Here is a 57,671-nt window from a genome sequence, read left to right as displayed (position 1 = left end):
GCGCCGGGGTGCAGCCCCGGACCAGCCGGTCCACCCGCAGCGCCGGGGCGTTCCAGTCGACCTGGGCGTCGTCGACGGTGATCTTGGGCGCCAGGCTGACGCCCTCGGCGGGCTGCGGCCGGGCGACCAGCGCGCCGTCCTCGATGCCGTCCATGGTGGCGGAGAGCAGTTTCGCACCGCTGTGCGAGAGCCGGGTGAGCAGGTCGCCGCTGGTGTCGCGGGGCCGGACGTCCTCGGTGACGACGCCGTACACCGGCCCGGAGTCCAGTCCCTCCTCGATGAGGAAGGTCGCGGCCCCGGTGACCTCGTCGCCCGCCATGACGGCGTGCTGCACCGGGGCGGCGCCGCGCCAGGCGGGGAGCAGCGAGAAGTGCAGGTTGACCCAGCCGTGGGCGGGCACGTCGAGGGCGACGCGGGGCAGCAGCGCACCGTAGGCGACGACCGGGCAGCAGTCGGGGGCGATCTCCCGGAGCCGGGCGAGGAAGTCCTCGTCGCGGGGCCTGGCGGGCTTGAGGACCTCGATGCCGGCCTCCTCCGCGCGCTGGGCCACCGGGCTGGCGACGAGCTTGCGGCCGCGCCCCGCGGTGGCGTCCGGCCGGGTGACGACGGCGACGACCTCGTGCCGGCCGGAGGCGATCAGGGCGTCGAGGGCGGGAACGGCGACCTCGGGGGTGCCGGCGAAGACGAGCCTCATGCGTGCGGGGTGCCTTTCTGCAGTGCGCGGCCCTACAGTGCGCGGCCGAAGGTGCTGTGCGGGGAGACGCGGACCTGGGGCGCGGGCCGACCGGCCCACTCGGCCTCGCGTATCGCCTTCATCGCGGCCTTGCGCTGCTCGCGGTCGAGGCGGTCGATGAAGATGATGCCGTCGAGGTGGTCGGTCTCGTGCTGGATGCAGCGGGCGAGCAACTGGGTGCCCTCGATGGTCACCGGGTCGCCGTGCATGTTGAAGCCCCGGGCGACGACGCCGTGGGCCCGCTTGGTGTCGAAGCGCAGCCCGGGCAGGGACAGGCAGCCCTCGGGGCCGTCCTGCTCCTCCTCGCTCAGGCTGAGGTCCGGGTTGACCAGATGGCCCAGCTCGCCGTCGACGTGGTAGGTGAACACCCGCAGCGAGACGCCGATCTGAGGAGCCGCCAGGCCTGCGCCGGGGGCGTCCTTCATGGTCTCCTCGAGGTCCTTGACGAGGGTGCGCAGCTCTTTGTCGAAGACGGTCACGGGCTGCGCCGTCATGCGCAGCACGGGGTCGCCGAAGAGGCGGATCGGCTGGATGGACACGCGGTGGCTCCGTGGTCGGACGGGGACAGGGCAACCGCACCAGTCTATGGGCCGGTGGGGTGGGGGCGCGCACCCCTGCGCACGCCCCCCGAAGGGTGCGATGCGCCCCTTATGCGTGACTCCACGGGAGTCTGGCGCGTTGGTCAATGGAGTTTGACCCACAAGAGCCGGTTCGAGAGGCCAGTTGATGCCCGAACACGCAACTCATGACGCCCAGGCCAGGGCGAGCCTTCACCTGCTGGTGCGGGACATCGAGCGGGTCCGCCGACAGGTCGACGCGCTGCGCACCCTCACCACCCAGCTGGGCAACGTCTACCGTCCCCGCCGGGGCGGGCCGTCCGCGGGATTCGTGGTCTACGGCCGCGCCCCCGCCCCCACCGTCCGGCTCGCCCAGGAGCTGCGGGACAGCGTCGAGACCCTGGTGACCGCCGCCGTCGAGTTCGACCGCTCCCTGGGCTTCAGCTGGGACGCCGTCGGCTCCGCGCTGGGCGTCACCAAGCAGGCCGTCCACCGGCGGTACGGCAACCGGCGCTCGGCGCCGCCCGGAGCGGCCGTGGCGGAGGTCCACGGCGACCCCCCGGCCCCGGCGGTGGTGCCCTCCGTGCCCGCGGCCCGCGCGATGCCCGCGCACGCCGCCCCCGCCCCCCGCGACGAGGCCGTCCCCGGAGCGGTCCCCTCCCCGCGCACCGGCTGATCCGGCGGCTCCCCGGGCACGCCCGCCCCGCCGCCCGCCACGCCGACAGGACGGCCGCCGGGGCGGGCGCGTACGGGCACGTACGGGCACGGGCGCACCGCGGTCAGGGCCGCCGGTGCTCCGCGGGCAGCCGGGCCGGATCCAGCTCCAGCTCCCCCACGGTCTGGCCGCCGCTTGACTCCCCCGTGGGCCGGAAGCCGAGCCCCAGGTAGAAACGTTCCGGGCCGTCCTCGCCGGGATGCCAGGTGGTGGTGACCCGGGTGCCGCCCCGGCGCAGGATCTCCGCCGCCACGGACTCGACGGCGAACCTGCCGTAGCCACGGCCCTGTTCGCCCGCCGCGACGGCGAGGCGCCACAGACCGGAGCGGAGGTCGGTGCCGGTTCCGTCGGCCGCGAAGTCGATGTCGAAGAAGGCCATCAGGAAACCGACGATCCGGTCGCCGTCGACGATCAGCCGGGGCCAGGCCGTCTCCCCGTACGCGTACGCCTCCGCGAGGGACTTCACGACCGGCGCCACCAGGTGTTCCTGGTCGGGGCGGACCTTCAGGGCGATCGCGGCGCCGACGTTGTCGGGGGTGATCTTCTCCAGACGGAGCGTGCTGGTCATACCCGGAACCCTAGGACGGTGCGTCAAGCGCATTTCCCCGACCGCAGCATCCGCTCCCAGCGCCCGCCACCTGGGGTGTCTCCCGGACGGCGGGGTCGTACGCGATCGACGACCGGCCCTCCCCGGCCGCCGCCCGCAGCCGGGTGCCTCCTACCGGCGACCCGGCAGTGCTGGGTCCTGTCGTCAAAGTCCCTCCCCCAGCCTTCGGCCGGGGGTGCCCCCACCCCGCGGTGCTCCCCCAGGACCGGGGGCTCTACCCGGGCCCGGCTCCCTCGTACGGCCAACGCGGCCGCCAAGGCGGCCTCATTGCCGGCCGGAACACCCGACAGCGCCCACTTCCCCAGGCCCACGCGATGGGTGCCCCGCGAACAGCAGGACTGCCCGGCACCGGTGATCGGCTCTCCCCGCCCGCACCCACCGCCGGGTCCCCGCCCGGGTCCGGCCGGCAGCGGCTGATGCGAGCGCCCCCGCGGAGTGCGACGCCCGCCAGGGCGGCGGGCTGCGCGGACTGAACGCGACGCCATCGGCCGGAGACACCCTCGCGGCGCCGAGCCGACGAGGACGCACTCGCCACCGGCCGACTCCCGCCACGGGCGCCACACGGGGCGGGCTCCCTGCGTGCGCCCCACGCGGACGGCAACGCCGACGCCTTGCTCGCCGCCCGGGGCGCTAGCCGATGTCGGGCGGGTCGATGCGGACCCGGACCGGGTCGGGCTCCTTGCGGGCGATGCGGGCGGTCTGCGCGGACTTCAGCGCGGCGGCCAGGGCGGAGCCCTTGCCCGGCGGCACGCGCAGCAGCACGCGCTCCCAGCGCTCGCCGGGTGGCGTGTCCCCGGAACGACGGGGCCGCGCGGGATCGGTGATCGGCAGCGGCACCGGGCCGAGCACGTCGGTGCCCTCCGGGAGCCGGACCGTGGCCAGCAGGTCGGCGACGGCGGCGGGGCGGCCGCTGACGGCGGCCATCCGGGAGACCGGGGGGAAGCCCAGCTCGGCGCGTTCGGCCAGCTCGCGCACCGCGTGGCCGACCGGGTCCCAGCGGACGAGGGCCTGCACCGGACGCAGCGTGGGCTCCCCGAGGACGACCACCGTGCCGCCCTCGCCGGCCGGGCGCACCAATGCCGCCGCGGCGGCCCAGCGGCGCAGGGTCTCCTCCCCCGCCCGCAGGTCCGGGCGGTTGAGCAGCGCCCAGCCGTCCAGCAGCAGCGCCGCGGCGTAGCCGCCCTCCGCGACCGGTTCCGCGCCCGGGGTCGAGATCACCAGCGAGGGCGTGCCGGGCACCGAGGCCAGTACCCCGTCGCGCCCTGAGGTCCGCACCGGCACCTTGGGGAAGGCCCGGCCGAGCTCGTCGGCGGTGCGCCGGGCACCGACCACCTGCGCGCGCAGCCGGAAGCCGCCGCACTCCTTGCAGTGCCAGGCCGCCTCGGGCCGCCCGCACCAGCCGCAGTGCGGCGCGCTCTCCCCGTCGCCGAGCTGCAGCGGTCCCGCGCAGTGCGCGCACCGGGCGGGTTCGCGGCAGCGCTCGCAGGCCAGCCGCGGCACGTAGCCCCGCCGGGGCACCTGCACCAGCACCGGGCCGCGCTGCAGCGCGTCCCGCGTCACCTGCCACGCCACCGACGGCAGCCGCGCCACGCGCGCCGCGGCGTCCCGCGCCTCGTCGCCCTCGCCGACGGTACGGACCAGGGGCGCGGCGGCCCGGACCTGCTCGCGCGGTGCGGTCAGCGGCAGCGCCCACTGGGTGTCGACCAGCTGCGCGCCCTCCACGGTGCAGGTGAGCCCGCCGAGAAGGAAGCCCGCCCGCTCCTCCGCGGCCCGCAGCAGCAGGACGTCCCGGGCGTGCGGCTGCGGTGCGTGCTGCTCGGCGTGGCTGGAGTCGCCGTCGTCCCAGAGCACGGCCAGCCCCAGCTCCGCCACGGGCGCGAACATCGCGGCCCGGGTGCCGACGACGGCGCGTACGCTGCCCCGGCTCACCGCCAGCCAGCGGCGGTACCGCTCCTCCGGCCCGGCGTCGGCGGTCAGCAGCACATGGCGGCCTTCGCCGACGATCGCGGTCAGCGCCTCGTCGACGCGGGCGGCCGCGCGGCCGTCCGGTACGACGGCAAGCGCCCCGCGTCCCGAGGCGAGCGTCGCCGCCATGGCGCGGGCGATCTCCTCGGGCCAGTGGGGCCCGGGCAGCGCCGTCCACACCGCCCGCGGGGTGTCGCCGCGGGCCAGCGCCTGCAGGAACGCCGGCCCGGTCGGGTAGCGCCGCCACGGCCCGGGCTCGGGCGCGCCGGGAACGGGCAGCGGCTCCCGTACCGGCTCCGCCTCGACCTTGGCCCGGCGCGGTGGCACCGCGAGCTGCACGATGTCGGCGAGGGCGCCCGCGTAGCGGTCGGCGACGGCCCGGCACAGCCGCAGCAGCCCGGGTGTCAGCACCTCCTCGGGCGACAGGACCTGGGCGAGCGGGGCGAGGGGGCCGCGGTAGTCGCTCTCGGGGAGGCGGTCCACGATGAAGCCGTCGTGCAGCTCCCCGCCCTCGCGGCGGCCGCCCTTGCCGACGCGGCCGCCGAAGCGCACCCGGACGCGCACGCCGGGCCGCGCCTCCGCGTCCATCGCGGCGGGCACCGCGTAGTCGAAGTACTGGTCGAGGTGGAGCAGACCCTTGTCGACCAGGACGCGGGCCACCGGCAGCCCCTCGGCCAGCGCCGCGCCCCGCCAGGTCCGCGGCTTGGCGCGGGGCTCCTTGGCCTTGCGCACCGTCTCCCGGATGAGCGCGAGCTGCTCTCCCCCGTGCGGCTCCGCCGCCGGGGACACCTGCCGGTCGTCCTCGCTGCTCACAGCCTCAGTGTTACCAGACGCGTCGGACACCGGACGCCGCCGGAGGTGTCCCCGCGCACGCCGACGGCCCCGGACCGCTGGGGTCCGGGGCCGTCGTCAGGCGTGGGGCGGGCGCGCCCCCGACGACACGCCTAGAGGCCGGCCGCCTGGCGCAGCGCCTCGACGCGGTCGGTGCGCTCCCAGGTGAAGTCCGGCAGCTCGCGACCGAAGTGGCCGTACGCCGCGGTCTGGGAGTAGATCGGGCGCAGCAGGTCGAGGTCGCGGATGATCGCGGCCGGGCGGAGGTCGAAGACCTGACCGATGGCCTGCTCGATCTTCTCGTGGTCCACGGTGTGGGTGCCGAAGGTCTCCACGAACAGGCCGACGGGCTCGGCCTTGCCGATCGCGTAGGCGACCTGGACCTCGCAGCGCGAGGCGAGGCCCGCGGCGACGACGTTCTTGGCGACCCAGCGCATGGCGTAGGCGGCGGAGCGGTCGACCTTGGACGGGTCCTTGCCGGAGAAGGCGCCGCCGCCGTGGCGGGCCATGCCGCCGTAGGTGTCGATGATGATCTTGCGGCCGGTGAGGCCGGCGTCGCCCATCGGGCCGCCGATCTCGAAGCGCCCGGTGGGGTTGACCAGCAGCCGGTACCCGTCGGTGTCGATCTTGATGCCGTCGTCGAGCAGCGCCTTCAGCTCCGGCTCCACGACGAACTCGCGGATGTCGGGCGCGAGCAGCGACTCGAGGTCGATGTCGCTGGCGTGCTGCGAGGAGACCACCACGGTGTCGAGGCGCACGGCCTTGTCGCCGTTGTACTCGATGGTGACCTGGGTCTTGCCGTCCGGGCGCAGGTAGGGGATGGTCCCGTTCTTGCGGACCTCGGACAGCCGCCGGGAGAGCCGGTGCGCCAGCGTGATCGGGAGCGGCATCAGCTCGGGGGTCTCGTCGCAGGCGTAGCCGAACATCAGGCCCTGGTCGCCCGCACCCTGCTTGTCGAGCTCGTCGTCATCGCCCTCGACCCGGCTCTCGTACGCCGTGTCGACGCCCTGCGCGATGTCCGGGGACTGCGCACCGATGGAGACCGAGACACCGCAGGAGGCGCCGTCGAAACCCTTCTTCGACGAGTCGTAGCCGATCTCCAGGATCTTGTTCCGCACCAGGGTCGCGATGTCCGCGTATCCCTTGGTGGTGACCTCTCCGGCGACGTGCACCAGACCGGTGGTGATCAGCGTCTCGACGGCGACGCGCGAGGAGGGGTCCTCCTTGAGCAGCGCGTCGAGGATCGTGTCGCTGATCTGGTCAGCGATCTTGTCGGGGTGACCCTCGGTCACGGACTCCGAGGTGAACAGGCGGCGGGACACATCGCTCCCTGGGGTTGCAGCGGCTGCTGGCTGATCATTGGCGGCTCGCGCAGGGCTGCGCCTGGCGGGCCATGGGTCAGTTTATCTGTCGACCATGTGCAGGGACACGGCATCTCGCACCTTGGATATGCCGTGACCTGCGACACTGTGCATCACCTCGGGACGGAACGCCAGTAGCGGACACGTACCGCCCCGAAGTGTCATCACGGCAGGCGGGCGGCGACCAGGTCCCAGACCTGCTCGGCCAGCGCCTCCTTGGGCCCGTACGGCACGGCGGTCTCGCTGCCGTCCGCGGCGAGCACGACGGCCTCGTTCTCCTCGGATCCGAAGGCCTTGTGGTCCCCCACCTCGTTGACGACCAGCAGGTCACAGCCCTTGCGGGCGAGCTTGGCGCGACCGTTGGCGAGGACGTCGTCGGTCTCGGCGGCGAAGCCGACGACGATCTGGGCGGGGTGCGGCCGTTCGGCTGAAAGCTCGGCGAGCACGTCGGGGTTGCGCACCAGTTCCACGGGTGCGGGCTCCTCGCCGTCCTTCTTCTTGATCTTGCCCTCGGCGTAGCGCGCCGGGCGGAAGTCGGCGACGGCGGCCGCCATCACGACCACGTCGGCGTCGGACGCGGCCTTCAACACGGCCTCGCGCAGCTGCACCGCCGTGCCCACACGCACCACGTCCGCCCCCGCCGGGTCGGCGAGGCCGGTGTTGGCGGCGACCAGGGTGACCCGGGCGCCCCGGGCCAGGGCCGTGCGGGCCAGGGCGTAGCCCTGTTTGCCGGAGGAGCGGTTGCCCAGGTAGCGGACGGGGTCGAGGGGCTCGCGGGTACCGCCGGCGCTGATGACGACATGGCGTCCGGCCAGGTCGGTCTCGAGCGCCCGGGGGCCGCGCAGCAGCACGCGGCGGCAGGCCTCGAAGATCTCGGCGGGCTCGGGCAGCCGGCCCTTGCCGGTGTCGACGCCGGTGAGGCGGCCGACCGCGGGCTCGAGGACGATGGCGCCACGGCGGCGCAGCGTCGCCACGTTCTCCTGGGTGGCGGCGTGCTCCCACATCTCGGTGTGCATGGCGGGCACGAACACCACGGGACAGCGCGCGGTGAGCAGGGTGTTGGTGAGCAGGTCGTCGGCGAGCCCGTGGGCGGCTTTGGCGAGCACGTCGGCGGTGGCGGGGGCGACCACGACGAGGTCCGCGCCCTGTCCGATGCGCACGTGCGGCACCTCGTGGACGCTCTCCCACACCTCGGTCGAGACGGGGTTGCCCGACAGTGCCGACCAGGTGGCCGCACCGACGAAGTGCAGCGCCGAGGCCGTGGGCACGACGCGCACGTCGTGGCCCGACTCGGTGAACCGGCGCAGCAGCTCGCACGCCTTGTAGGCGGCGATCCCGCCGCTCACACCCAGGACGACCTGTGGCTTCCCCATCGACCTCTCCCGCGCTGTGTTGGACCGTGGTGCGTAGTACCCATGACACACCACGGGCCCGGCGGTCGTGCCGCCGGGCCCGTGGTGAAACACCTGGGCGCGGTTACTGAGCGGGGCCCTCGACGGCCTCGGAGGTCAGCAGACCCGCGTTGATCTCGCGCAGCGCGATCGACAGCGGCTTCTCGTGCACGTGGGTGTCCACGAGCGGACCGACGTACTCGAGCAGGCCCTCGCCGAGCTGCGAGTAGTAGGCGTTGATCTGACGGGCACGCTTGGCCGCGTAGATCACGAGGCTGTACTTCGAGTCGGTTGCCTCGAGCAGCTCGTCGATCGGCGGGTTGATGATGCCCTCGGGCGTGGTGATGGAAGAGGACACGCTCTACCTTCCGATTGGGTGCAAAAAGATCAGACTACAGCCATCAAGGCTAGCAGCTCGCGCGCGACGTCCTCGACGGAGGTGTTCACCAGGGTGGTGTCGAACTCCGGCTCGGCCGCCAGCTCGACCCGCGCGGCCTCCAGCCGGCGCTCGATGACCTCGGGGGCCTCAGTGCCCCGGCCGGTGAGCCGGCGGACCAGCTCGTCCCAGCTCGGCGGCGCCAGGAAGACCAGCTGCGCCTCGGGCATCGACTCCCGGACCTGGCGGGCGCCCTGCAGGTCGATCTCCAGCAGGACCGGCTCGCCGGCCTCCAGGCGCTCCAGCACCGCCTGGCGCGGCGTGCCGTACCGGTTCCCCGCGAACTCGGCCCACTCCAGTAGTTCGCCGTTGGCGACGAGCTTGTCGAACTCGTCGTTCTCGACGAAGTAGTAGTGCACCCCGTGCTTCTCACCGGGGCGGGGCTTGCGGGTGGTGGCCGAGACGGAGAGCCACACCTCGGGGTGGACTGTGCGCATATGAGCGACGACCGTGCTCTTGCCGACCCCCGAGGGGCCGGAGAGCACGGTCAGCCGCGGACGTTCACTCATGGAGCGATTATCCCGGTTCCCGGAGGGTGCTGGGAACGTCAGGCAGCAGGGCTGCCGAACTCGCGCTCCAGGGATGCGATCTGGTTGGAGCCGAGCCCACGGACCCGGCGGCTCTCGGAGATGCCGAGCCGCTCCATGATCTGCTTGGCGCGGACCTTGCCCACGCCGGGCAGGGACTCCAGGAGGGCGGAGACCTTCATCTTGCCGATGACGTCGTTCTCCTGGCCCTGCTTGATGACCTCGTGCAGCGAGGCGCCGGAGTGCTTGAGCCGATTCTTGACCTCGGCGCGCTCCCGGCGAGCCGCGGCGGCCTTCTCGAGCGCGGCAGCGCGCTGTTCAGGGGTAAGGGGCGGAAGAGCCACGCCTACGTCACCTCGGAAGTAGAACTGTCGGATACGGACCGGTGTGGAACCTAGTCGCCCCCCACCTGCAGGGGCAACGTGAAACGCGCAGCTTGCGCGCTCTCGACGGAGACTAGCGGCCCCAGCGGCGTCAGTCAGCGCAAACAAGAAGAAAAGTCCTGGTCAGCGTCAACCGACCAGGACTTTTCGGACAAATCTGCGCAGGTTTCCGGACGTCTTGACCGCTACTTGACGACTTCGGCGAGCTGTGCGGCCTCGCGTTCCGCCGCTTCACGCAGTGCGGAGACCGATGGTCCGAGCTTCAGTACGCCCCGGCTGACGCTCGGCACGACGTTGCGCACGGCCTCCCCGAAGACCCGCGGAAGGTCGGCCGCCGTCGCGCCCTGGGCCCCGATGCCGGGGGCGAGCAGCGGGCCGTTCACAGCGAGGTCCACACCCGCCTGGTCGAGCGTCGCGCCGACGACCGCGCCGACCGATCCGAGCGGCAGGTCGCCCTCGTTCTCCGCCGCGATGTGGTTCAGCATCACCTGCGCGAGGGACGCGCCGCTCGCCGTGGTTGACCGCTGCACCTCCGCGCCCTCCGGATTGGAGGTCAGGGCGAGCACGAAGACGCCGCTGCCGCTCGCCCGGGCGGCGTCCAGGGCAGGACGCAGCGAGCCGAACCCCAGGTACGGGCTGACGGTGACCGCGTCCGAGAACAGCGACGAGGCGGGGTCCAGGTAGGTGGCCGCGTACGCGGCCATGGTGGAGCCGATGTCGCCGCGCTTGGCGTCCATCAGCACCAGGGCACCGGCCGCGCGGGCCTCGGCGACGGCCGTCTCCAGGACGGCGATGCCGCGCGAGCCGAAGCGCTCGAAGAAGGCGCTCTGCGGCTTGAGGACGGCGACCCGGTCGGCCAGCGCCTCCACCACGGTGCGGGTGAAGCGCTCCAGTCCGGCGACGTCGTCCTGCAGGCCCCAGTCGGAGAGCAGGGAGGAGTGCGGGTCGATGCCGACGCAGAGCGGTCCACGGGTGTCCATGGCGCGGCGCAACCGGGCGCCGAAGGGCTCGGGGTTCATCGCGGGGTGGCTTCCTTCCGGGTCTCTGCGCCGACGGCGTCGGCGAGGGTGGCGTACGGGCTGGCCTGCAGCAGCCCCGCGAGGTCCCGGTGGATCGTGCGGCACCAGAAGGGACCTCGGTAGACGAAGGCGCTGTAGCCCTGCACGAGGGTGGCGCCGGCCAGGATGCGCTGCCAGACGTCCTCCGCGCTCTCGACCCCGCCCACGCCGACGAGGGTGATGCGGTCGCCGACGCGGGCGTACAGGCGGCGCAGCACCTCCAGGGAGCGTTCCTTGAGGGGGGCGCCGGACAGCCCGCCGGTCTCCTTGACCAGCGAGGCGTCCGAGCGCAGGCCGAGGCCGTCGCGGGCGATGGTGGTGTTGGTGGCGATGATGCCGTCCAGGCCGATGTCGAGGGCCAGGTCGGCGACGGCGTCCACGTCCTCGTCGGCGAGGTCGGGGGCGATCTTGACCAGCAGGGGGACGCGGCGATCGGTCACGGTGCGGTCGGCGGCCTCACGGACGGCGCTGAGCAGCGGCCGGAGGTGGTCGACGGCCTGCAGGTTCCGCAGTCCGGGGGTGTTGGGCGAGGAGACGTTGACGACGAGGTAGTCCGCGTGCCCGGCGAGCCGCTCGGTGGAGGTGACGTAGTCGGCGACCGCCTCCTCCTCCGGGACGACCTTGGTCTTGCCGATGTTGACGCCGACCGTGGTCGGGAAGACCGCCTTGCGGGCGGCCAGGCGCGCGGCGACGGCGGCAGAGCCCTCGTTGTTGAAGCCCATGCGGTTGATCAGGGCGCGGTCGGCGACCAGGCGGAACAGCCGCTGCCTGGGGTTGCCCGGCTGCGGCTGGGCGGTGACGGTGCCGATCTCGACGTGGTCGAAGCCGAGCATGGTGAGCCCGTCGATACCGACGGCGTTCTTGTCGAAGCCGGCCGCCAGCCCGAAGGGGCCGTGCATCCGGCGGCCCAGCGCCTCGGTGCGCAGCGCGGGGTGCCGCGGCGCGAGCAGCGCGGCGGCGAAGGTGCGCAAGCCGGGGATCCGGGCGGCGAGCCGGATCCACCCGAAGGCGAGGTGGTGGGCCTGCTCGGGGTCGAGGCGCTTGAAGAACAGGTTGAACAGGAGGGAGTACATGCGAAGCCTTCCACGGCGGGCTGGGGGTCCCCCCGTGCCGCGGGCCACGGGGGCAGGGCGCGGGGGCTCGTGGAGAGGGGGACACCGGATCGGTGTCCCCCTCCCGGGCCTACGCCTCGCGGGCGGCGGTCAGGTGCTCCGCGTGTTCCTGGAGGGAGCGGACCCCGACGTCGCCCCGGTTGAGCGCGTCGACGCCCTGGACGGCGGCGGCAAGCGCCTGCACCGTCGTCAGGCACGGGACGCCGCGGGCGACGGCCGCGGTGCGGATGTCGTAGCCGTCGAGGCGGCCGCCGGTGCCGAACGGGGTGTTGACGATGAGGTCGATGGCGCCCTCGTGGATGAGCTCGATGATGGTCGGCTCGCCGTTGGGGCCGGTGCCCTCGCTCTTCTTGCGCACCACGGTGGCCTCGATGCCGTTGCGCTTGAGCACCTCGGCGGTGCCGGAGGTGGCCAGCAGCTCGAAGCCGTGCTCGACCAGCGCCCGGGCCGGGAAGATCAGCGCGCGCTTGTCGCGGTTGGCGACCGAGACGAAGGCGCGGCCCTTGGTCGGCAGCGCACCGTAGGCGGCGGCCTGCGACTTGGCGTACGCCGTGCCGAAGACCGAGTCGATGCCCATGACCTCGCCGGTGGAGCGCATCTCCGGGCCGAGGATGGTGTCGACGCCCCGGCCGTGCACGTCGCGGAAGCGGCTCCAGGGCAGCACGGCCTCCTTGACGGAGATGGGCGCGTCCAGCGGCAGGGTGCCGCCGTCGCCGTGGGCCGGGAGGAGGCCCTCGGCGCGCAGCTCGGCGATGGTGGCGCCGAGCGAGATGCGGGCGGCCGCCTTGGCCAGCGGGACCGCCGTCGCCTTGGAGGTGAAGGGGACGGTGCGGGAGGCGCGCGGGTTGGCCTCCAGCACGTAGAGGATGTCCCCGGCCAGGGCGAACTGGATGTTGATCAGGCCCTGGACGCCGACGCCCTTGGCGATGGCCTCGGTGGAGGCGCGCAGCCGCTTGACGTCGTGGCCGCCGAGGGTGATCGGGGGCAGGGCGCACGCGGAGTCGCCGGAGTGGATGCCGGCCTCCTCGATGTGCTCCATGACGCCGCCGAGGTAGAGCTCGTGGCCGTCGTAGAGCGCGTCGACGTCGATCTCGATGGCGTCGTCGAGGAAGCGGTCGACCAGCACCGGGCGGTCCGGGCCGATCTCGGTGGACTCGGCGATGTACGAGGCGAGGCGGGTCTCGTCGTAGACGATCTCCATGCCGCGGCCGCCGAGCACGTACGAGGGCCGCACCAGGACCGGGTAGCCGATCTCGTCGGCGATGGCCTTGGCCTCCTCGAAGGTGGTGGCGGTGCCGTGCTTGGGGGCGGGCAGGCCCGCCCGGTCCAGGACGCGGCCGAAGGCGCCGCGGTCCTCGGCGAGGTGGATGGCCTCGGGCGAGGTGCCGACGACCGGCACGCCGTTGTCCTTCAGGGCCTGGGCCAGGCCGAGCGGGGTCTGGCCGCCGAGCTGGACGATGACGCCCGCGACGGGGCCGGCCTGCTGCTCGGCGTGGACGATCTCCAGCACGTCCTCCAGGGTGAGCGGCTCGAAGTAGAGCCGGTCGGAGGTGTCGTAGTCGGTGGAGACGGTCTCGGGGTTGCAGTTGACCATGACGGTCTCGTAGCCCGCGTCGCTCAGCGCGAAGGAGGCGTGGACGCACGAGTAGTCGAACTCGATGCCCTGGCCGATGCGATTGGGACCGGACCCCAGGATGATCACCGCGGGCTTCTCGCGCGGCGCGACCTCGCTCTCCTCGTCGTAGGACGAGTAGAAGTACGGGGTGCGGGCGGCGAACTCGGCGGCGCAGGTGTCGACCGTCTTGTAGACCGGCCGGACGCCCAGCGCGTGCCGGACCTCGCGGACGACGTCCTCGCGCAGGCCCCGGATCGCGGCGAGCTGCACGTCGGAGAAGCCGTACCGCTTGGCCTCGGCGAGCAGCTCGGGGGCGAGCTTGTCGGCAGCCGCGAGCTCGTCGGCGATCTCCTTGATCAGGAAGAGCTGGTCCACGAACCAGGGGTCGATCTTCGTGGCGTCGAAGACCTCCTGCGGGGTGGCGCCGGCCCGGATCGCCTGCATGACGGTGTTGATCCGGCCGTCGGTGGGGCGCCGGGCGGCGAGCAGCAGCTCGCCCTTGTCACCCGGGTCGCCTGTGAAGGCGAACTGGCTGCCCTTCTTCTCCAGGGAGCGCAGCGCCTTCTGCAGCGCCTCGGGGAAGTTGCGGCCGATGGCCATGGCCTCGCCGACCGATTTCATGGTGGTGGTGAGGGTGGCGTCGGCGACGGGGAACTTCTCGAAGGCGAAGCGCGGCACCTTGACGACGACGTAGTCGAGCGTCGGCTCGAAGGAGGCCGGGGTCTGCTCGGTGATGTCGTTGGGGATCTCGTCGAGGGTGTAGCCGACGGCGAGCTTGGCGGCGATCTTGGCGATCGGGAAGCCGGTCGCCTTGGAGGCGAGCGCCGAGGAGCGGGAGACCCGCGGGTTCATCTCGATGACGATGACCCGGCCGTCCTCGGGGTTGACGGCGAACTGGATGTTGCAGCCGCCGGTGTCGACGCCGACCTCGCGGATGACGGCGATGCCGACGTCGCGCAGGATCTGGTACTCGCGGTCGGTCAGCGTCATCGCGGGCGCGACGGTGATGGAGTCACCGGTGTGCACGCCCATGGGGTCGAAGTTCTCGATGGAGCAGACGACCACGACGTTGTCGTGCTTGTCGCGCATCAGCTCCAGCTCGTACTCCTTCCAGCCGAGGATGGACTCCTCCAGGAGCACCTCGGTGGTCGGGGAGAGCGTCAGGCCCTGGCCGGCGATGCGGCGCAGCTCCTCCTCGTCGTGGGCGAAGCCGGAGCCGGCGCCGCCCATGGTGAAGGAGGGACGGACGACGACGGGGTAGCCGCCGAGGGTGTCGACGCCGGCGAGGACGTCGTCCATGGTGTGGCAGATGACCGACCGGGCGGACTCGCCGTGGCCGATCTTGGCGCGGACGGCCGCGACGACGTCCTTGAACAGGTCGCGGTCCTCGCCCTTGTTGATGGCCTCGACGTTGGCGCCGATCAGCTCGACCCCGTACTTGTCGAGGACGCCCGCCTTGTGGAGCGAGATCGCGGTGTTGAGCGCGGTCTGGCCGCCCAGGGTGGGCAGGAGCGCGTCGGGGCGCTCCTTGGCGATGATCTTCTCGACGAACTCGGGGGTGATCGGCTCGACGTAGGTGGCGTCGGCGATCTCCGGGTCGGTCATGATCGTGGCCGGGTTGGAGTTGACCAGGATCACGCGCAGGCCCTCGGCGCGCAGGACGCGGCAGGCCTGGGTGCCGGAGTAGTCGAACTCGGCGGCCTGGCCGATGACGATCGGGCCGGAGCCGATGACCAGGACGGACTGGATATCGGTGCGCTTAGGCACGCTGGCCCTCCATGAGCTTCACGAAGCGGTCGAACAGGTACGCGGCGTCGTGCGGACCCGCGGCGGCCTCGGGGTGGTACTGGACGCTGAAGGCGGGGGTGTCGAGCAGCCGCAGGCCCTCGACCACGTTGTCGTTGAGGCACACGTGGGAGACCTCGACCCGCCCGTACGCGGTGTCGCTGACCTGGTCGAGCGGCGCGTCCACGGCGAAGCCGTGGTTGTGGGCGGTGACCTCGACCTTGCCGGTGGAACGGTCCTGCACCGGCTGGTTGATGCCGCGGTGGCCGTACTTCAGCTTGTAGGTGCCGAAGCCGACGGCGCGGCCGAGCAGCTGGTTGCCGAAGCAGATGCCGAACAGCGGGGTCTTGCGCTCCAGGACGCCCTGGATGACGGTCAGGTCGGCGGTGGCCGGGTCGCCGGGGCCGTTGGAGAGGAACACGCCGTCGGGGTTGACCGCGTAGACCTCGTCCAGGGTGGCGCCGGCGGGCAGCACGTGCACCTCGATGCCGCGTTCGGCCATGCGCTGCGGGGTCATCCCCTTGATGCCGAGGTCGATCGCGGCGACGGTGAACTTCTTCTCGCCGACCGCCGGGACGACGTACGGCTCGTTGGTGGCGACCTCGGCCGACAGGTCGGCGCCCTTCATCTGGGGGCTGGCCTGGACCGCGGCCAGGAGCGCGGCCTCGTCGGTCTGCGCCTTGTCGCCGGAGAAGATGCCGACGCGCATCGCGCCGCGCTCGCGCAGGTGCCGGGTGAGGGCCCGGGTGTCGATGCCGCTGATGCCGACGACGCCCTGGCGGGTCAGCTCCTCGTCCAGGGTCCGACGGGAGCGCCAGTTGGACGGTACGCGGGCGGGGTCGCGGACGACGTAACCGGCCACCCAGATGCGGGAGGACTCCGGGTCCTCGTCGTTGACGCCGGTGTTGCCGACGTGCGGGGCGGTCATGACGACGACCTGGCGGTGGTACGACGGGTCCGTCAGGGTCTCCTGGTAGCCGGTCATGCCGGTGGAGAAGACGGCCTCGCCGAAGGTCTCCCCCACGGCCCCGTAGGCGCGGCCGCGGAAGGTGCGGCCGTCCTCCAGGACGAGTACGGCAGGGACCCTCGCGGGCCGCTGGGTGGAGGTCGTCATCGTGCGCCTTCCTGGTCGTGCGTGAGAGTGTTCAGGGCCTCGACCCACGCGGCGTGCTCGGCGGCGTGGTCCGAGCGGAAGCCGGAGTCGATCAGCCGGTCGCCGTGCGCCCAGGTGACCACCAGCAGGCCGCCCTCGGTGAGGACCTTGCCGGCGATGCCCTTGTCGAGGCGTGCGCCGCGCAGGTCCGCGGCCGGGACGAAGAAGCTCGGCGCGCCGGTGCGCCGGGCGTCCAGCCCCCGGTCGGTGAGGGTGAGCTCGACCCGGCTGCGCACGCCCAGGCCGTGGGCGACGATGCGGTCCAGCCACTGCCCGGCGGTGGTGCTGCCGTGGTAGCGGCCGCTCAGGGTGAGCCGGGGCTCGCCGGGCTCCTCGGGGGCGGTGGGGAGGGCGGGCAGGTCGCTCTGGAGGGTGCCGCGCCACTTCCAGCCCTGGCGCATCAGCCAGTAGACGAGGGCGATGAAGAGCAGCAGCCCGACGACCCAGCCGATGCGGGCCGACCAGTCGGTGACCTCGGCGGAGTGCTTCCCCTCCGCCGCGATGAGTACCAGAGGTGTCACGAGAGCTTCCCGTCCATGACCGTCGCCTTGCCCCGCAGGAAGGTGGCGAACACCTGGCCCGGCAGCTCCAGACCCTCGTACGGGGTGTTGCGGCTGCGGGAGGCGAAGCCCGCGGGATTCACCACACCACGGTATGCCGGATCGACCAGGGTGAGGTTCGCGGGCTCACCAGCCGAGACGGGCCGTCCGTGGCCGGAGAGCCGGCCGATCTCCGCGGGACGGAACGACATCCGGTCGGCGACGCCGGCCCAGTCGAGCAGGCCCGTGTCCACCATGGCGTGCTGGACGACCGACAGCGCGGTCTCCAGGCCGATCATGCCCATGGCCGCCGCGCCCCACTCGCAGTCCTTGTCCTCGTGCGGGTGCGGGGCGTGGTCGGTGGCGACGCAGTCGATCGTGCCGTCGGCGAGCGCCTCGCGCAGCGCCATGACGTCGGCCTCGGTGCGCAGCGGCGGGTTGACCTTGTAGACCGGGTTGTAGGTGCGCACCAGCTCGTCGGTGAGGAGCAGGTGGTGCGGGGTGACCTCGGCGGTGACGTCCCAGCCCTTGGACTTGGCCCAGCGGACGATCTCGACCGAGCCGGCCGTGGACAGGTGGCAGATGTGCACGCGGGAGCCGACGTGCGCGGCGAGCAGCACGTCACGGGCGATGATCGACTCCTCGGCGACGGCCGGCCAGCCGGTCAGACCCAGCTCGCCGGAGACGAGGCCCTCGTTCATCTGGGCGCCCTCGGTCAGCCGGGGCTCCTGGGCGTGCTGGGCGACGACGCCGTCGAAGGCCTTCACGTACTCCAGGGCGCGGCGCATCATCACGGCGTCGTCGACGCACTTGCCGTCGTCGGAGAAGACCCGCACACCGGCGGCGGAGTCGGCCATCGCGCCGAGCTCGGCGAGCTTCTTGCCCTCCAGGCCCACGGTGACGGCGCCGACCGGCTGGACGTCGCAGTAGCCGTGCTCGCGGCCGAGGCGCCAGACCTGCTCGACGACGCCGGCGGTGTCGGCGACGGGGAAGGTGTTGGCCATCGCGTGGACGGCGGTGTAGCCGCCCGCGGCGGCCGACCGCGTGCCGGTGAGGACGGTCTCGGAGTCCTCACGACCGGGCTCGCGCAGGTGCGTGTGGAGGTCGACCAGACCCGGCAGGAGGACCTTGCCCCCGGCCTCGACCACCGTGGCGCCCTCGGGGGCGGTCAGGTCCGGGCCGACCTCGGCGATGGTCTCGCCGTCGATCAGGACGTCCTGCGGCTCTCCGCCGAGGATCCTCGCGCCGCGGATCAGCGTCTTCGGGGTCGCGCTCATGCTTGGTTGTTCTCCTCGGTGCGGGCGGGGGCGGGGGCGGAGACGGCGGGCTCGGCGCCGCCGAGCAGCAGGTACAGGACGGCCATGCGGATGCTGACGCCGTTCTTCACCTGCTCGACCGCGGTGCAGCGCGGCGAGTCGGCGACCTCGGCGGTGATCTCCATGCCGCGGTTCATCGGGCCGGGGTGCATGACGACGGCGTGCTCGGGCAGCGCGGCCATGCGCAGGCCGTCGAGGCCGTAGCGGCGGGAGTACTCGCGCTCGGTGGGGAAGAAGGCGGCGTTCATGCGCTCGCGCTGGACGCGCAGCATCATGACGGCGTCGGACTTGGCGAGCACCGCGTCCAGGTCGTAGGAGACCTCGCAGGGCCAGTTCTCGACGCCGATCGGCAGCAGGGTGGGCGGCGCCACCAGGGTGACCTCGGCGCCGAGCGTGCCCAGCAGCAGCACGTTGGAGCGGGCCACCCGGCTGTGCAGCACGTCGCCGACGATGGTGATGCGGCGTCCCGCCAGGTCGCGGCCGGGGCCGGACAGGTGGCGGCGCATGGTGAAGGCGTCGAGCAGGGCCTGCGTGGGGTGCTCGTGGGTGCCGTCGCCGGCGTTGACGACGCTGCCGCCGATCCAGTTGGAGTACGCCAGCCGGTGCGGGGCGCCGGACATGTGGTGGCGGATGACGACGGCGTCGGCGCCCATGGCCTCCAGGGTGAGGGCGGTGTCCTTCAGGGACTCGCCCTTGGACACCGAGGAGCCCTTGGCGGAGAAGTTGATGACGTCGGCCGACAGGCGCTTGGCGGCGGCCTCGAAGGAGATGCGGGTGCGGGTCGAGTCCTCGAAGAAGAGGTTGACGACCGTGCGGCCGCGCAGGGTCGGCAGTTTCTTGATGGGGCGGTCGGCGACGCGGGCCATCTCCTCCGCCGTGTCGAGCACGAGGAGGGCGTCGTCACGGGTGAGGTCGGCGGCCGAGATCAGGTGGCGCTTCATCGGGTCACTCCGGAGGATGCGTGCGGGGGCGGACTGGGTGGCGGCACGCCACGTCTCCCGGGCAGGCCGGGGGCGGGGACGGGCGGGCGGGGCGCTGCCCCGGGAGCCGGGGCGGGCCCGCGCTACTCGTCCGCCGGGGAGCCGTCGCGTACGCCGAGCAGGACGCAGTCGCGCCCGTCCTCCTCGGTCAGGTGGACCTTGACGGTCTCGCGCAGCGAGGTGGGGATGTTCTTGCCGACGTAGTCGGCCCTGATGGGCAGCTCGCGGTGGCCGCGGTCGACCAGGACGGCCAGCTGCACGGCGCGGGGGCGGCCGATGTCGCCCAGCGCGTCGAGGGCGGCGCGGATCGTGCGGCCGGAGAAGAGCACGTCGTCGACGAGGACGACCAGCCGGCCGTCCACCCCGTCGGCCGGGATCTCGGTGCGGGCGAGCGCACGCGGCGGGCCGAGCCGCAGGTCGTCGCGGTACATGGTGATGTCGAGCGAGCCGACCGGGACCTTGCCGCCGGTGATGACGTCGAGCTTGTCGGCGAGCCTGCGGGCCAGATGGACCCCGCGGGTGGGGATGCCGAGGAGAACCACGTCGTCCGCGCCCTTGGCGCGTTCGACGATCTCGTGCGCGATGCGGGTCAGCACCCGCGCGATGTCCGGGGCCTCGAGGACGGGCCGGACCGGATCGGAACCGATGACGGTCATGGAAAAGGGACCTCCTTCCCCGCCTCACTGGACGGGCCTTAAAGGACGCCAAAACGTACGGGTCAACCGTATCAGGCACCCTGGCGTGCTCCCTGGCGGGGCCTGGCGGCCGCCTGGCGCGGCTCTCGGGGCGGGTCCGCCACCCGTACCACGATCGACTGCGGATCCCGGCCGAAAGGCCGGTGACCGGCCATTCCTCGCTCTTCCGGGGGACCGGTGTGGACCATTCGGCTTGACGGATTCCAATTACGCTGCGTAACCTCACAGTGAGTTACTGAGTTTCCGTCCGGGGAGCCATATGTCCAGCGATTACGCCAAGCAGCTCGGAGCGAAGCTCCGCGCCATCCGCACACAGCAGGGACTCTCCCTCCACGGTGTCGAGGAGAAGTCCCAGGGCCGCTGGAAGGCCGTGGTGGTCGGTTCCTACGAGCGCGGCGACCGCGCCGTGACCGTGCAGCGCCTCGCCGAACTCGCCGACTTCTACGGCGTTCCGGTCCAGGAGCTGCTGCCCGGTTCCGCGCCCGGCGGTGCCGCCGAGCCGCCGCCGAAGCTCGTCCTCGACCTCGAGCGACTGAGCCAGGTGCCGTCCGACAAGGCCGGTCCGCTGCAGCGCTACGCCGCGACCATCCAGAGCCAGCGCGGCGACTACAACGGCAAGGTGCTGTCGATCCGCCAGGACGACCTGCGCACCCTCGCCGTCATCTACGACCAGTCGCCCTCGGTCCTGACCGAGCAGCTGATCAGCTGGGGCGTCCTCGACGCGGACGCACGGCGCGCGGTGCAGCACGAGGAGGGCTGACGCCCTCGGGAAGCAGAAACGTCCCGCCCCTTGGGCGCGGCCGCCAGGCCGCGTCTGAGGGGCGGTTGTGTTTGCCGCCCCTTGGGCGCGGCCGCCAGGCCGCGTCTGAGGGGCGGTTGTGTTTGCCGCCCCGTCGCCCGCCCCGGCGCGGCGCGCCACGCGCCGGCCGGACACGCCACGGGCCCGGAACGCGCGGCGTTCCGGGCCCGGTGGGCGGTGTCGGGGGCTAGTCGTCCCGGAGGCTGGGCTTCAGCTCCTTGAGACGGGCCAGCAGGCCGTTCACGAACGAGGGCGACTCCTCCGTGGAGAACTCCTTGGCCAGCTGCACGGCCTCGTCCAGGACGACGGCGTCGGGGACGTCGTCCTCCCAGATCAGCTCGTAGGCGCCGAGCCGCAGGATGTTCCGGTCGGTCACCGGCATCCGGTCGAGGGTCCAGCCCACGGCGTGCTTCGACAGCAGTTCGTCGATGCGCCTCGCCCGTTCGGCGTAGCCCTCGATGAGCTGCATCGTGTATTCGCTGACCGGCGGCTGCCGGTCGTCGGTCCGGGCGAGCCTGATCCAGTCCGCCATGGCGGTCTTGGGGCTGACACCCCGCTGCTCCGCCTCGAAGAGGATCTGGAAGGCGCGCTTGCGGGCCTTGTTACGAGCGGCCACGGTTAGCTGGTCACCCGGCCGAGGTACTCACCCGAGCGGGTGTCGACCTTGATCTTCTCACCGGTGGTGATGAAGAGCGGGACGCCGATCTCGTAGCCGGTCTCCAGCTTGGCGGGCTTGGTGCCACCGGTGGAGCGGTCGCCCTGGACGCCGGGCTCGGTGTACTCGATGACCAGCTCGACGGCGGCCGGGAGCTCGATGTAGAGCGGGGAGCCCTCGTACATGGCGACGACGGCCTCGAAGCCCTCCAGGAGGAAGTGGGCGGCGTCGCCGACGACCTCGGGGGTGATGTAGACCTGGTCGTACGTGTCCATGTCCATGAACACGAAGCTCTCGCCGTCCTTGTAGGAGAACTGCATCCCGCGCTTGTCGACGTTGGCCGTCTCGACCTTCACGCCGGCGTTGAAGGTCTTGTCGACGACCTTTCCGGAGAGCACGTTCTTGAGCTTCGTACGGACGAAGGCGGGGCCCTTGCCGGGCTTGACGTGCTGGAACTCGACGACGGACCAGAGCTGGCCGCCGTCGAGCTTGAGCACGAGGCCGTTCTTGAGGTCGTTCGTGGTGGCCACGGTTGCGGAATCTCCTGCACTGCTGCTTCGGGGACCCGGAGCCGCGGCCGCCCTCTACAGGGCGAGCAGCTCCTTGGTCGTGATGGTGAGTAGCTCGGGCCCGCCGTCCGTCGGTGGACGCACGACGAGTGTGTCGTCGATGCGGACACCGCCACGGCCCGGGATGTGGACTCCCGGTTCGACGGTGACCGGCACGCAAGCGTCCAGTTTACCCATGGCCGAGGGGGACAACCGCGGGTCCTCGCCGATCTCCAGTCCGACGCCGTGTCCGGTGGACTCCCCCAGGGCCTCGCCGTGGCCGCCGGACTCCAGTACGTGGCGTGCCGCGTGGTCCACGTCGCGGCAGGCGGCGCCTGGTGCGAGGGCCTCACGACCGGCCCGCTGGGCCGCGAAGACCAGGTCGTACAGCTCGATCTGCCAGTCCGCGGGCGAGGTGCCGATGACGAAGGTGCGCCCCACCTCACAGCGGTAGCCGCGGTAGCAGGCGCCCAGGCACACGGTGAGGAAGTCGCCCTCCTCGACCCGCCGGTCGGTGGGCAGATGGCGCGCCGCGCCCGAATGGGGGCCGGTGCCCACGCAGGTGGGGAAGGCCGGGCCGTCGGCGCCGTGGTCGATGAGGCGGCGCTCCAGCTCCAGGGCGAGGTGGCGTTCGGTGCGGCCCACCAGGATCGACTCCAGGAGCTCGCTGAGCGCCTGGTCGGCGATCTCGGCGGCGATCCGCAGCGCGGAGATCTCCTGCTCGTCCTTGACCAGGCGGAGCTGCTCCACGGCCGAGCCGAGGTCGGAGAGGCGTACGCCCGGCGCGGCGCTGCCGACGGCGCGGTGCCGCGCGACGGTGAGGTGGTGCTCCTCGACCGCCAGGGCCTCCGCCTTGCGGTCCGCGGCCAGCGCGGCGGCGGTGACCGCCGGGTCGCCGTCGGGGCCGGACAGGACGACGGCCCGCACGTCGTCCGGGAGCCGGCCCTCGGCCAGGTCGCCGGACGGGTGGCGGTGGTGGACCAGCACGTCCTCGGGACCCGGCCCCACGAGCAGCACGGTCCCCGGCGGGGCGCAGCCCGTCAGGTAGCGGACGTTGGCGGGACGGGAGACGAGCGCCGCCGCCGATCCGGCCGCCGCGCAGCGGTCCCGGAGGCGTTCCCTGCGGGCAGCGTGCACCTCGGACATGTGGCGAGCGTACGTCGCGGGCCGCCGGTCGGCCTGTCGAGAGCCGCCGGGCGGTGACTACCAGGCGGCTACCAGGCGGGCGGGCCCTGGAGGCTGCGGGTGACGACGCCGTCGAGCGCGGCGGCGGCCGCGGCGACGTCGAGGTGGGAGTTGTCGATGATGGGCAGCCCCGAGCCGTACCAGCCGGCCATGCGCCCGTGGATGCGGGCGACCTCCTCGTCCGACAGGCGCCGGTTGCCGCTGCGCTGGGCGTTGCGGGCCAGCACGATGTCGAGGCCGGGGAGGAGGACGACGGGCAGCAGACCGGGCCCCACGTGCCGCTTCCAGCCGCCGAGGCCGACGACCGGGCGGTCGGGGAAGACCGCGTCGTCGATGATGCAGGAGATGCCGTTCGCCAGGAAGTTGCGGGCAGCGAAGCCGCAGGTGCGGCGGGCGAGGCGGTACTGCGCCTCGGAGTGGTCGTTCCAGCCGGACTGCGGGTCGGCGAAGCCGGAGCGGACCCACTCGCGGACGTCGTCCAGGCTGATGTGGGCGGTCGGTACGCCCCGGTGATCGGCCCAGTGCCGGGCGATGGTCGTCTTGCCCGCGCCGGCCGCGCCGATCAGCAGGACCGCGACGGGGCCGTGCGTGGTGCCCGTGAACGGCGCCCCGCCGCCGGCGGCGGGCTGCGGGGGCGGCGGGACCGGGTGCTGGACGGGGGCACCCTGGGCCATCGGGAAGTGGCCGGTGGTGCCGGGGGGCTGCGGCGGCGGCCCTGGCTGCCCGGCCTGCTGCCCACCGTGCGGCGGTGGCAGCGGCGCACCCACGGCATGCTGCATCGAGGCCACTCCGTCCGTACAAGAGCTTTCAGGTTCGACCGAACGGTACCGTCAACGGCCGCAGTTGTGTGAACGGCCGGGCAGCCCACGGGGTGCCCGGCCGTTCGGGATCCACCGTCCCGTGCGCGTGCGGGCCTACGCGGAGATCTCCGCGTAGGCGGCGAGGAGCACCCCGGGGTCGGGGGCCTCCAGGACGGTCGGCTTGGCGAGGCCGTCCAGCACGATGAAGCGCAGCCGGTCGGCGCGCGACTTCTTGTCCACCTTCATCGTCTCCAGCAGCCGCGGCCACTGGTCGCCGCGGTAGGTCAGCGGCAGGCCGACGGACCCCAGCACGGAACGGTGGCGGTCGGCGGTGGCGTCGTCCAGACGCCCGGCCAGGCGGCCGAGTTCGGCGGCGAACACCATGCCGATGGAGACCGCGGCGCCGTGCCGCCAGTTGTAGCGCTCGTTCTTCTCGATGGCGTGGCCGAGGGTGTGGCCGTAGTTGAGGATCTCGCGCAGGCCCGACTCCTTGAGGTCCGCGGAGACCACCTCGGCCTTGACGCGGATGGCGCGTTCGAGGAGCTCGGCGGTGTGCGGGCCCTCGGGGCCGCGGGCGGCGGCCGGGTCCTGCTCGATCAGGTCCAGGATCACGGGGTCGGCGATGAAGCCGGCCTTGATGATCTCGGCGAGACCGCTGACGTAGTCGTTGACCGGCAGCGACTCCAGCGCCGCGAGGTCGCAGAGCACCCCGGCGGGCGGGTGGAAGGCGCCGACGAGGTTCTTGCCCTCGGCGGTGTTGATGCCGGTCTTGCCGCCCACCGCGGCGTCCACCATGCCGAGTACGGTGGTCGGCACGGCGACCCAGCGGACCCCGCGCAGCCACGTCGCCGCGACGAACCCGGCGAGGTCGGTGGTGGCACCGCCGCCGACGCCGACGATGACATCCGTACGGGTGAATCCCGACTGCCCGAGCGCCCGCCAGCAGTACGCCGCGACCTCGGTGGTCTTGGCCTCCTCGGCGTTGGGCACCTGGATGGCGACGGCCTCGTAGCCCTGCTCCGCCAGGTCCTCGCGCAGCGCCTGGCCGGTGGCCTCCAGGGCCTCGGGGTGGATGACGGCGACCCGCACCGCCTTGTCGCCGATCAGGCCCGGCAACTCGCCGAGCAGCTGCCGGCCGACCAGCACCTCGTAGGGCTCGGTGCCCGCACTGCCCCCGACCTGGATGCGGATGGGGGCGTGGGCGGCGTGCTCCGTCATGCGTTCTTCAGCTCCAGTGCGTCCAGGACGGCGTCCGCGACGTCCTCGGGGGTCCGGCCCTCCGTGCTGACCACGGCGCGGGCGACCTCGGTGTACAGCGGGCGGCGGGCCTCCATCAGCTCGCGCCACTGCCGCCGCGGGTTGACGGCGAGCAGCGGGCGGGCGGTGTCGAGGCCGACGCGCTTGACCGCCTCGGCGACGTCCATGTCGAGGAAGACCACGGGCAGCCCGGCGAGCAGCTTGCGGGTGTCCTCGTCGAGGATCGAGCCGCCGCCGAGCGCGAGCACGCCCCGGTGCTCGGCGAGCGCGACGCGGACGGCCCCGGCCTCCAGCGCGCGGAAGTGCTCCTCGCCGTCCTCGACGAAGATGTCCGCGATCGGCCGGCCCTCGGCCTCGACGATGTCGGCGTCGGTGTCGCGGCAGGTCGTGCCCAGCCGCAGGGCGATCAGCTCGCCGACGGTGCTCTTGCCGACCCCCATCGGGCCGATCAGGACGACGACCGGGCCGCTCATCGGATCACCAGGTTGTCGAGGTAGCCGCGCACGTTGCGACGGGTCTCGGTGACGCTGTCGCCGCCGAACTTCTCCGCGACCGCGTCGGCCAGGACCAGGGCGACCATCGCCTCGGCGACGATGCCCGCGGCCGGGACGGCGCAGACGTCGGAACGCTGGTGGTGGGCCTGGGTGGCCTCGCCGGTGGTCACGTCCACGGTGGCCAGGGCACGCGGCACGGTGGCGATGGGCTTCATCGCGGCGCGCACCCGCAGCAGCTCGCCGGTGCTCAGGCCGCCCTCGGTGCCGCCGGAACGGCCCGTGGAGCGGCGGATGCCGTCCTGGGTGGCGACGATCTCGTCGTGTGCCTTGGAGCCGGGGACGCGGGCGAGTTCGAAGCCGTCGCCGACCTCGACGCCCTTGATGGCCTGGATGCCCATGAGGGCGGCGGCCAGCCGGGCGTCCAGCCGGCGGTCCCAGTGCACGTGACTGCCGAGGCCGACGGGCACGCCGTAGGCGAGCACCTCGACGACGCCGCCGAGCGTGTCGCCGTCCTTGTGGGCCTGGTCGATCTCGGCGACCATCCGCTTGCTCGCGTCCGCGTCGAGGCAGCGCACGGGGTCGGCGTCGAGCCTGTCGACGTCGGCGGGGGTGGGGTAGACCCCGTACGGGGCCTTGGCCGCGGCGAGCTCCACCACGTGGGAGACGATCTCGATGCCCGCCGTCTCCTTGAGGTAGGAGCGGGCCACGGCGCCGAGCGCGACCCGGGCCGCGGTCTCGCGGGCGGAGGCGCGCTCCAGGATCGGCCGGGCCTCGTCGAAGCCGTACTTCTGCATGCCCGCGAGGTCGGCGTGGCCGGGGCGCGGCCGGGTCAGCGGGGCGTTGCGCGCGAGCCCGGCGAGGACCTCGGGGTCCACCGGATCGGCCGCCATGACCTGCTCCCACTTGGGCCACTCGGTGTTCCCCACCATGATCGCGACCGGGGAGCCCATGGTGAGCCCGTGGCGCACGCCGCCGAGGAAGGTGATCTGGTCCTGCTCGAACTTCATACGGGCACCGCGGCCATAGCCGAGCCGCCGCCGCGCGAGGTGGTCCGCCACCATCTCGGTGGTGATCGGCACACCGGAGGGCAAGCCCTCCAGCGTCGCGACGAGTGCGGGGCCGTGCGACTCCCCCGCGGTCAGCCAGCGCAACCTGCTCAACGGTGCTCGCTCCTTCATCATCGCCCGGACCGCGGCGAGGCGGACCGGACCATCCGTGCGTAAACCGATCCTTTCACGTCCGGCGGCGAGGGCGGGGCGCGGTCCGCTGGGCGGACAGCGCCGTGGACACCTCCGGACCGGTCAGGGGTGGTGCAGCGCCGCCTCGCCGGCCGCCCGCATGGCCGCCAGGGGGGCCGGCTTGCAGCCGGTCATCAGCTCCACCTGCAGCGCCGCCTGGTGCACCAGCAGGTCGAGTCCGCCGACGACGGCCCCTCCCCGCTCCGCCCAGGCCGACGCCAGGGTGGTGGGCCAGGGGTCGTACAGGACGTCGAAGAGCGTGCCGGGCCGCTCCGGCACGGCGGCGGCGAGCGCGTCGGCGGTGCCGGCCGGCGTCGTGGAGATCACCAGGGGCGCGGCCAAGGCCTCGGCGGCGTCCTCCCAGGTGGCCGTCCGCACGGCCACGCCGAGGCGCTCGCCCCACTGCCGCATCTCGCCCGCGCGGGTGTCGCTGCGCACGTACGCGGTGACCTCGCCGTCGCAGATCTGCGCCAGCGCGGCCAGCGCGGACGAGGCGGTCGCCCCGGCGCCGAGCACGGCGGCGGAGCCGACGCGTCCGACGCCGCGCTCGCGCAGGGCCGCCACCATCCCGGGGATGTCGGTGTTGTCGCCCAGCCGGCGTCCGTCCTCGGTGAGCACCAGCGTGTTGACGGCCTCGACGGCCGAGGCGGTGTCGCTGACCTCGTCCAGCAGCGGGATGACCGCCCGCTTGAGCGGCATGGTCAGCGACAGCCCGGCCCAGCGTCCGCCGCCGGGCGGCTCGCCCAGCCGGGCCAGGAAACCGGGCAGCGCGGCCTCGTCGACCTCGAAGCGGTCGTACGTCCAGTCGGCCAGCCCCAGTTCCGCGTAGGCGGCGCGGTGCAGTACCGGGGAGAGGGAGTGCGTGATCGGCGATCCGAGGACCGCTGCCCTAGGCACGCACGGCCCCCCGCGGGCTCTTCGTCATGGGCTGGTCCCCTCGGCTGCGTGGTGTCCGTCGATCCGGGCCGCCCCTGTCCGGCCGGCGGCGGGGACGCCCGGTCGAGTCTAGGGCCTCAAGATCCGCCCGGTCCGGGCGGCGCTCGGGACGGCAGCGGGGCGCCGCACGGGGGACGTTCCCCGTGCGGCGCCCCGGCGGCGGCTCAGCCGTTGTGCTTCTTGTCGAACTCCCTGGCGAGCTTGTCGTGCTCCGCGAGTGTCTCCGTGAACTTGGTCGTGTGCCCGTCGAGGGAGATGAAGTAGTACCACTTGCCCGGTTCGGGATCCATGGCCGCGGCCAGCGCCTTCGCGCCGGGGTTGCCGATCGGCCCCGGCGGGAGCCCCCGGTAGTAGTACGTGTTGTAGGCGTCGTCGTAGGTACGGAGCTCCTTGAGCGAGAGGTTGATCTCGCTCTGGTTCTTCAGGTAGTTGTACGTCGAGTCGAACTCGAGCTTGCCGTTGGTCTCGGTGTTGGTCGGCTTGAGGCGGTTGTAGACGACCCGCGACATCTTCCGGAAGTCCTCGTCCGACTTGCCCTCGGCCTGCACCAGGCTGGCCAGGGTGACGACCTGCAGCGGTGACTCCAGCCCCAGCTTCTCGGCCTTCGCCTCCACGTCGTACTTGGTGTACTGCTTCTTGGCGTTGGTGACCATGCTGCGCAGCAGGTCGGCGGGCTTGGTGTCCTTGCCGACGCTGTAGCGGCTCGGCCAGAGGAAGCCCTCCAGCGGATCCTTGATGTCCTTGTTGTCGTCCGCCCAGTCGGGCAGCCCGAGCTTGCCGACCTGGTCCTCGGCGACCTTGGCGGTGGCGCCCTTGTCGAGCCCCAGTTTGGCGTCGATGATCGCGTAGATCTGCACGTCGCGCAGGCCCTCGGCGATGACCAGGACGTTCTGCGACTTCGGGTCGAGCATCATCGTGACGGCGCTGGACGCGGCCATCTCCTTGTGGAGGACGTAGACGCCCGCCTGGATGGAGTTGCCCTTCGGGTCCTTGCTGACGGCCGCCGTGAAGGCGTCGACGCTCTTGACCACGCCGGCCTTCTTGAGGATGTTGCCGATCTGGATGCCGCTCGCGCCCTGCGGTACCTCGACCTGGACCTCGCCGCTGCCCTGCCCCGCGAAGTCCGGGGGCGGGCCGAAGTTGCTCTGGTAGTAGCGGTAGCCGAACCAGCCGGCCCCGGCGATGCCGCCGCCGAGGACGACCAGCACGACCAGGCACGCCATGCCGGAGCGGCGCTTCTTGCCGCCCTGCCCGGTCTTGCCGCCCCTGCCCGCGCGGCCGCGCCGGTCGTTGCGGCCCGGCTGCGGCTCGTCGTCCTCGTCGTCGTCCGCGCCGGAGAAGAAGGAGTGGTCGTCGGCGGCGCCCACCTCGTCGTCCCAGAGCGGGGCTTCCTGCTCGGCCGGCCGGGGGCGCTGTGGCCGCTGCTGCGGTTGCGGCTGAGGCTGCTGTTGCTGAGGCTGCTGCTGGTACTGGGGCTGCTGTTCCGGGTAGCGCTGGTCGGGCCGCTGCGGGGGCGGGTAGCCGCCCTGCCCGTAGTAGTCGGGCTGCTGCTGGCCGCCGTACCCGTCCTGGCCGTAGCCGGCCGGGGCGCCCCAGGAGTCGTACTGCTGCTGCGGGTCGTACGCGTACTGCTGCTGCTGACCGGTGTCACCGTAGGGGTCCCAGCCGCCCTGCTGCGGGTACTGAGGGTGGTGCTGCTGCTGGTTCTGCGGGTGCTGGTGGTTCTGAGGGTGCTGATGTTGCTGGTGGTTCTGCGGGTGCTGATGTTGCTGCTGGTACTGGGAATACTGCTGTTGCTGCTGGTGCTGGTGTTGCTGCGGCTGCTGCTGTCCCCATTGGTCACCGAAGAGAGGGTCTTCGGGGTGCCATGCTTCGGAGCCCGGGCTCCGGCCATAGTCAGTCATCGATCCCCTACGGTTCGGTTCGCGAGGCGGCAGCCGGCCGGCGCTTGTGGCGCGGGCGGGAGGGTCCCGACCCGTCGGCACCCACGGATCGAGCTGTGGAGCCGCCGTGCTGCGCGGAACGTTACCGTACCGCGATCAGATAAACGGTTCGACGCTCTCGCCCGGCTCTTTACCAGACGCCCGTTCGGTCTCGAGGGCGCTCTGGAGGATGACCACGGCCGCCGCCTGGTCGACGACGGAACGTCCCTTCTTGGCCTTGACGCCCGATGCGCGCAGGCCCTGGGTGGCCGTGACGGTGGTCATCCGCTCGTCAACGAGGCGCACCGGAACGGGGGAGATGATCTTCGCCACATCCTGGGCGAACTCGCGGGCCTTGGCCGCGGCCGGCCCCTCCCGCCCGCTGAGCGAGCGGGGCAGGCCGACCAGGACCTCGATCGGCTCGTACTCCTCGATGATCTGCGCGATGCGACGGCGCGCGGCCGGGACGTCCCGGCCGGGCACCGTCTCGACGGGTGTGGCGATCAGCCCGTCGGGGTCGCACGAGGCGACCCCGATGCGGGCGTCCCCGACGTCGATCGCGATCCTGCGACCCCTGCGCATCGACGACCTCAGGCAGTCTCGGCGACGAGGCGCTGCACGGCGGCGATGGCCTCGCCGACCGCGTCCGCGTTCTGGCCGCCGCCCTGGGCGACGTCCGGCTTGCCGCCACCGCCGCCGCCGAGGGTCTTGGCGGCGGTGCGGACCAGCTCGCCGGCCTTCAGGCCGCGCTCACGGGCCGCCTCGTTGGTGGCGATGACGGTCAGCGGACGGTCGTTGGCGACGGTGAACAGGGCCACGACGGCAGCGCGGCCACCGCTGATCCGCTGGCGGACGTCCAGGACGAGCTTGCGCAGGTCGTCCGCGCCGGTGCCGTCCGGCACCTGGCCGGTGATCAGGGCCACACCCTTGACGTCCTGGGCGGAGGCGGCGAGCCCGGCGGCAGCCTGCAGGACCTTCTCGGCGCGGAAGCGCTCGATCTCCTTCTCGGCCTCCTTGAGCTTGGCGAGCATGCCGGAGATCTTCTCCGGGAGCTCCTCCGGACGGCCCTTGACCAGCTGCTGGAGCTGGGCCACGACCGTGTGCTCGCGGGCGAGGAAGTTGTACGCGTCCACGCCGACCAGGGCCTCGACCCGGCGCACGCCGGAACCGATCGAGGACTCGCCGAGCAGCTTCACCAGGCCCAGCTGGGCGGTGTTGTGGACGTGCGTGCCGCCGCAGAGCTCCTTGGAGTAGTCGCCGATCGTCACGACGCGCACCCTCTCGCCGTACTTCTCGCCGAACTCGGCGATGGCGCCGGCCTTCTTGGCCTCGTCGATGCTCATGATCTCGGCGGTGACGTCGAGTTCGCGGGAGAGCACGGCGTTGATCTTCTGCTCGACGTCCGTCAGCACACTGCCCGGCACGGCGGCCGGCGAGCCGAAGTCGAAGCGGAAGCGGCCCGGGGAGTTCTCCGAACCGGCCTGGGCGGCGGTGGGGCCGAGCGCGTCGCGCAGCGCCTGGTGGGTGAGGTGGGTGGCGCTGTGGGCGCGGGCGATGGCGCGGCGGCGGCCGAGGTCGATCTTGCCGAACGCGGCGGAGCCGACGGTCACCTCGCCGACCTGGACGCTGCCCTTGTGCACGGTGACGCCGGGCACGGGCTGCTGCACGTCGCGCACCTCGATGACGGCGCCCGAGTCGGTGCGGATGCGGCCGGTGTCGGCGAGCTGGCCGCCGCCCTCGGCGTAGAAGGGGGTGCGGTCGAGGATGACCTCGACCTCGTCGCCCTCGTTGGCGGCCGGCGAGGGCACACCGTCGACCAGCAGGCCGACGACACTGGCCTCGCCCTCGTTGTCGGTGTACCCGGTGAAGACGGTGCTCCCGGCCGTGTCGGCGATGGAGCGGTACGCCGACATGTCGACATGACCGCTCTTCTTCACCAGGGCGTCGGCCTTGGCGCGGTCCCGCTGCTCCTTCATCAGGCGGCGGAAGCCGTCCTCGTCCACCGACAGGCCCTGCTCGGCGGCCATTTCGAGGGTGAGGTCGATCGGGAAGCCCCAGGTGTCGTGGAGCAGGAAGGCCTTGTCGCCGGAGAGCACACCGGAACCGGCGGACTTGGCCTCGGTGACGGCGGTGTCCAGCACATTGGTGCCGGCCTTCAGCGTCTTGAGGAAGCGGGTCTCCTCGGCGAGGGCGACCGTCTCGATGCGCTTGCGGTCCTCGACGAGCTCCGGGTACTGCTGGCCCATCGTCTTGATGACGGTGTCGACGAGGTCGCCGACGACGGCGTCCGTGGCACCGAGCAGCCGCATGTTGCGGATGGCGCGGCGCATGATGCGGCGCAGCACGTAGCCGCGGCCCTCGTTGCCGGGGGTGACGCCGTCACCGATCAGCATGACGGAGGTGCGCATGTGGTCGGCGACCACGCGCAGCGAGACGTCGGAGTCGTGCGCGGCGCCGTAGGCGACGCCGCTGAGCTCGGTGGCCTTGTCGATGACCGCGCGCAGGGTGTCGGTCTCGTACATGTTCTGCACGTCCTGCAGGATCATGGCGAGACGCTCGAGACCGAGACCGGTGTCGATGTTCTGGGCGGGCAGGTCGCCGAGGATCGGGAACTCCTCCTTGCCGGTCCCCTCCCCGCGCTCGTACTGCATGAAGACCAGGTTCCAGATCTCCACGTACCGCTCGTCGTTGACGGCCGGGCCGCCCTCGACGCCGAACTCGGGGCCGCGGTCGTAGTTGATCTCGGAGCACGGGCCGCAGGGGCCCGGGACGCCCATGGACCAGAAGTTGTCCTTCATGCCCAGGCGCTGGATGCGCTCGGCGGGCACGCCCACGACCTCGCGCCAGATCTGCTCGGCCTCGTCGTCGTCCTTGTAGACGGTGATCCACAGCCGCTCGGGGTCGAGACCGTAACCGCCGTCCGCCACGGAGCTGGTGAGCAGCTCCCAGGCGAACTTGATGGCGCCTTCCTTGAAGTAGTCGCCGAACGAGAAGTTGCCGCACATCTGGAAGAACGTCCCGTGGCGGGTGGTCTTGCCGACCTCCTCGATGTCGGGCGTGCGGACGCACTTCTGCACGCTGGTGGCGCGCGGGAAGGGCGGCTTGACCTCACCCAGGAAGTAGGGCTTGAACGGGACCATGCCCGCGGGCACCAGAAGGAGCGTGGGGTCGTCGGCGATGAGCGACGCCGACGGCACGACGGTGTGCCCGCGCTCTTCGAAGAAACGCAGCCAGCGGCGGCGGATTTCTGCCGACTCCATCAGTGTTCGTCCTTCCGGTGGTGGTACGCGATCTCCGGCCGCTGGGCCGGCATGTCGAGGTCGGGGGCCGTACGGCCCAGTTGGTCGTTGAGCTGTTCCTCGCGCTCGGTCATCCCGGCGCGGACGTCCTGCGCGAAGGTGCGCAGCCGGTCCCCGGCCTCGAGGGCCTTGTCGGCCGCCTTCGCCGCGAGGCTCTCGGGGGTCAGGCTGCGGATCTTGCGATGGACCTTGTTGGTGGCCCACACCCCGGCGGCGGCACCGGCGGTGAACCAGAAGGCACGGCGGAACATGCAGGTCAGCCCCTTGACTTACGGCTGCGGGCGGACGGAAGCGTCCGGCCGACGACCACGGTGCGCTTCTTGGCGGCGCCCTTGGCCTGGAGGGTGACCGCACGCCGCACGCCGTAGCCGAAGGCCGCGACCTTCACGAGGGGGCCTCCGAAGGTGGAGGCGACGGTCGTGGACAGGGCGGAGGCGTTCGCGGTCACCTCGGCGACGTCGGAGGTGATGGTGTCCACGCGGGCCAGCTGGGCGTGGGCGGAACGGACCGCCTCGGAGGCCTCGCCGAGCAGCGGCACGGCCTGGTCGGTCACCTCCGCCACGAGGCGGGTGGCCTGACGGAGCGCCTGCGCGAGCCGCACGAGTGCCACGGCGAGGAACGACACCAGGATCGCCCAGAAGACGGCCACGATGAGGCCGGCCACCTCTCCACCGGACACGCTGCCACTCCCTCGGATCCACCGCGCCAACCAGGTACCGACCTTATCGCGACGGGCAGCACGCTCCGTACCGCATTGCGGGCCGGGGCCGCCCCCCACCGGCCCGGGCGACGGGGCCCGGACTGTACGTTCCGCTTATTTGACGATACCCTCCGTGACCCATGCGCCATGAGACGACGCCCGGCAACCTGCCGTGCGAGCTGAACCACTTCGTCGGCCGGCGGCGCGAGCTCGACGAGGTGGCCCGCCTGCTGGAGCGGGCCCGGATGGTGACGGTGACCGGCTTGGGCGGGGTCGGCAAGACCCGGCTCGCGCTGCGCGCGGCGGCCGGGCTGCGCGCCGGGTTCGCCGACGGGGTCTGGCTGGCCGAGCTGGGGGCCGTACGGGATCCGGGGCTGGTGGACCACGCCGTGGCGGACGCGCTCGGCCTCACCGACCACACCACGCGCGGCCCCCGGGCCGCGCTCGGCGCTTTCCTGGCCCGCCGCGAGCTGCTGCTCGTCCTGGACTGCTGCGAACCGCAGGTGGAGGCGGCCGCGGAGCTGGCCGAAGCGATGCTGCGGCGGGCACCGGGACTGCGGTTGCTGGCCACCAGCCGGCAGCCGCTGGGGGTGGCCGGCGAGCACATCGTGGCGCTGGAGCCGCTGAGCGACTCCGACGAGGCGGTGGAGCTGTTCGCCGACCGGGCGGCCGCGGTGCTGCCGGGCTTCACCGTGGACGCCGGCAACCGGGCCGAGGTGGAGGAGCTGTGCCGCCACCTGGACGGCATCCCGCTGGCGCTGGAGCTGGCGGCGGGCCGCGTGCGGGCGCTGTCGGTGCGGCAGATCACCGGGCGGCTGGACGACCGCTTCCGGCTGCTCACCCGGCGCGGCGGCACGGGCGGTCCCGAACGGCACCGCGCGCTGCGCACCACGATCGGGTGGAGCCACGAGCTGTGCACCCCGCGCGAACGGCTGCTGTGGGCACGGCTGTCGGTGTTCGCCGGGGACTTCGACCTCGACGCCGCCGAGTACGTGTGCGCGGGCGGCGAGGTGACCGCCGACGCGATGGTGGACCTGCTGGCGGACCTGGTGGACAAGTCGGTGGTGCTGCGCCGCGAGGACGCGGGCGTGGTGCGCTACCTGCTGCTGGACACCGTGCGCGAGTACGGGCTGGGCTGGCTGCGCGAGCTGGGCGAGGAACGGCGGCTGCGGACCCGGCACCGCGACTGGTACCTGGGGTTCGCCACCTGGGGCGAGATGGAGTGGTTCGGCGCACGGCAGGCGGAGATCTCGGCCGGCACCGAGCGGGAGCTGGCGAACCTGCGGGCCGCGCTGGAGTTCTCCCTGGAGGTCCCCGAGGAGCTGCGGACCGGGCAGTACCTGGCGGCGAGCCTGTGGTTCTTCTGGGTCGGCTGCGGCCGGCTCGCCGAGGGCCGGTACTGGCTGGAGCGCGCTCTGGCGGCCGACCACGAGCCCACGGGTCAGCGCGCCAAGGCGCTGTGGGTGTGCGGTTACGTCTCGATCCTCCAGGGCGACGGCACCGCGGCGCTGGGCATGCTGTACGAGTGCCGGGAGCAGGCACTGGCCACCGGCGACGCGACGGCGGTGGCGTACGCGGTCCACCGCATGGGGTGCGGGGCGCTGCTCAGCGACGACCTGCCGCGCGCCAGGGCGCTGTTCGAGGAGGCGCTGGGGCACTACCGGACGCTGGGCGAGCTCAACAGCAACGTCATCATGGCCGAGGTCGAGCTGGCGATGGCGGTGGCCTTCGAGGGGGACCTGGAGGGCGGGATCGAGCTCTGCGAGCACATCCGCGAGGTCTGCGAGGACCACGGGGAGCGCTGGGCGCTGGCGTACGCGCTCTACACGCGGGCGGTCATCGCCTGGTGGCAGGACGACCCCGTGCTCGCCGCCGAACTGGCGGCCGAGTGCGTGCGGATCAACCACGCCTTCCGCGACATGGTGGGCATCGTGCTCGGCATCGAGCTACTCGCGCTGCTGCGGGTCGCGGAGGACGCCCGGGAGGCGGCGGTGCTGCAGGGCGCGGCGGGCGGCATCTGGCGGCTCGTCGGGCTGCCGGTGTTCGGCTCGCGCCACTTCGGCATCCCCCACCAGCGCTGCGAGGAACTGGCCCGCGCCGAGCTGGGCCGGGTCGGCTACGAGGGGGCGTACGCCGAGGGTGGCGTCCTCGACCTCGACGCGGCCGTCGCCAGGGCCCTGACCGGGCTGCCCCCGACACGCACCGGCCCACGTCCGCCCCGCGGTCCCGTGCCACCCGCCGATTCGCTGCCCGCGGGCGCGCCGCTCGGCCGGTCCGCCCAGGACTGACCGGGGCGAGCAGGGTCACCCCGGGCACGCGAAAGCCCCGGCGCCCCGCCGGAAGGGCGGGGCGCCGGGGCTGACGTGCGTGCCGGGTGGGGCAGGCGTCAGCGAGCGTAGTACTCGACGACGAGCTGCTCGTCGCAGATCACGGGGACCTCACGACGGTTCGGCAGACGGTCCAGGCGGAACGCCAGCGCCTGCAGGTTGACCTGCAGGTACTTCGGGGTCTCGCCCTCGCCGGCCCAGCCGCCCTCACGGGCGACCTGGAACGGGGTCTTGGCGCGGGAGCGCTCGCGGACCATCACGACGTCGTCGGGGGTGACGCGGAACGACGGCTTGTCGACCTTGTGGCCGTTGACCTCGATGTGGCCGTGGACGACCATCTGGCGGGCCTGGTAGATCGTGCGGGCCAGGCCGGCGCGCAGGACGAGGGCGTCCAGGCGGCGCTCGAGCTCGACGATCAGGGCCTCGCCGGTCTTGCCGCTGACCTTGCGGGCGCGGTCGTAGGCACGGGCCATCTGGCGCTCGGAGATGTCGTACTGCGCGCGCAGACGCTGCTTCTCCAGCAGTCGGACCTTGTAGTCACTGTTCTGCTTGCGGCCACGGCCGTGCTCGCCCGGCGGGTAGGGACGGGCCTCGAAGTACTTGACGGCCTTCGGCGTCAGGGCGATGCCGAGGGCACGCGACTTCTTGACCTTGGGACGCGACTGGTTCACGTTTCCCAGACCTCCATGTAAGTTAGGCAAGGCTTACCTTAGCGAAGGAGATCGTATGTCTCGCCCTGGGAACACCACGCGCATCACGGACGCAATGGACGCCGCACAGGGCGCCGCCGACGCCACGGCGGGCGCCGACTTGACGGGGGTCCGATCAGCTCATGGTCAGCCGCGTCCCAGCGGGCATGAAACCGCCCGACTGCCGTCAGCAGCCGAGCGCACACGAACTCTCGTACAGAGTACCGCCTCCGCCATCCTGGTGATTGCCGGCCTGGTGCCCGACCTCCCCGAGCTCATGGTCCCGGACGAGCGGATCGTGGGCACCGACGGCGACCTGTTCCTGCTGTTCCCCGCGGAATCGCCCGCCGTGCGGGCCGCCACGCACGCCGAGGACGACGACCTCACGGCTGTGCTCGACATCACTGACGTCGCCCCGGTCGCGGTGCCCGGACGCATCCGCGGCCGCGCCTGGATCGCGGGCTGGCTCACCGTCGCGCGCGACCTGCCGGCCCCGGCCGGGAAGGTGCGGCTGCGGCTGGAGGTCGGCGAGGCGTCGCTGGACGACCTGTGGGGCGCGGAGCAGGTGGAGCCGGACGAGTTCGCCGCAGCCCGCCCCGACCCGCTCGTCGACCACGAGGCGGAGCTGCTGCAGCACCTGGCGGCCGCCCACGCCGACCAGGTGGGCTGGCTGTGCGCGCTCGCCGGCGGCACCGGCGCCTGCCGCAGCACGCCGACCACCGCGGTGCCGCTCGCCCTGGACCGCTTCGGGCTGCGGGTGCGCTTCACCGGCGAGGAGGGCACCTTCGACGCCCGCTTCGAGTTCCTGGAGCCCGTACGGGGCCACGCCGACCTGCACCGGGCCATGCACTCCCTCTTCGACGCCGCGCAGGAGGCCGCGGCCGCACAGGACCGCTGACCCGGCCCCGGCGCACCCGGCCCCACCGGGCGTGGCGCTACTCCCCCGCCAGCCGTTCCCTGACCCGTTCCAGGACGTCGGCGTAGCGGGCCTCAGCGCCGTAGCGCGTCGGCTCGTAGTAGCGCCGGCCGTGGATCTCGTCCGGCGCGTACTGCTGGGCGGCGATGGCACCGGGCAGATCGTGCGGGTACTGGTAGCCCTGGCCGTGCCCGAGTTTCGCGGCGCCCTTGTAGTGGCTGTCGCGCAGATGCGCCGGGACAGGCCCCGCCTTGCCCGCGCGCACGTCGGCGAGCGCGGCCCCGATGGCCGTCGTCGCCGCGTTGGACTTGGGGGCCAGGGCGAGCGCGATCGTGGCGTGGCTGAGGGTCAGCGCGGCCTCCGGGAAGCCGATCATCGCCACCGCCTGGGCCGCGGCGACCGCCGTGGGCAGCGCGGTCGGGTCGGCCAGGCCGATGTCCTCGCTCGCGGAGATCATCAGCCGGCGGGCGATGAACCGCGGGTCCTCCCCCGCCTCGATCATGCGGGCCAGGTAGTGCAGGGCGGCGTCCACGTCCGAGCCGCGGATGGACTTGATCAGGGCGCTGGCCACGTCGTAGTGCTGGTCGCCGTCACGGTCGTACTTCACGGCGGCACGGTCGACGGTCTCCTCGAGGGTGCTCAGGGAGATCTCCGGCTCGCCCTTCGCCAGGGCGGCGCCCGCGCCGGCCTCCAGGGCGGTCAGCGCCCGGCGGGCGTCCCCGCCGGCGATCCGCAGCAGGTGCTCCTCGGTGTCCTCGGGCAGCGTGACCGCGCCCTTCAGCCCGCGCTCGTCGGCGAGCGCCCGCCGCAGCAGGCCGCGCAGGTCGTCGTCGGTCAGCGGCTCCAGGGTGAGCAGCAGGGACCGGGACAGCAGCGGGGAGATGATCGAGAAGTACGGGTTCTCGGTGGTGGCGGCGATCAGGGTGACCCAGCGGTTCTCGACGGCGGGGAGCAGGGAGTCCTGCTGCGCCTTGCTGAACCGGTGGATCTCGTCCAGGAAGAGCACGGTGTCGCGGCCGTAGCCGCCGGACTCGCGTTTGGCGCTCTCGATGACCGCGCGGACCTCCTTGACGCCCGCGGTGATCGCCGACAGCTCGACGAAGCGCTTGTTGGTGGCGTGGCTGACGACGTAGGCGAGGGTCGTCTTGCCGATGCCCGGCGGACCCCAGAGGATCACCGAGGACGGTCCCGCCGGTCCGCCCCCACCCTCGCCGACCAGGCGCCGCAGCGGCGACCCGGGCCTGAGCAGATGGCCCTGCCCCACGACCTCGTCGAGGGTGCGCGGGCGCATCCGTACGGCCAGGGGGCTGCCTCCGGGCTCCCTCGACTGGCGTTCCTCTGCGGCGGCGGTGAACAGGTCGGGCTCCACGGCAAGGAAGCCTATGTCACGGCACCGACACCGCGGCCCCGCCGTCAGATCAGGGTGCTCCAGTACGTCCACCAGCGGGTCAGGATCGCCACCGCGATCGCGCCGTACCAGAGGACGGGGACGACCCAGTGGAACTCCAGCACCAGGTCCCGGACGCGGGCGGGCGCCGGGATGATCTCGTGCTTGAGGTTGTGGACGAGGGTGTACCAGAACAGCGCGATGGTGACGACCCACGCCAGCGAGCACCACAGGCACAGCGAGCCGATGTTGTACAGCGACTGGTACTGCAGCCATGTGACGAAGCCGACGCCGAAGAGCGTCCCGGCCTGCAGTCCGAGCCAGAACCAGCGACGGTAGCGGGCGCCGGCGAGCATTCCCACGGCGAGGGCGATGACGACCGGGTAGGCGACCATGCCGATCATCGGGTTGGGGAAGCCGAAGGCGTGCGCCTGCTCGCTCTTCATGATGTTGCCGCAGGAGATGATCGGGTTCAGGCTGCAGCCGGGGACGAAGTTCGGGTCCTCCAGCAGCTTGAACTTGTCGATCGTGATGACCCACGAGGCGAGCAGGCCGAGCGCACCGCAGACCACGAGCAGCCAGGTGAAGGCCCTGCCCGCGCCGATGAGCCCGTCCGTGGGCTCCTGGCTCCCGCTGTCGGTGCGAGCCGTGTCAACCACCGTAGTCACCATGTCGCCGTTTCCGTGGGTCGGGAATGTGCCGCACTGCCCAACGCGTCGAACCCGCCGGAAGTGCCGGGTCCCATGGTGCCGTGTCACCCGCGCGAGCGACAACGGCCGGGCGGGAGGGCGGAATTCGGCTGCGCTTCGTGTGGCACCCATCGCCCTGTGTTACCGACCGCCGCACAGGTGCGATGGACCGAACCCTCCCGAAAATGCACATAAATAAGACATATAGGATTCTCAGAGGACGCGGAGATCCGAGGATTCACTTCGACGGGGAGAGGTGCCCCATGCGTCGACCCGAGTGGGTGCCCGCAGGGACGGACGTCGAGACGCCGAACGCCGCCCGGGTCTACGACTACTACCTGGGCGGATCCCACAACTTCGAGGCCGACCGCGACATGGCGCGGCAGGCCATGGCGCTGTGGCCCGACCTGCCGGTGATCATGCGTGCCAACCGCGCCTTCCTGCGCCGCGCGGTCCAGCACCTCGCCGGCCTGGGCATCACCCGCTTCCTGGACATCGGCTCCGGGATCCCGACCTTCGGCGCCGTGCACGAGGTCGCGCGGGCCGTCCACCCGGAAGCACGCGTGGTGTACGTGGACCTGGACCCGATCGCGGTGGCCCACAGCCGCCTGCTGCTCCAGGACGACCCGCTGAGCGCCATGGTGATGGCCGACATGACCGACACCGGCGACCTGCTCTCCCGGCCCGAGGTCACCGCCCTGCTCGCACCCGGGGAACCGGTGGCGGTGCTGCTGGTGGCGATGCTCCACTTCGTCACCGACGCCGAGGACCCCGCCAAGATCGTGGGCGCGCTGCGCGACGCCGTACCGCCCGGCAGCCATCTGGTGCTCACCCACGCCTCCCGGGACAGCCGCCCCGAGCAGGCGGACTCGCTGGCGGAGCTGTACGCCCGGCGCACCACGACGCCGCTGGTCATGCGGACCAGGAAGGACGTGACGGCGTTCTTCGACGGCTGGGACCTCCTGCCGCCGGGCCTGGTGTGGCTGCCCGAGTGGCGCCCGGAGGACCCCGAGTCGGTGGGGCCGCATCCCGAGCGCATGTCGGGCCTGGCCGGTGTGGGGCGGCGGCCGTGAGGGAGTCCCGCTCCCCCGTCGCGGGACCCGCCCCGGACTTCGCGGACGCCTGGTCGCACCTGCTGCGTTCCGGCCCGGGGCTCGCCCTGCCCCCGCTGACCCTGCACCGGGTGGCGGCCACGACCGCGGAGCTGCTCGGACGGGCGCTGGGCGACCCCACGTGCGACACCGCGCCGGCGGAACAGGCCGGCACGCTGCTGGTGGAGGCCCACTTCACCGACCCCGAGATCCTGGCGGCCGCCGTGGCGCTGCTGCAGATCCAGCCGGCCGCTCCCGACCGGGTACCGGTGGTGGCCGGCGCCTTCGCCTCCGGCTGGGCGGCGGCGCTGCGCGAGCGGACGCTGCGCGAGCAGGAGGCGATCCAGCGCGCGGCCTTCCGGGCCCGTGAGGACGCCGAGCGGGCCCGGCGCGCCTCGGAGGCCCGGTTCCGCGCGCTGTTCGAGCACGCCGCCATCGGCATCGGCATCGCGGACGTGGACGGCACGATCGTGCAGTTCAACCAGGCGCTCCGGGATCTGCTCGGGGCCCGCCCGGAGGACCTGCGGGGCCGCCGGGTCACCGAGCTGGTCCACCCCGAGGACGCCCCGGGGGTGTGGGAGGCGTACGACGACCTGGTCAACGGGCGCCGCGAGCGGTTCCAGTGCGACAAGCCGTACTACCGGCGCGACGGCGAGGTGGTGTGGACCCACCTGACCGTCTCGCTGATCCGCGACGAACACGGGGAGCCCCGCTACCAGGTGGCGATGGTGGAGGACATCACCGACCGCTACCGGCTGCAGGAGCGGCTGCGTCACCAGGCCACCCACGACCCGCTGACCGGGCTGCCCAACCGCACGGCGTTCTTCGAGCGGCTGGAGGGCCTCTTCGAGCAGCCGCAGCCCGGCGCGCGCTTCGGCCTGTGCTACGTCGACCTCGACGGCTTCAAGGTCGTCAACGACAGCCTGGGTCACGGGACCGGGGACCAGTTGCTGACGGCCGTGGCCGAGCGGCTGGACGCCGCGCTCGCTCCGCTGGGGCACATGGTGGCCCGGCTGGGCGGTGACGAGTTCGTGGTGCTGCTGGAGGAGTGCCGCGGCGACCAGGAGGCGGTGGCGGTCGCCAAGCTCGTCCTGACCACGCTCGCGCGGCCCTTCCTCGTGGGCGACCAGCAGCTGACGATCGGCGCGAGCGTCGGGGTGCTGGCACAGCGGATCGCCGCCACGACCCCGGGCGCGGCGGTGCGGGCGGCGGATCTGACGCTGTACCGCTCCAAGGAGGCCGGACGGGGCCGCTGGACGCTCTTCGACCCCCGGCACAACGCGCGCGCCGTGAGCCGGTACGCCATCTCCGTACGGCTGCCGGTGGCGCTGGACCGCGGGGAGTTCTTCATCGACTACCAGCCGCTGTGCTCGCTCGCCGACGGCTCCCTGGCGGCGGTGGAGGCGCTGGTGCGGTGGCGTCACCCGCAGTTCGGGGTGCTGGGGCCGGACGAGTTCGTGGGGACGGCGGAGGAGACCGGGCTGATCATGCCGCTGGGCCGGTGGATCCTGGAGCGCGCGGTCGGGCAGGCGGCCGCCTGGGTGCGGCGCTACGGGGAGGCGGCCCCGCAGATCAACGTCAACCTGGCGGTCCGTCAGATCCGCAACCCCGGCCTGGTGCACGACGTCACGTCGATCCTGGAGAGCACCGGGCTCGAACCCGGGCGCCTGGAGCTGGAGATCACCGAGAGCGCCGTGATCGGGCCCGAGGACGAGTCGCTGCGCGCCCTGCAGGCGATCGCCGACGCCGGGGTCTCGCTGGCCGTCGACGACTTCGGCACCGGCTGGTCGAACCTGGCCTACCTGAGGAACCTTCCGGTGTCCGGGCTGAAGATCGCCGGAGCGTTCGTCACCGACCCCCACCGCGCCGGAACGGACGACCCCGTCGGCTGGCGGATCGTCGGCGGGCTGGTGTCGCTGGCGCACGCGCTCGGCCTCACGGTCACCGCCGAGGGCGTGGAGAACTCCCAGCACGCCCGGCGGCTGCGCTCACTGGGCTGCGACTGGGGCCAGGGCTGGTACTTCGGGCGGCCGATGCGGCCGGAGCGGATCGCCCGGTGGATCGAGCGGGGACGACCGGAGTGACCCGCGGCCGGGAGGCCGGTGGCCGGTGCGCGCGCACGGCGCGGCCGGCCGGTGGGGACACCGGCCGGCCGCGTGACCGTCGGACGGTCAGGCGAGCCGCTCCCGCACGGCAGCGACGACGCCGTCGAGCGGCACCGCGCTCTGCTCGCCGCTCTCCAGGTCCTTCACCTGCACGACACCCTCGGCGAGGTCGCGCTCGCCGGCGACGATCGCGAGGCGCGCTCCCGAACGGTTGGCGGACTTCATCGCGTTCTTCAGCCCCTTGCCGCCGAAGGCGAAGTCCGTGGCGACACCCGCCCGGCGCAGCTCGGTGACCACCGCGAACAGCACCCGGCGCGCCTCCTCGCCCATCGGCACCGCGAACACCTGCGTGGCAGCGGGCAGTTCGAGCTCGATGCCCTCGGCCTCCAGGGCCAGCACCGTACGGTCCACGCCCAGCGCCCAGCCCACCGACGGCAGCGCGGGGCCTCCGATCATCTCGGACAGGCCGTCGTAGCGGCCGCCGCCGCCGACCGCGGACTGCGAGCCGAGGCCGTCGTGCACGAACTCGAAGGTGGTGCGGGTGTAGTAGTCCAGACCGCGCACCAGCTTCGGGTCGTCCTCGTAGGCCACGCCCGCGGCCGTCAGCAGCTCGCGCACCTGCTCGTGGTAGGCCTTGCAGGCCTCGCACAGGTGGTCGCGCATCATCGGGGCCCCGACGAGCTGCTTCTGCACGCTGTCGCGCTTGTCGTCCAGGACGCGCAGCGGGTTGATCTCGATCCGCCGGCGGGTGTCCTCGTCGAGGTCGAGGCCGCGCAGGAAGTCCTGGAGGGCGGCCCGGTAGACCGGACGGCACTCGCGGTCCCCCAGCGAGTTCAGCAGCAGGCGGAAGTCACGCAACCCGAGCGAGCGGTAGGCGTCCACGGCCAGGATGATCAACTCGGCGTCCAGCGCCGGGTCCTCGGCGCCGATCGCCTCGGCGCCGACCTGGGAGAAGTGGCGGTAACGCCCGGCCTGCGGCCGCTCGTAGCGGTAGTACGAGCCGGAGTACCAGAGCTTGACCGGCAGGTTGCCGGCCTTGTGGAGGTTGGCCTCCAGCGCGGCCCGCAGCACGGAGGCGGTGCCCTCGGGGCGCAGCGCGAGGTTCGTGCCGCCCTTGGTGGTGAGGGTGTACATCTCCTTGGTCACGATGTCGGTGGACTCGCCGACGCCGCGGGAGAAGAGCTCGACCTGCTCGAAGCCGGGGGTCTCGACGTAGCCGTAGCCGGCCCGCCGCAGCGGCGCGGACAGCGCCTCGCGGACCGCCAGGAACACGGCGGAATCGGGCGGCAGGAGGTCATAGGTGCCCTTGGGGGCCTGGAAGGTGCTCACAGGAGGTCTCTCGTCACATTCCTCGTCGCGGAGGGGCGGGGTGGTCGTCCCCTCCGAGGCCGCGGGCCACCTCCGCCAGGTACGGGTTGGTGGCGCGCTCACGGCCGATGGTCGTCTGGGGTCCATGGCCGGACAGCACCACGGTCGAGTCGTCGAGCGGCAGGCACACACGGGCCAGCGACACGAACAGCTCGTCCATGGAACCGCCGGGCAGATCGGTGCGGCCGACGGAGCCGGCGAACAGCAGGTCGCCCGAGAAGAACACCGAGGGGATCTCGGCGGTCTCGGGGAGCCTGAAGGTCACCGACCCCTCGGTATGGCCGGGCGCGTGCGCCACGGACAGCTCGAGACCGGCGAGCTCCAGCGTGCTGCCGTCGGTGAGCTCCTTCAGGTCGTCGGGCTCCCCGATGGTCAGTTCGCCGAGCAGCTGCGCGCCGATCGAGCGGCCGAGGGCCTTCTCCGGGTCGTTCAGCATGTAGCGGTCCCGGGGGTGGATCCAGGCCGGGACGCCATGGGCCCCGCAGACCGGGACGACCGAGGCCGTGTGGTCGAGATGGCCGTGGGTGAGGATGACGGCGACGGGCTTGAGACGGTGTTTGGCGAGCGTGTCCTCGACGCCCTGGGCCGCTTCGTGGCCCGGGTCGATGATCACGCACTCCTCACCGGCGGCGGGGGCGACCACGTAGCAGTTGGTGCCCCAGGCCCCGGCGGGGAACCCGGCAATGAGCACGTTCGTCCTTCTGTCGGCAGTCGTTCTCGGCAGGTCGTACCGCACGACGGCGGCCCCACGAGCCTACCGGCGCTGACGCGGCCATCGCGAACCAGTAACGTGGCTGGACTGGGGGGCGCGCCGGGCGCGAAGATCGGCGGCGAACGCAGTCACATTCGGACGCGACGAGCAGAAGGCATCGGGAGACGGCTCAGTGGTCACCAAGGATCAGCGGCGGCGCCAGCTCGCCCGGGACAAGTTCGAGCGGCAGCACGACCGCCGTGTGCAGGCCCACCGGAAGACCGTACGGCGCAACGCGGTGGTCGCCGCCGTGCTCGCCGTGGTCCTGGCGGCGGGCGCCACGGCCTGGGCGGCCGGCGCCTTCGGTTCGGACCCCAAGAAGGACGACGCCGCCGCCGCGGGCGCCTCCCCCACCCCCGCGGAGACGAGCAAGGCGCCCGACCCGTGCGCCAAGCCCGCCGCGGGCAGCCCCGGCACGGAGCAGTGGAAGAAGGAGCCCGCGGTCACCGTCGACACCGCGGCGAAGTACACCTTCACGCTGCAGACGACCTGCGGCGACATCGCGCTGGACCTCGACGCGAAGAACGCCCCGCACACGGTCAACTCCTTCGCGTTCCTGGCCGGCAAGGGCTACTTCGACCACACGAAGTGCCACCGGCTCACCACCAGCGGCATCTACGTGCTGCAGTGCGGCGATCCGACGGGCCAGGGCAGCGGCGGCCCCGGCTACACCATCCCGGACGAGAACCTGAAGGCGAAGGAGGTCGCCGGGGGCACGTACCCGGCGGGCACGGTCGCCATGGCCAACACCGGCCAGGCGCACACCGGCGGCAGCCAGTTCTTCCTGGTCTACAAGGACAGCCCGCTGCCGCCGAACTACACCCCGTTCGGGACGATCAGCGCGGCCGGCATGAAGGTGCTGGACAAGATCGCGGCCGCGGGCGAGTCGACCGGTGCCGGTGACGGCGCCCCGAACGCCACCGTGGTGATCAACAAGGCGACGGTCGGGAAGTCCTGACCGCCGCGTCCCGCACCCGCAGGTGAATTTCGCGGGTGCGGGATGCGGACAGCCGGGGCACCGGTCGCCTATGTTGGCGTTGTGTAGGGTGCCTGCTCCGACGGCTGCACCATGGATGTGAGCGGACCGTCGGACCGGTCAGGGCACGGCCCGGCCGAATGGAACTGTGGACGATGCCCGCGAGCCGTACGGCGGCCGGGCATCACGTGGAGGAGGCGCTGTGAGCAGCGACCCGTGGGGCCGCGTCGACGAGACGGGGACCGTGTACGTGCGTACGGCCGATGGCGAGCGTGAAGTCGGCTCGTGGCAGGCAGGCTCCCCTGAGGAGGCGCTCGCCTACTTCGAGCGGAAATACGAGGGCCTCGTCGTCGAGATCGGCCTCCTCGAACGCCGGGTGAAGACCACCGACCTGTCCCCCAAGGACGCGTTGACCGCCATCGATCACCTGCGCGCCACGGTGACCGAGGCCCACGCCGTGGGCGACCTGGAAGCCCTCGCCAAGCGGCTGGACGCGCTGACCGACCAGGTCGACGCCCGCCGCGAGGAGCGCAAGGTCGCCAAGGCCAAGGCCTCCGAGGAGGCCAAGACGGCCAAGGAGGACCTGGTCACCGAGGCCGAGCAGCTGGCGCAGAGCGAGCAGTGGCGCGCCGCCGGTGAGCGGCTGCGCGCCCTGGTCGACACCTGGAAGGGGCTGCCCCGGCTGGACCGCAAGACCGACGACGAGCTGTGGCACCGCTTCAGCCACGCCCGTTCGGTCTTCTCCAAGCGGCGCAAGGCCCACTTCGCGGCGCTCGACTCGCAGCGCGAGGACGCCCGCCGGCGCAAGGAGAAGCTGGTGGAGGAGGCGCAGGCGCTGTCCGGCTCCACCGACTGGGGTCCCACGGCGGCGCGCTACCGCGAGCTGATGACCGACTGGAAGGCCGCCGGCCGCGCCCAGCGCGAGGCGGAGGAGGACCTGTGGAACCGCTTCCGCGGCGCCCAGGACGTCTTCTTCGCGGCCCGCTCCGACGTCTTCGCCGAGCGCGACACCGAGCAGCGCGAGAACCTCACGCTGAAGGAGGAGCTGGCCATCGAGGCCGAGAAGCTGCTCCCGGTCACCGACCTGAAGGCGGCGCGCGCCGCCTTCCGCGGCATCAACGAGCGCTGGGAGGCGATCGGCCACGTGCCGCGCGACGCCCGGCCGCGCATCGAGGGCCGCATGCACGCGGTGGAGCGCGCCATCCAGGAGTCCGAGGAGGCCGAGTGGCGCCGCACCAACCCCGAGGCGCGGGCGCGTGCCGCGGGCCTGACCGGGGCGCTCCAGGCGGCCGTCGACAAGCTGCGCGAGCAGATCGAGGCGGCGCGGGCGGCGGGGAACACCTCCAAGGCCGACAAGCTGCAGCGGGAACTGGACGGGCGGCAGGCGCTGCTCGACCAGGCGCTCAAGTCCCTGGACGAGTTCGGCGGCTGAGGTTCGGCTGAGCCACCGAGGCACCCGCAGGACCACGGAGAAGGGCCCGTACGCGAGGCGTACGGGCCCTTCCGCGTGCTTCTCCGCGCCGTGTCAGCGCTGGCGCGCCGACGTCACCCGGTACACGTCGTAGACGCCCTCGACGCCGCGCACGGCCTTCAGGACGTGCCCGAGGTGCTTGGGGTCGCCCATCTCGAAGGTGAAGCGCGAGGTGGCCACCCGGTCGCGGGAGGTCTGGACGGCGGCGGACAGGATGTTGACGTGCTGGTCGGACAGGACGCGCGTGACGTCCGACAGCAGACGGGACCGGTCCAGCGCCTCGACCTGGATGGCGACCAGGAAGACCGAGGACTGGGTCGGCGCCCACTCGACGTCGATGATCCGCTCGGGCTGCTGCGAGAGCGACTCGACGTTCACGCAGTCGGCCCGGTGCACGGAGACGCCGTTGCCGCGGGTGACGAAGCCGATGATCGGGTCGCCCGGCACCGGGGTGCAGCAGCGGGACAGCTTGACCCAGACGTCCTTCTCGCCCTTGACGATGACACCCGGGTCGGCGGCCGAGCGCCGCTTGGTGCGGCTGCGCGACGGGGTCGTGACCTCGGCGATGTCCTCGGTCGCGCCCTCCTCACCGCCCAGGGCCTCGACGAGCTTGTGCACGACGGACTGCGCGGTGATGTGCCCCTCGCCGATCGCCGCGTAGAGCGCGGAGATGTCGGGATAGCGCATCTCGTGGGCGAGCGTGACGAGCGAGTCGCCGGTGAGCACCCGCTGGATCGGCAGGTTCTGCTTGCGCATCGCACGCGCGATGGCTTCCTTGCCCTGCTCGACGGCCTCCTCGCGGCGCTCCTTGGAGAACCAGGCGCGGATCTTGTTGCGGGCGCGCGGGGACTTGACGAAGCCCAGCCAGTCGCGGGACGGGCCGGCGCCCGCCGCCTTGGAGGTGAAGACCTCCACGGTGTCGCCGTTGTCGAGGGTCGACTCCAGCGGCACCAGGCGGCCGTTGACCCGCGCCCCTATGGTGCGGTGGCCGACCTCGGTGTGGACGGCGTACGCGAAGTCGACGGGGGTCGCGCCGGCGGGCAGCGCGATGACATCACCCTTGGGGGTGAAGACGAAGACCTCGTTGCGGGACAGGTCGAAGCGCAGCGACTCCAGGAACTCGCCCGGGTCCTCCGTCTCCTTCTGCCAGTCGAGCAACTGCCGCAGCCACGCCATGTCGTTGACGGCGTCGTCCTTCTTGGCGGACTTCGGGCTGTCGGTGCGCACCTTGGAGGCGCCGGCGACGGCCTCCTGCTTGTACTTCCAGTGCGCCGCGATGCCGTACTCGGCGCGGCGGTGCATGTCGAAGGTGCGGATCTGGATCTCGACCGGCTTGCCGCTGGGCCCGATGACCGTCGTGTGGAGCGACTGGTACATGTTGAACTTGGGCATCGCGATGTAGTCCTTGAACCGCCCCGGCACCGGGTTCCACCGCGCGTGGATGGTGCCCAGCGCCGCGTAGCAGTCGCGGACGGTGTCGACGAGGACGCGGATGCCCACCAGGTCGTAGATCTCGGCGAAGTCCCGGCCCCGCACGATCATCTTCTGGTAGACGCTGTAGTAGTGCTTGGGGCGGCCGGTGACGGTCGCCTTGATGCGGGCGGCGCGCAGGTCCTGCTGCACCTGGTCGGTGACGACCGCCAGGTACTCGTCCCGCTTGGGGGCGCGCTCCGCGACCAGCCGGACGATCTCGTCGTACATCTTGGGGTAGAGGATCGCGAACGCGAGGTCCTCCAGCTCCCACTTGATGGTGTTCATGCCCAGCCGGTGCGCCAGCGGGGCGTAGATCTCCAGCGTCTCGCGGGCCTTCTTCTCCTGCTTCTCCCGCTTGAGGTAACGCATGGTGCGCATGTTGTGCAGGCGGTCGGCGAGCTTGATGACCAGCACACGCGGGTCCTTCGCCATGGCGACGACCATCTTGCGCACCGTCTCGGCCTGCGCGGCCTCGCCGAACTTGACCTTGTCCAGCTTGGTGACGCCGTCCACCAGCAGCGCGACGGAGTCGCCGAAGTCGCGGCGCAGCGCGTCCAGGCCGTACTCGGTGTCCTCGACGGTGTCGTGCAGCAGCCCGGCCATCAGCGTCGCCGGGTCCATGCCCAGCTCGGCCAGGATCGTCGTGACCGCCAGCGGGTGCGTGATGTACGGGTCGCCGCTCTTGCGCTTCTGGCCGCGGTGCCAGCGCTCGGCGACCTGGTAGGCACGCTCGATCTGGCGCAGCTGCGACGTGTCGCCCTTGGGGTCGTTGCTGCGGACTATGCGCAGCAGGGGCTCCAGGACCGGGTTGTACGGGCTGGAACGCTGGACGCCGAGCCGGGCGAGACGGGCGCGGACACGGTTGGAGGAGGTGGCGGGCCGGTTCGGGGCCACGCTCCCGGGAGTGCGTACGGGCCGGGCGGCGGGCGTCGCCGGGGCGGCGGGAGCGGGCCCTGCGGCCTTGCTCTCCGCGGGTGCGGCGGGCGCGACGGGAGGAGCCGCGGAGAGGGAAGCCGCCTGCTTCCCGTCTGCGGTCGTCGTCGGCTGAGCCTGCCTGGCCTCTTCTTGCAAGGGCACTCCTTCTGGTCCCCTCCCGGCCGGAGACGGGCGAGGAGGGAGGTTCCGAGACACCATGGTAGCGATCTGACCGGGTGGACCGCGTCCCGTCCGCCCCGTGGACCCCCCGCAACGCCCGGAGGCGGGCCCCGCACCGCTTCCGAGGCCGGGAGCCCGCCTCCTGCCGTCGAGCCGCCGACGGGCTGGTCAGGCCCTCGGCATCCGCGGTCGTCCCGGCATCCCCGCATCCCGGACATGCGTGTGGCGCCGGAGCCGGAACTCTGGCGCCACACGTCGGAAAGGGTGCTCAGACCGCGATCAGTGCCTCCAGGGGGGCACCGCCCAGGGACCGGGCGAGGCGGGCACGCCCGCCGAGGAAGCCCAGTTCCAGGAGGACCGCGACACCGGCGACGTCGGCGCCGGTGCGGCGGATCAGCTCCAGGGACGCCTCCGCCGTGCCGCCGGTGGCGAGCACGTCGTCGATGACCAGGACCCGGTCACCGGCCGAGAAGGCGTCCTGGTGGACCTCTATCTCGGCGGTGCCGTACTCCAGGTCGTACGCCTGGCCCAGCGTCGCCCCGGGCAGCTTGCCCGCCTTGCGCACGGGCACGAACCCGAGCCCGGCGCGGGCGGCTGCCGGGGCGGCGAGGATGAACCCGCGCGCCTCGAGGCCGACGACCTTGTCGGCGCCGTGCCGGGCGCAGAGCCCGGCCAGGGCGTCGATCAGCGCGTTGAACGCCCCGGGGTCGGCCAGCAGCGGGGTGATGTCCTTGAACATCACGCCCGGCTTCGGGTAGTCGGGCACGTCCCGGATGCGGCTGAGCAGCAGGCTGCGCAGCCCTTCCGGGGTGGCGTCCGCGATGGTCATCGGTGGTGTTCCTCGGTCCTTCGTCGCTGCGACTCGTCGAACGTCCGCTGCGTCCTCAGCGGCGCTTGCCGGAGGGACGGTTGCGGCTGCGGTTGCGGGCCGGCTGGTTGCGCTGGCCGCCGACGACGGCGGCACCCGCGTGGGTGTCGTCCTCCACCGGTCCGCCGTCCTCGTCCGCGGGGACCCCGTCCTGCGGCTCGTCCACGCCGTCCTCGCCACGGCGGGCGTCGGCGGCGCGCTTGGCGAGCACGCGCTTGCGCAGCGCCTTCATCTCCGGGGCGCGCTCCTTGAGGTCCGCGACCAGCGGGGTCGCGATGAAGATCGAGGAGTACGCACCGGCGGTGAGGCCGACGAAGAGCGACAGGGCGATGTCGTTGAGCATGCCCGCGCCGAGCAGACCGCCGCCGACGAACAGCAGGCCCGCCACCGGGAGCAGCGCCACGACCGTGGTGTTGATCGAACGCACCAGGGTCTGGTTGAGGCTGCGGTTGGCCAGCTCGCTGTACGTGTAGCGGTTCTGCTTGGTGATGTCCTTGGTGGACTCCTTCAGACCGTCGAAGACGACGACGGTGTCGTAGAGGGAGTAACCGAGGACGGTCAGCAGACCGATCACGGTGCCCGGGGTGACCTCGAAGCCCACGATGGCGTAGACGCCGATGGTGATCGTGAGGTCGTGGATCAGGGCGATCAGCGCGGCCACGGCCTTGCGCCACTCGAAGGCGATCGCCAGGTAGATCGTCACCAGGACCATGAAGATCACCAGGCCCTGGAAGGCCTTCTTGGAGATCTCGTCGCCCCAGCTCGGACCGATGATCTGCGGGTCGATGTCGGCCGACTTGACGTTCAGGTCCTCGGCGATCTCGCCCTGGATCTTCTTCGCCTCGGTGAGCGAGATGTCGCTGATCTGGACGCGGACGGCGCCCGTGCCGAGCTTCTGCACGATGGCCTGGTGGCCGCCGGTGTTGTCGGCGATCTTGTCCTGGACCTGGCTGACCGACATCTCGGTCTTCGGGGTCGTGAAGACCGCGCCGCCGGAGAACTCGATGCCGAGCTTGAGGCCGTTGACGGCGAGACCGACGATCGCCGCGATGGTGATCAGGATCGAGACGCCGTACCAGAGCTTGCGCTTGCCGACGAAGTCGTAGGCGATCTCGCCTCGGTGCAGGCGGTGCCCGAGGTTGCCGAGCCGGGACATCAGGCCTCCTTGACGTCGGTACGGGCCGCGGGGCGGCGAGTGCGGCGCAGCGGGGGGTTGACGCCCAGGGCACGCGGGTCGAGCCCGGACCAGGGGTGTCCGCTGGCGTAGAACTTCTTGCGGGCCAGGATCGTCATCAGCGGCTTGGTGAAGAGGAACACCACGGCCACGTCGAGCAGCGTCGTCAGACCCAGGGTGAAGGCGAAGCCCTGCACCTTGCCGACCGAGACGACGAAGAGCACGGCGGCCGACAGGAACGACACGAAGTCCGAGACGAGGATCGTGCGGCGGGCGCGCGGCCAGCCACGGGCCACGGCCGGCTGCAGGGAGCGGCCCTCGCGCAGCTCGTCACGGATGCGTTCGAAGAAGACGATGAACGAGTCCGCGGTGATGCCGATGGCCACGATGGCGCCGCAGACCGCCGGCAGGTTCAGTGCGAAGCCGATGGCCGGGCCGAGCAGCGTCATGATCTCGTAGGTGAGGATCGCCGAGACGATGAGGCTCAGGATCGCCACGAAGCTCAGGCCGCGGTAGTAGGCGACCAGGTAGAGCACGACCAGGGCGAGGCCGACGCCGCCGGCGATGAGGCCGCCGTGCAGCTGCTCGCCGCCGACCGCCGCGGAGACCTTGGTGACGTCCGACTTGTCGAAGGTGAGCGGCAGGGAGCCGTAGGACAGGACGTTCGCCAGGTCCTGGGAGCTCTCCTGGGTGAAGCTGCCGTAGATCTCGGCGCTTCCGCTCAGGGTCTGGTTCACCGAGGGGGCGGAGACGACCTCGTTGTCCAGCACGATCGCGAACTGGTTGTTCGGCGGCTGCTGCTGGGACAGCTGCGAGGTGATCTTCGAGAAGGCCTTGGAGCCGGTGCCGTCGAAGTTCAGGGTGACGACCCAGCCGTTGCCGCCCTGGGTGTCGAACTGCGCGGCGGCCTTGCTGACGTTCTTGCCGTCGACCGCGGCGGGGCCGAGGGCGTACTTGGCGCCGCCGTCCTGGCTGCACGCGACGATCTTGTCGGTCGGCTTGGCCTTGAGGTTCAGGTTGGCGCGCGTCTTCGCGTCGGAGCAGTCCAGCGCGGCGAGCTTCGCCTGCAGGTCCTCCGGGATGGAGGTGTCCAGCGTGCTGCCGGGGGCCGCGGCGCTCGCCGAAGGCGTCGGGGTCGGCGAGGGCGAACCCGAGGCGGAGGCGGACGGCGTCGACGAGGCCTTCAGCGCGTCGGTGACGGCGCGGCCCTGCGTCGAGGCGCTCGCGGACGGGGAGCCGGAGACCTTGGCGCCGGTGGACGCGCTCGCGGACGGCGAGGCCGGGGACGAGGGCGAGCCCGAGGGGCTGGCGCCGGGCGACTCCGACGCCGCCGGGGCGTTGGCCACCTCGGCGAGCACCGGCCGGAAGTAGAGCTGGGCCGTGGTGCCGACCTGCTGCTCGGCCTGCGCGGCGTTGGTGCCCTTGGGGATGTTGACGATGATGTTCCGGTCGCCCTGGATCTGGCTTTCGGCTTCCGAGACACCCAGACCGTTGACACGCCGGTCGATGATCGCCTTGGCGGTGTCCATGTTGGTCTTGTTGATCGCGCCGGCCTGGTCGCTCTTGGCCGTCAGCGTGATGCTCGTACCGCCGGCGAGGTCGATGCCCAGCCGGGGGGTGGTGTGGCCGGAGAGGAACATCCCTCCGGTAAGCGCCACGATGGCCAGCAGGATCACTGCCAGCGCCCGCCCGGGGTATCCCTGGCTCCCCGAGGGCTTACGGCCCCTCTTCGGTGCTGCCACCTTCTCGATTCTCCCTGTCCAACCGCCCTGCGGACCTGCGCGCGCAGCAGGGCGGCACGATGAGTAGTACGGACTTGCCGAACCTGAAACGTACCGGCCGGGCCGTTACTTCTTGTCGGTGCCGTCCGTCTTGGAGGCGTCCTCGGTCACGCCCTCGTCGGCGGTCTTGCTCAGGTCGACGTGCTCGTCGGCCTTCTCGACGTCCTCGACGTCCTCGGCGTCGTGCGCCTCGAGCTCGGGCTCCGGGTCGATGCCGTGGACGACACGGTCGTACTCGGCCTGGTCGAGGACGGCGGCGATGGCGTTCTTCGCGAAGTGCGCGTGGACGCCGTCGGCCAGCTCCAGCAGGACCGTGTCCTCGTTGACCTCCTTGACGACGGCGTACATGCCGCCGATCGTCCGGACGCCCGAGCCGGGGGACATCTGGTCACGCATCTGCGTGGCCTGGCGCTGACGGTTCTTCGCGGAGCGGGTCATCAGCAGCATGACACCGATGATCAGGACGAAAGGCAGGATTTGAACCAGATTCATGGTGTCTTGACGATCCTTCGCACGGCCGTTGGGGCCTGGTCTACGGGATTGTGGGTGTCGGTCCCGGAGGCACGACGTCGGCGGAGTCTAAGCGTTCGTTCGCCGGTGGAACAACGCCAAGCATTACACCGAGGTTCCTGCGGCGGCGAGTCTCCCCGCCGTCAAGGGCCGAACAGCCCGTCTTGCCCGGGTCCGCCGCCCTGTGGCGGCACGAGCCCAAGGTGTGCCCAGGCGGCGGGAGTGGCGACGCGGCCACGGGGTGTGCGCGCCAGGAGCCCCTCGCGCACCAGGAACGGTTCGGCCACCTCCTCCACCGTCTCCCGCTCCTCCCCCACGGCCACCGCCAGTGTCGACAGCCCCACCGGGCCACCGCCGAAGAGCCCCAGCAGGGCCCGCAGCACGGCGCGGTCCAGCCGGTCCAGGCCGCGGCCGTCGACCTCGTACACGTCCAGTGCCCGGGCGGCGACCTCGCGCGTGATCACGCCGTCGACCTTCACCTGCGCGAAGTCCCGTACGCGGCGCAGGAGTCGGTTGGCGATGCGCGGGGTGCCGCGGGAGCGGCCGGCGATCTCCGCGGCGCCCTCGGGCTCGATCTCGACGTCCAGCAGGCGCGCGGAGCGGTGGATGACCCGCTCCAGCTCGGCCGGGGCGTAGAACTCCATGTGGCCGGTGAAGCCGAAGCGGTCGCGCAGCGGCGGCGGCAGCAGGCCGGCCCGGGTCGTGGCGCCGACCAGGGTGAACGGCGGCAGCTCGAGGGGGATGGCGGTGGCGCCGGGTCCCTTGCCGACGATGACGTCGACCCGGAAGTCCTCCATCGCCATGTAGAGCATCTCCTCGGCGGGCCGGGACATCCGGTGGATCTCGTCGAGGAAGAGCACCTCGCCCTCGGCGAGGGAGGAGAGGATCGCCGCGAGGTCCCCGGCGTGCTGGATGGCGGGGCCGGAGGTGATGCGGATCGGGGCGCCCATCTCGGCCGCGATGATCATCGACAGGGTCGTCTTGCCGAGCCCGGGGGCGCCGGAGAGCAGCACGTGGTCCGCGGTGCCGCCACGCTGGCGCGCCGCCTTCAGCACCAGGTCGAGCTGCTCGCGGACCCGCTCCTGGCCGACGAACTCCTCCAGCGCCTTGGGCCGCAGCGCCGCCTCGACGGCCTGGTCCTCGCCGTCTGCGGCGGCGCCGACGAGACGGTCGGCGGTGGTCGGTACGGACTCGTCGTCCCAGTTCACTTCGGTGCGCCTTACGCTCGGCGGGCTACGGTCAGCGGGCTCGGTTCAGGGTCTGCAGGGCGGCCCGCAGGAGGGCCCCGACCTGCGGCTCGGCGCTCGCCTCCGCCTGCGGCGTCACCGCGGCCACGGCCTCCTCCGCCTCGCGCGGCTGGTAGCCCAGGCCGATCAGCGCGGCGTGCAGCTGCTCGCGCCATGAGGCGGGCCCTGCGGCCACCGCGGGGCGTGCGACGCCCGCCGCGCCCACGGGGGCGCCGAGGCGGTCCCTCAGCTCCAGCAGCAGCCGCTGGGCGCCCTTCTTGCCGATGCCCGGGACGGCGGTCAGGGCCTTCTCGTCGCCGGTGGCGACGGCCGTGCGCAGCGCGTCGGGGCTGTGCACCGCGAGCATGGCCTGGGCGAGCCGGGGACCGACGCCGCTGGCGGTCTGCAGCAGTTCGAAGACCTGGCGCTCGTCGTCGTCGGCGAAGCCGTAGAGGGTGAGGGAGTCCTCGCGGACGACGAGGGAGGTGGCGAGCCGGGCCTGCTCCCCCAGGCGGAGCGATGCCAGGGTGCCCGGGGAGCACTGGACGGCCATGCCGATGCCACCGACCTCGATCACCGCGATGTCCGGGGCGAGGGCGGCGACGGGCCCGCTGACGAAGGCGATCATGTGCTGGGCTCCTGGGTTCGTGCTCGGGCGACGGCCTGCTGGAGGCGGTTGGTCGCGGTGCCGCGCCAGATGTGACAGATGGCGAGCGCCAGCGCGTCGGCGGCGTCGGCGGGCTTCGGCGGGGCGTCGAGCCGCAGCAGCCGGGTGACCATGGCACCGACCTGCGCCTTGTCGGCCCGGCCGCTGCCGGTGACGGCGGCCTTGACCTCGCTGGGGGTGTGCAGGTGGACGGGCAGGCCGCGGCGGGAGGCGCAGAGCATGGCGACGGCGCTGGCCTGGGCCGTGCCCATCACGGTGCGCACGTTGTGCTGGCTGAACACCCGTTCCACGGCGACGGCTTGGGGCGCGTACTCGTCCAGCCACGCTTCTATGCCGCGCTCGATCAGTACGAGGCGATGGCCGATGTCGGCCTCCGCCGGGGTACGGACGACCCCGACGCCGGCCATGCGCAGCGGCTTGCCGGGGGCACCGTCCACCACGCCGACGCCGCAGCGGGTCAGCCCCGGGTCCACACCCAGCACACGCACCGCGCCCCTCCCTCCCTCGGACAGCCGTTCAAACGGTCCCTGGAGGTTATCGGGTGCCACCGACAACGACGGCGGCCCGGTGGGGGTGTGTCCTCCCCACGGGCCGCCGTCCTGCCGTGCGTCCTGCCGGACCGGATCAGGCCTCGACCTTCTCCATGATCTCGTCGGAGACGTCGAAGTTGGCGAAGACGTTCTGCACGTCGTCGCTGTCCTCGAGTGCGTCGATGAGCTTGAAGATCCTGCGCGCGCCCTCCTCGTCCAACTCCACCTGCATGGTGGGGACGAAGTTGGCCTCGGCGGAGTCGTAGTCGATGCCGGCCTCCTGGAGCGCCGAGCGCACCGCGACGAGGTCGGTCGCCTCGCTGAGCACCTCGAAGGACTCACCGAGGTCGTTGACCTCCTCGGCGCCCGCGTCCAGGACCGCGCCGAGCACGTCGTCCTCGTTGAGCTCGCCCTTGGGGACGATCACGACGCCCTTGCGGTTGAACAGGTAGGACACCGAGCCGGGGTCGGCCATGGAGCCGCCGTTGCGGGTCATGGCGACGCGCACGTCGGAGGCGGCGCGGTTGCGGTTGTCGGTGAGGCACTCGATGAGCACCGCGACACCGTTGGGGCCGTAGCCCTCGTACATGATCGTCTCGTAGTCGGCACCGCCCGCCTCGAGACCGGCACCGCGCTTGACCGCGCTGTCGATGTTCTTGTTGGGCACCGAGCTCTTCTTCGCCTTCTGGATGGCGTCGAAGAGGGTCGGGTTACCGGAGATGTCGGCGCCGCCCGCGCGGGCGGCGACCTCGATGTTCTTGATCAGCTTCGCGAAGAGCTTGCCGCGCTTGGCGTCGATCACGGCCTTCTTGTGCTTCGTCGTAGCCCATTTAGAGTGGCCGGACATCAGCCTGTCTCCTTCACGTCACCGATTGCTTCACGAACACTGCGATCCTACCGGGATCACCTCACCGGGCGGCGCGCACCATGTCGACGAAGTACCGGTGCACCCGGTGGTCCCCGGTCAGTTCGGGGTGGAACGAGG

Annotated in this window: 53 protein-coding genes (2 of these 53 only partly in view); 8 read left to right on the top strand and 45 right to left on the bottom strand. The window is 72.2% G+C overall.

Annotated elements, in window-relative coordinates; genetic code table 11:
* A protein-coding gene (gene fmt, locus OG937_34560; protein ID WUD76451.1) for a methionyl-tRNA formyltransferase crosses the window boundary here: on the bottom strand, positions 1–694 show its 5' portion. It extends 239 nt beyond the left edge of the window; 694 of the gene's 933 nt are visible here — the first part of the coding sequence; its start codon is at positions 692–694; its stop codon lies off the left edge, out of view.
* 32 nt (positions 695–726) lie between these two features.
* Complete coding sequence (gene def, locus OG937_34555; protein WUD76450.1) at positions 727–1,272, bottom strand: peptide deformylase; 546 nt, start codon at positions 1,270–1,272, stop codon at positions 727–729.
* Between the two features lie 187 nt (positions 1,273–1,459).
* On the opposite strand from def, the gene OG937_34550 reads away from it, so the two are divergent.
* The gene (locus OG937_34550) at positions 1,460–1,966 is read left to right on the top strand and encodes a hypothetical protein (protein WUD76449.1); all 507 of its coding nucleotides are present in this window, start codon (positions 1,460–1,462) and stop codon (positions 1,964–1,966) included.
* 103 nt (positions 1,967–2,069) lie between these two features.
* On the opposite strand, the gene OG937_34545 is transcribed toward OG937_34550, so the two are convergent.
* The 15 genes from OG937_34545 to pyrR form a co-directional block, all read right to left on the bottom strand.
* The gene (locus OG937_34545) at positions 2,070–2,573 is read right to left on the bottom strand and encodes a GNAT family N-acetyltransferase (protein ID WUD76448.1); all 504 of its coding nucleotides are present in this window, start codon (positions 2,571–2,573) and stop codon (positions 2,070–2,072) included.
* 669 nt (positions 2,574–3,242) lie between these two features.
* Complete coding sequence (locus OG937_34540; protein WUD76447.1) at positions 3,243–5,390, bottom strand: primosomal protein N'; 2,148 nt, start codon at positions 5,388–5,390, stop codon at positions 3,243–3,245.
* Positions 5,391–5,521: 131 nt separating this feature from the next.
* Positions 5,522–6,730 carry a methionine adenosyltransferase gene (gene metK, locus OG937_34535; GenBank protein ID WUD76446.1) on the bottom strand — a complete coding sequence of 403 codons (1,209 nt, stop codon included), beginning with the start codon at positions 6,728–6,730 and terminating at the stop codon, positions 5,522–5,524.
* Positions 6,731–6,933: 203 nt separating this feature from the next.
* On the bottom strand, positions 6,934–8,142 hold the full coding sequence (gene coaBC, locus OG937_34530; GenBank protein ID WUD76445.1) for a bifunctional phosphopantothenoylcysteine decarboxylase/phosphopantothenate--cysteine ligase CoaBC: 1,209 nt from the start codon (positions 8,140–8,142) through the stop codon (positions 6,934–6,936).
* A 103-nt stretch (positions 8,143–8,245) separates the two neighbouring features.
* Positions 8,246–8,518: a DNA-directed RNA polymerase subunit omega gene (gene rpoZ / locus OG937_34525; protein ID WUD76444.1), complete on the bottom strand. Its 273-nt coding sequence runs from the start codon at positions 8,516–8,518 to the stop codon at positions 8,246–8,248.
* A 29-nt stretch (positions 8,519–8,547) separates the two neighbouring features.
* Positions 8,548–9,105: a guanylate kinase gene (gmk, locus tag OG937_34520; GenBank protein ID WUD76443.1), complete on the bottom strand. Its 558-nt coding sequence runs from the start codon at positions 9,103–9,105 to the stop codon at positions 8,548–8,550.
* Positions 9,106–9,143: 38 nt separating this feature from the next.
* Positions 9,144–9,467: an integration host factor gene (locus tag OG937_34515; protein WUD76442.1), complete on the bottom strand. Its 324-nt coding sequence runs from the start codon at positions 9,465–9,467 to the stop codon at positions 9,144–9,146.
* Positions 9,468–9,691: 224 nt separating this feature from the next.
* The gene (pyrF, locus tag OG937_34510; protein WUD76441.1) at positions 9,692–10,525 is read right to left on the bottom strand and encodes an orotidine-5'-phosphate decarboxylase; all 834 of its coding nucleotides are present in this window, start codon (positions 10,523–10,525) and stop codon (positions 9,692–9,694) included.
* Positions 10,522–11,637: a quinone-dependent dihydroorotate dehydrogenase gene (locus OG937_34505; GenBank protein ID WUD76440.1), complete on the bottom strand. Its 1,116-nt coding sequence runs from the start codon at positions 11,635–11,637 to the stop codon at positions 10,522–10,524. Before OG937_34505 ends, pyrF begins: the two co-directional genes overlap by 4 nt.
* A gap of 109 nt (positions 11,638–11,746) precedes the next feature.
* Positions 11,747–15,058 carry a carbamoyl-phosphate synthase large subunit gene (gene carB / locus OG937_34500; GenBank protein ID WUD76439.1) on the bottom strand — a complete coding sequence of 1,104 codons (3,312 nt, stop codon included), beginning with the start codon at positions 15,056–15,058 and terminating at the stop codon, positions 11,747–11,749.
* Positions 15,051–16,190, bottom strand: a complete 1,140-nt coding sequence (gene carA / locus OG937_34495; protein ID WUD76438.1) for a glutamine-hydrolyzing carbamoyl-phosphate synthase small subunit — start codon at positions 16,188–16,190, stop codon at positions 15,051–15,053. The genes carB and carA overlap by 8 nt, the downstream gene beginning before the upstream one ends.
* The gene (locus OG937_34490; GenBank protein WUD76437.1) at positions 16,187–16,750 is read right to left on the bottom strand and encodes a hypothetical protein; all 564 of its coding nucleotides are present in this window, start codon (positions 16,748–16,750) and stop codon (positions 16,187–16,189) included. Before OG937_34490 ends, carA begins: the two co-directional genes overlap by 4 nt.
* The gene (locus OG937_34485) at positions 16,747–18,045 is read right to left on the bottom strand and encodes a dihydroorotase (protein ID WUD76436.1); all 1,299 of its coding nucleotides are present in this window, start codon (positions 18,043–18,045) and stop codon (positions 16,747–16,749) included. Before OG937_34485 ends, OG937_34490 begins: the two co-directional genes overlap by 4 nt.
* Positions 18,042–19,025 (bottom strand): aspartate carbamoyltransferase catalytic subunit, encoded by a 984-nt coding sequence (locus OG937_34480; GenBank protein ID WUD76435.1) that lies wholly within the window; start codon positions 19,023–19,025, stop codon positions 18,042–18,044. The genes OG937_34485 and OG937_34480 overlap by 4 nt, the downstream gene beginning before the upstream one ends.
* Positions 19,026–19,147: 122 nt before the next feature.
* Positions 19,148–19,720, bottom strand: a complete 573-nt coding sequence (gene pyrR / locus OG937_34475; GenBank protein ID WUD76434.1) for a bifunctional pyr operon transcriptional regulator/uracil phosphoribosyltransferase PyrR — start codon at positions 19,718–19,720, stop codon at positions 19,148–19,150.
* A 298-nt stretch (positions 19,721–20,018) separates the two neighbouring features.
* Here pyrR and OG937_34470 point away from each other — a divergent pair, with 298 nt between their 5' ends.
* Positions 20,019–20,519, top strand: a complete 501-nt coding sequence (locus tag OG937_34470; GenBank protein ID WUD76433.1) for a transcriptional regulator — start codon at positions 20,019–20,021, stop codon at positions 20,517–20,519.
* Between the two features lie 226 nt (positions 20,520–20,745).
* On the opposite strand, the gene nusB is transcribed toward OG937_34470, so the two are convergent.
* From nusB to OG937_34405, 13 genes are all read right to left on the bottom strand, one after another.
* Positions 20,746–21,174, bottom strand: coding sequence for a transcription antitermination factor NusB (gene nusB / locus OG937_34465; GenBank protein WUD76432.1), 429 nt, complete (start codon positions 21,172–21,174; stop codon positions 20,746–20,748).
* 2 nt (positions 21,175–21,176) lie between these two features.
* On the bottom strand, positions 21,177–21,743 hold the full coding sequence (gene efp, locus OG937_34460; GenBank protein ID WUD76431.1) for an elongation factor P: 567 nt from the start codon (positions 21,741–21,743) through the stop codon (positions 21,177–21,179).
* A 54-nt stretch (positions 21,744–21,797) separates the two neighbouring features.
* The gene (locus OG937_34455; GenBank protein ID WUD76430.1) at positions 21,798–22,907 is read right to left on the bottom strand and encodes an aminopeptidase P family protein; all 1,110 of its coding nucleotides are present in this window, start codon (positions 22,905–22,907) and stop codon (positions 21,798–21,800) included.
* A 68-nt stretch (positions 22,908–22,975) separates the two neighbouring features.
* Positions 22,976–23,725 (bottom strand): ATP-binding protein, encoded by a 750-nt coding sequence (locus tag OG937_34450; GenBank protein WUD76429.1) that lies wholly within the window; start codon positions 23,723–23,725, stop codon positions 22,976–22,978.
* A gap of 135 nt (positions 23,726–23,860) precedes the next feature.
* On the bottom strand, positions 23,861–24,964 hold the full coding sequence (gene aroB / locus OG937_34445) for a 3-dehydroquinate synthase (GenBank protein ID WUD76428.1): 1,104 nt from the start codon (positions 24,962–24,964) through the stop codon (positions 23,861–23,863).
* Entirely contained in the window at positions 24,961–25,476 is a 516-nt protein-coding gene (locus OG937_34440) for a shikimate kinase (GenBank protein WUD76427.1), read from the bottom strand. The genes aroB and OG937_34440 overlap by 4 nt, the downstream gene beginning before the upstream one ends.
* Entirely contained in the window at positions 25,473–26,657 is a 1,185-nt protein-coding gene (gene aroC, locus OG937_34435) for a chorismate synthase (GenBank protein WUD76426.1), read from the bottom strand. Before aroC ends, OG937_34440 begins: the two co-directional genes overlap by 4 nt.
* A 141-nt stretch (positions 26,658–26,798) precedes the next feature.
* Entirely contained in the window at positions 26,799–27,632 is an 834-nt protein-coding gene (locus OG937_34430) for a shikimate dehydrogenase (protein WUD76425.1), read from the bottom strand.
* A gap of 203 nt (positions 27,633–27,835) precedes the next feature.
* Positions 27,836–29,575: an endolytic transglycosylase MltG gene (gene mltG, locus OG937_34425; protein WUD76424.1), complete on the bottom strand. Its 1,740-nt coding sequence runs from the start codon at positions 29,573–29,575 to the stop codon at positions 27,836–27,838.
* Between the two features lie 135 nt (positions 29,576–29,710).
* Entirely contained in the window at positions 29,711–30,175 is a 465-nt protein-coding gene (gene ruvX, locus OG937_34420) for a Holliday junction resolvase RuvX (protein WUD76423.1), read from the bottom strand.
* 8 nt (positions 30,176–30,183) lie between these two features.
* Positions 30,184–32,853, bottom strand: a complete 2,670-nt coding sequence (gene alaS, locus OG937_34415) for an alanine--tRNA ligase (GenBank protein ID WUD76422.1) — start codon at positions 32,851–32,853, stop codon at positions 30,184–30,186.
* Positions 32,853–33,143 carry a DUF6167 family protein gene (locus tag OG937_34410; protein ID WUD76421.1) on the bottom strand — a complete coding sequence of 97 codons (291 nt, stop codon included), beginning with the start codon at positions 33,141–33,143 and terminating at the stop codon, positions 32,853–32,855. Before OG937_34410 ends, alaS begins: the two co-directional genes overlap by 1 nt.
* Before the next feature lie 5 nt (positions 33,144–33,148).
* A complete protein-coding gene (locus OG937_34405; GenBank protein WUD76420.1) occupies positions 33,149–33,571 on the bottom strand; it encodes a DUF948 domain-containing protein in 423 nt (140 codons plus the stop codon).
* Positions 33,572–33,732: 161 nt separating this feature from the next.
* Here OG937_34405 and OG937_34400 point away from each other — a divergent pair, with 161 nt between their 5' ends.
* Positions 33,733–35,880: a regulator gene (locus tag OG937_34400; protein WUD76419.1), complete on the top strand. Its 2,148-nt coding sequence runs from the start codon at positions 33,733–33,735 to the stop codon at positions 35,878–35,880.
* 98 nt (positions 35,881–35,978) lie between these two features.
* Here OG937_34400 and rpsD read toward each other — a convergent pair whose 3' ends face one another.
* Entirely contained in the window at positions 35,979–36,590 is a 612-nt protein-coding gene (rpsD, locus tag OG937_34395; GenBank protein WUD76418.1) for a 30S ribosomal protein S4, read from the bottom strand.
* Positions 36,591–36,789: 199 nt separating this feature from the next.
* Between rpsD and OG937_34390 the strand changes: the two genes are divergently transcribed.
* Entirely contained in the window at positions 36,790–37,506 is a 717-nt protein-coding gene (locus OG937_34390; protein ID WUD78980.1) for a DUF2470 domain-containing protein, read from the top strand.
* 37 nt (positions 37,507–37,543) lie between these two features.
* Here OG937_34390 and OG937_34385 read toward each other — a convergent pair whose 3' ends face one another.
* Together OG937_34385 and OG937_34380 are read right to left on the bottom strand one after the other, a co-directional pair.
* Positions 37,544–38,893, bottom strand: a complete 1,350-nt coding sequence (locus OG937_34385; GenBank protein WUD76417.1) for a replication-associated recombination protein A — start codon at positions 38,891–38,893, stop codon at positions 37,544–37,546.
* Between the two features lie 44 nt (positions 38,894–38,937).
* Entirely contained in the window at positions 38,938–39,582 is a 645-nt protein-coding gene (locus OG937_34380; GenBank protein WUD76416.1) for a vitamin K epoxide reductase family protein, read from the bottom strand.
* A 281-nt stretch (positions 39,583–39,863) separates the two neighbouring features.
* Between OG937_34380 and OG937_34375 the strand changes: the two genes are divergently transcribed.
* Entirely contained in the window at positions 39,864–40,673 is an 810-nt protein-coding gene (locus OG937_34375) for an SAM-dependent methyltransferase (GenBank protein WUD76415.1), read from the top strand.
* Positions 40,670–42,775 carry an EAL domain-containing protein gene (locus OG937_34370; GenBank protein ID WUD76414.1) on the top strand — a complete coding sequence of 702 codons (2,106 nt, stop codon included), beginning with the start codon at positions 40,670–40,672 and terminating at the stop codon, positions 42,773–42,775. The genes OG937_34375 and OG937_34370 overlap by 4 nt, the downstream gene beginning before the upstream one ends.
* 87 nt (positions 42,776–42,862) lie before the next feature.
* On the opposite strand, the gene hisS is transcribed toward OG937_34370, so the two are convergent.
* Positions 42,863–44,125 carry a histidine--tRNA ligase gene (gene hisS, locus OG937_34365; GenBank protein ID WUD76413.1) on the bottom strand — a complete coding sequence of 421 codons (1,263 nt, stop codon included), beginning with the start codon at positions 44,123–44,125 and terminating at the stop codon, positions 42,863–42,865.
* Between the two features lie 13 nt (positions 44,126–44,138).
* Positions 44,139–44,855, bottom strand: coding sequence for an MBL fold metallo-hydrolase (locus OG937_34360; GenBank protein WUD76412.1), 717 nt, complete (start codon positions 44,853–44,855; stop codon positions 44,139–44,141).
* A gap of 193 nt (positions 44,856–45,048) precedes the next feature.
* Between OG937_34360 and OG937_34355 the strand changes: the two genes are divergently transcribed.
* Together OG937_34355 and OG937_34350 are read left to right on the top strand one after the other, a co-directional pair.
* Positions 45,049–45,873, top strand: a complete 825-nt coding sequence (locus OG937_34355; protein ID WUD76411.1) for a peptidylprolyl isomerase — start codon at positions 45,049–45,051, stop codon at positions 45,871–45,873.
* 220 nt (positions 45,874–46,093) lie between these two features.
* Positions 46,094–47,323: a DUF349 domain-containing protein gene (locus OG937_34350; GenBank protein ID WUD76410.1), complete on the top strand. Its 1,230-nt coding sequence runs from the start codon at positions 46,094–46,096 to the stop codon at positions 47,321–47,323.
* 93 nt (positions 47,324–47,416) lie between these two features.
* On the opposite strand, the gene OG937_34345 is transcribed toward OG937_34350, so the two are convergent.
* The 10 genes from OG937_34345 to pdxT form a co-directional block, all read right to left on the bottom strand.
* Complete coding sequence (locus tag OG937_34345) at positions 47,417–49,906, bottom strand: bifunctional (p)ppGpp synthetase/guanosine-3',5'-bis(diphosphate) 3'-pyrophosphohydrolase (protein ID WUD76409.1); 2,490 nt, start codon at positions 49,904–49,906, stop codon at positions 47,417–47,419.
* A gap of 292 nt (positions 49,907–50,198) precedes the next feature.
* Positions 50,199–50,759, bottom strand: coding sequence for an adenine phosphoribosyltransferase (locus OG937_34340; GenBank protein ID WUD76408.1), 561 nt, complete (start codon positions 50,757–50,759; stop codon positions 50,199–50,201).
* Between the two features lie 55 nt (positions 50,760–50,814).
* Complete coding sequence (gene secF, locus OG937_34335) at positions 50,815–51,954, bottom strand: protein translocase subunit SecF (GenBank protein WUD76407.1); 1,140 nt, start codon at positions 51,952–51,954, stop codon at positions 50,815–50,817.
* Positions 51,954–53,714, bottom strand: a complete 1,761-nt coding sequence (secD, locus tag OG937_34330; protein ID WUD76406.1) for a protein translocase subunit SecD — start codon at positions 53,712–53,714, stop codon at positions 51,954–51,956. Before secD ends, secF begins: the two co-directional genes overlap by 1 nt.
* A 105-nt stretch (positions 53,715–53,819) precedes the next feature.
* The gene (gene yajC / locus OG937_34325) at positions 53,820–54,245 is read right to left on the bottom strand and encodes a preprotein translocase subunit YajC (GenBank protein ID WUD76405.1); all 426 of its coding nucleotides are present in this window, start codon (positions 54,243–54,245) and stop codon (positions 53,820–53,822) included.
* A 161-nt stretch (positions 54,246–54,406) separates the two neighbouring features.
* Positions 54,407–55,471: a Holliday junction branch migration DNA helicase RuvB gene (ruvB, locus tag OG937_34320; protein ID WUD76404.1), complete on the bottom strand. Its 1,065-nt coding sequence runs from the start codon at positions 55,469–55,471 to the stop codon at positions 54,407–54,409.
* A 31-nt stretch (positions 55,472–55,502) separates the two neighbouring features.
* The gene (gene ruvA, locus OG937_34315) at positions 55,503–56,117 is read right to left on the bottom strand and encodes a Holliday junction branch migration protein RuvA (GenBank protein WUD76403.1); all 615 of its coding nucleotides are present in this window, start codon (positions 56,115–56,117) and stop codon (positions 55,503–55,505) included.
* A complete protein-coding gene (gene ruvC, locus OG937_34310) occupies positions 56,114–56,644 on the bottom strand; it encodes a crossover junction endodeoxyribonuclease RuvC (GenBank protein WUD76402.1) in 531 nt (176 codons plus the stop codon). Before ruvC ends, ruvA begins: the two co-directional genes overlap by 4 nt.
* A 136-nt stretch (positions 56,645–56,780) precedes the next feature.
* Positions 56,781–57,533 (bottom strand): YebC/PmpR family DNA-binding transcriptional regulator, encoded by a 753-nt coding sequence (locus tag OG937_34305; GenBank protein ID WUD76401.1) that lies wholly within the window; start codon positions 57,531–57,533, stop codon positions 56,781–56,783.
* A gap of 61 nt (positions 57,534–57,594) precedes the next feature.
* Positions 57,595–57,671, bottom strand: the final stretch of a protein-coding gene (gene pdxT / locus OG937_34300; protein WUD76400.1) for a pyridoxal 5'-phosphate synthase glutaminase subunit PdxT. It continues 523 nt past the right edge of the window; 77 of the gene's 600 nt are visible here — the last part of the coding sequence; its start codon lies beyond the right edge, outside the window; its stop codon occupies positions 57,595–57,597.

Origin of the sequence: Streptomyces sp. NBC_00510 (genome assembly GCA_036013505.1) — a bacterium.
GTDB lineage: Bacteria > Actinomycetota > Actinomycetes > Streptomycetales > Streptomycetaceae > Actinacidiphila.
This window is presented reverse-complemented; position numbering and strand designations above follow the sequence as displayed.

Bases quoted from the DNA above. Each gene is read 5' to 3' on its own strand.
- OG937_34410 (WUD76421.1), bottom strand. From the start codon at position 33,143: ATGTTCCGCCGTGCCTTCTGGTTCACCGCCGGTGCCGCCGCCGGGGTG.
- coaBC (WUD76445.1), bottom strand. From the start codon at position 8,142: ATGGGGAAGCCACAGGTCGTCCTGGGTGTGAGCGGCGGGATCGCCGCC.
- OG937_34380 (WUD76416.1), bottom strand. From the start codon at position 39,582: ATGGTGACTACGGTGGTTGACACGGCTCGCACCGACAGCGGGAGCCAG.
- OG937_34375 (WUD76415.1), top strand. From the start codon at position 39,864: ATGCGTCGACCCGAGTGGGTGCCCGCAGGGACGGACGTCGAGACGCCG.
- yajC (WUD76405.1), bottom strand. From the start codon at position 54,245: ATGAATCTGGTTCAAATCCTGCCTTTCGTCCTGATCATCGGTGTCATG.
- secF (WUD76407.1), bottom strand. From the start codon at position 51,954: ATGTCCCGGCTCGGCAACCTCGGGCACCGCCTGCACCGAGGCGAGATC.
- ruvA (WUD76403.1), bottom strand. From the start codon at position 56,117: ATGATCGCCTTCGTCAGCGGGCCCGTCGCCGCCCTCGCCCCGGACATC.
- alaS (WUD76422.1), bottom strand. From the start codon at position 32,853: ATGGAGTCGGCAGAAATCCGCCGCCGCTGGCTGCGTTTCTTCGAAGAG.
- OG937_34340 (WUD76408.1), bottom strand. From the start codon at position 50,759: ATGACCATCGCGGACGCCACCCCGGAAGGGCTGCGCAGCCTGCTGCTC.
- ruvX (WUD76423.1), bottom strand. From the start codon at position 30,175: ATGCGCAGGGGTCGCAGGATCGCGATCGACGTCGGGGACGCCCGCATC.
- OG937_34450 (WUD76429.1), bottom strand. From the start codon at position 23,725: ATGCAGCATGCCGTGGGTGCGCCGCTGCCACCGCCGCACGGTGGGCAG.
- OG937_34440 (WUD76427.1), bottom strand. From the start codon at position 25,476: ATGAGCGGCCCGGTCGTCGTCCTGATCGGCCCGATGGGGGTCGGCAAG.
- OG937_34485 (WUD76436.1), bottom strand. From the start codon at position 18,045: ATGAGCGCGACCCCGAAGACGCTGATCCGCGGCGCGAGGATCCTCGGC.
- OG937_34455 (WUD76430.1), bottom strand. From the start codon at position 22,907: ATGTCCGAGGTGCACGCTGCCCGCAGGGAACGCCTCCGGGACCGCTGC.
- gmk (WUD76443.1), bottom strand. From the start codon at position 9,105: ATGAGTGAACGTCCGCGGCTGACCGTGCTCTCCGGCCCCTCGGGGGTC.
- aroB (WUD76428.1), bottom strand. From the start codon at position 24,964: ATGACGGAGCACGCCGCCCACGCCCCCATCCGCATCCAGGTCGGGGGC.
- OG937_34545 (WUD76448.1), bottom strand. From the start codon at position 2,573: ATGACCAGCACGCTCCGTCTGGAGAAGATCACCCCCGACAACGTCGGC.
- pyrR (WUD76434.1), bottom strand. From the start codon at position 19,720: ATGACCGTCATCGGTTCCGATCCGGTCCGGCCCGTCCTCGAGGCCCCG.
- mltG (WUD76424.1), bottom strand. From the start codon at position 29,575: ATGACTGACTATGGCCGGAGCCCGGGCTCCGAAGCATGGCACCCCGAA.
- carA (WUD76438.1), bottom strand. From the start codon at position 16,190: ATGACGACCTCCACCCAGCGGCCCGCGAGGGTCCCTGCCGTACTCGTC.
- OG937_34470 (WUD76433.1), top strand. From the start codon at position 20,019: ATGTCCAGCGATTACGCCAAGCAGCTCGGAGCGAAGCTCCGCGCCATC.
- OG937_34550 (WUD76449.1), top strand. From the start codon at position 1,460: ATGCCCGAACACGCAACTCATGACGCCCAGGCCAGGGCGAGCCTTCAC.
- pyrF (WUD76441.1), bottom strand. From the start codon at position 10,525: ATGAACCCCGAGCCCTTCGGCGCCCGGTTGCGCCGCGCCATGGACACC.
- OG937_34305 (WUD76401.1), bottom strand. From the start codon at position 57,533: ATGTCCGGCCACTCTAAATGGGCTACGACGAAGCACAAGAAGGCCGTG.
- OG937_34400 (WUD76419.1), top strand. From the start codon at position 33,733: ATGCGCCATGAGACGACGCCCGGCAACCTGCCGTGCGAGCTGAACCAC.
- OG937_34505 (WUD76440.1), bottom strand. From the start codon at position 11,637: ATGTACTCCCTCCTGTTCAACCTGTTCTTCAAGCGCCTCGACCCCGAG.
- OG937_34480 (WUD76435.1), bottom strand. From the start codon at position 19,025: ATGAAGCGCCACCTGATCTCGGCCGCCGACCTCACCCGTGACGACGCC.